We start from the raw sequence: 57,671 nt of genomic DNA on the forward strand, positions 1-57,671 counted from the left end.
CCCGGCCTTAACTGCATAATAGCGGCTGTGCATAGGGTTCAAGTCTACAGTACCATCGTTTCCCTGTTGAGTGGTTTTCCCGGGAAAATAAGCGATAAACGGACTCCCTGCCGTTTTTTCTCCAAACACCTCTTTTCTGGATTCAAAAGCAAGCTGGAATGTCCTTTCGGCAGCACTGTACTGACCAGATACATACAGCTGGTAGGGAATTGCCGATGAAGGGCGAATGCCCGGCTCCTGCTTGGGCAGGATTGATCCGGCAGAAGAATCTGCCTGTACCGCGGCTATATCTTCCTTAGACAAAGCCTTAAATTCTGATGGCAGTGCCTTGAATTTTGCATTGTAGATACCCTGGATAAACTTATCCTTTTCCAGGGGTTCAGGATATTTTTCCTTCACCCCATCGGCCACACGGAACACCGAGGTAAGGTCCCCGCTAATCGTCCGGCGCCAATCACTGATCTGAGGCTCTACTAGCTTCTTACCTAGTTTCGCACTAAAAAAGTATTCCAGAAACTGCAGGTTAGAGGTATGGTCTAGTACTTCTGAATTCACCCAACCGCCTTTCGACCATGGGGAAATCACCAGCATAGGAACGCGGTATCCCAATCCAATGGCACTTTCCCTCTTATCCTCCCTGCCACGGGCGATCTCCTGCGCCATGGAGACATACTCTACCCTGGTATCCATTCCGGCAGAGGCCTTTCCTGTGTCAGGGTTTGCCGTATGCGGAGGTAAAAATGGAGGAACATGGTCGAAATACCCATCATTCTCATCATAGGTAATAATAAATATGGTCTTCTTCCAGACCTCCTGATTTTTGGTCAGGATATCCATGACTTCAGAAATATACCATGCCCCATACCAGGGTGAGCCAGGATGGTCTGAAAAATGACAGGGTGGTACCAGCCAGGAAACGGAGGGCAGTTCACCCGCTTCAACGTCAGCCCTGAACTGATGCAACACATCACCCGCAGGCACTTTCATTGTACGTTCAGTCCCCTGATCATCATAAGTCATATCCACCAGTTTATGGTAATCGGGATCCTTCTCATTGGTGACAAAAGCGCGCTTATGGATACTCTTTTCCCGGTCGGACAGCTGATCGAACTTTTCCCTGTTCCAGATCTTCTGGTCTTCTTTTATTTGATGCAATTGCTGTTGTTTGACCTCCAGGTCTTTTAAAGATTCAGCATCCTTCTTTCCTTGTAAACTTTGTATTCTTTCCTGGAGCGCTGCTGCATACCGCTCCATGAAATCAAGGTGTTTATGGTGCAGGCGCACATTGTACTGCTTGAAAAATTCCAGGTCGTTGTCGGTAAAATTCGCTAACCAATCCTCCTCTTCCCCTTCAAAACCTACAGGAATACTCAGCTCATTCTGGTAGGTTTTCCAGGAAATCCCCATTTCCTCCATCCGTTCGGGAAAGGTAGTCCAGTAAATATCTTCATGGTCAATTTCTCCATTCCAGACATGCGCTTTCGAATTTTCATGCTGTTCTGCACGGATCGTGCCGGAAAAAGAAAAACAGCCTGTTCGGACTCGTGCCTGTCAGCGATGAACAAAAATGCTGGTCGCATACCGTAAAGGCATCTGCCAGTGCATAATAAAAAGGCAGATCTTCCCGGTTATAATAGCCCATGGTGAGGGGCATTTCTTCAAATGCCTTATTTCCCGACTTCTTGCTGTCCAGCCACTTATCATACTGACCATTATTTCTTGCATCCACCTGGTTTTCCCAGGAATGCGGCAGGGAATTCATCCAGGTAGCCTTCGTATCTTTCAGGTTAAGGCGGAAAGGGGCATAAGTTTTACCAGCAGCATTACTTTGGAACCATACCGGATTTTTATCTGCCAGCCGGATAGCCCGGGGATCATTAAATCCGCGGACCCCTTTTAAAGTACCAAAACAATGGTCAAAAGACCTGTTTTCCTGCATCAGGAAAACCACATGTTCCGCATCCATATAGGTACTTCCTGGTGCGGCATCAATGGCCATTGCTTTTTGTATGGAAGCGGGTAGAACGCTGAATATTCCCGCTGCACCTGTAAGTAAAGTTGCTTTCTTTATAAAATCTCTCCTGCTTTCGCTCATGTTAACCGTTTGTATGGATGCAATAGTAAACAATGTGTATTACTAAAACCATTGCTCTACGTTAAATTTACGGAACCTGATCCTGAAAACCCAGACATTAGGGTAAAGCTACGAGCGCATAGATTTTTTTTAACAGCGCAGGAATACAATGGGCTCCCCTGATCAAGTCAGCCGATAAAGAACTATAAATGAGTAAATTTAATTTGGATTTACAGGTATTTATCATTTACTTTATGATATCAAATTAATATCAATATGTATCAGGAAAAAATTATTACGCCACCTTCGGGTTATCTCGCCTTTGTATTGTTTCTGCTCCTCTTGGGCGGAAGTGCTTTTGCTTTTGCCACACATCATCCTGTTATAGGTGCTGTTGTGCTTGTGCTTAATTTAATACTGCTGGCTCCCGGGTTGATTATCAACAATCCCAATGATGCCAAAGTGCTTACCCTCTTTGGTAAATATGTGGGCACAGTGAAAACAGACGGTTTCTTTTGGGTAAACCCACTGACCGTGAAGAAAAAAGTATCACTGAAAGCACGGAATTTAAACGGTCACCAGATTAAAGTGAATGACAAACTGGGAAATCCGATTGAGATTGCTGCCGTGGTGGTATGGCAAATCAGGGAAACCGCAAAGGCCATGTTTGCAGTAGAAGATTACCTGCAATATGTAACCATTCAGAGCGAGGCGGCCGTACGCCACCTGGCCAATATATTTCCATATGATAATTTTGAAGATGAGGAAGCTACCATTACCTTGAAGGATGGTGCCGACAAAGTGAGTTCCCTACTGGAATCTGAGTTGAGTGAAAGGTTATCCAGGGCAGGTATCGAGGTCATTGAAGCGAGAATTTCACACCTGGCCTATGCGCAGGAAATTGCCAGCGCCATGTTGCAGCGTCAGCAGGCCACTGCCGTAATTGCAGCACGAAAACTAATTGTTGAAGGTGCAGTGGGCATGGTAGAGATGGCATTGGATCGCTTATCGGCGAAAAATATCGTAGAACTGGATGAGGAACGTAAGGCAGCTATGGTGAGTAACCTGCTGGTAGTATTGTGCGGAGACCGCAATGTTCAGCCTGTAGTGAATACAGGAACTTTATACAGTTAATCCATAAGTCCGGCAATGTCTGACAAAGAGAAAAAAGCATTTGTACTCAGAATGAATCCTCAGCTGCTCAAAGACCTGGAGCAATGGGCAGCTGATGAATTCCGCAGTACCAACGGACAGATCGAGTATCTGCTGCATACGGCCATTAAGGCCCGTAAAAAATCCTCTTCTTCGAAGTCTGTTAAAAAAGAATCTGACGGGCAAATATAAAATTACTAGATTTGCTATTAACCAAATTTAATAGAAACCTATGAAAGAAGTAGTTATAGTATCTGCTGTACGAACGCCTATCGGTAGCTTTGGAGGCTCCCTTTCCAACCTGACTGCGCCCCAGCTGGGCGGCATTGCCATTAAAGCGGCCGTAGAGCGGGCGGGTATTTATGCAGGTGATATTCAGGAAGTATTTATGGGCAATGTATTGTCGGCCAATCTTGGCCAGGCACCAGCCACACAGGCGGCAAAATTTGCCGGCCTGCCCGACCTGCCTTCCACCACCATCAATAAAGTATGTGCATCCGGTACTAAGGCCATTATGCTGGCCGCACAGAGTATTGCCCTTGGTGAACAGGATATTGTTGTCGCAGGTGGAATGGAAAGCATGAGCAATGTTCCGTTTTACCTGGATAAAGCCAGAACAGGTTACCGCTTAGGCCACGGACAGCTGACGGACGGGCTGGTTAAAGATGGATTATGGGATGTCTATAATGATTACCATATGGGATCGGCCGCAGAACTGTGTGCGTCCACCTGCGAAATCAGTCGTGAAGACCAGGATGCCTACGCCATCAATTCCTATAAAAGGGCACAACAGGCACAGGAAACAGGAAAGTTTGACACAGAGATTGCCCCGGTGGAAATAAAAGACCGCAAGGGTGGTGTAAGTATAGTGACCAAAGATGATGAACCTTTTACGGTCAACTTCGATAAAATTGCAGGACTGAAACCTGTTTTCATGAAAGAGGGCACAGTGACCGCAGCAAATGCTTCTACCTTAAATGATGGAGCCGCAGCACTTGTGTTGATGAGTGCAGAGAAAGCTTCAGCACTCGGCCTGAAACCTTTGGCAAGAATTTTAGGTTATGCTGATGCACAGCAGGCGCCGGAATGGTTTACCACCGCACCTGCCAAAGCGATTCCCCTTGCTTTGAAGCGGGCCGGGAAAACTATCGAAGAGGTAGATTTTTTTGAAATAAATGAAGCTTTTGCCGTAGTTTCGCTGGCCAATAATCAGCAGCTGGGAATTACAGAAGAAAAGGTGAACAGGAATGGCGGGGCGATAGCCCTTGGTCACCCGCTCGGTGCCTCTGGCGCCAGGATTGTAGTGACCCTGCTGAATGTGCTGCAGCAAAATAATGGAAAAATCGGAGTCGCGGGGATATGTAACGGCGGCGGTGGCGCAAGTGCGCTGGTAATAGAAAAATTAAATGAATAAAAGATATTTTTTGATCTGTATCCTCTTCAGCTGTACACTGGCAACAGCGAGCGCACAGCTGAAGACGCCTTCAGGAAGTACAACGATATTAAATAAAGAACAGGACTCCCTGATCGTTTCTGCATCGAGGTTATTTAGTGCAGCCCATAATTTACAGCGTTTCGAGGAGAATGCCCGGTTTATTAAAATGCTGGTTAATGCGCTCAAGACTCCCCGGTCCTATGATTTTGGGTTCGATTCGCTCAGGACGATCTCAGTCATTCGGTCGCCCGACAATACCTTCAGGATTTTCTCCTGGTTTGTACCCACCGATGAAGGCAAGTACCGTTTTTTCGGAACCGTCCAAATGGCGACGACAGATGGAAAGCTGAAACTGTTTCCCCTGATTGACGATACGGAAAATATAACGGACAGCAACGAGATCACAACGAATAAAAGGTGGTATGGTGCCCGTTACTATGAAATTGTACCCATCGTTGCCAGTGGCAGCAGGACAAGTTATGCCCTGCTGGGCTGGAAAGGAAACAACAGCAAGACTTCCAAAAAGGTCATTGAAATCTTATCCTTTGACAAAGAGGTATTAACATTCGGTAAACCGGTGTTTGAGGCTACAGCGGGTACCGCAGCTAAAAACAGGATTGTATTTGAGTACAATAAGCTCAACTCTATGACCTTGCGCATGGATAAAAATGAAGGCATGATCGTATTTGATCACCTGGCACCTTTTGATTCGAATATGGAAGGGAATTTTGAATTCTATGCCTCAGATTCCAGCTTTGATGGTTACCGCCTGGTCGGCAACAAATTAAAGCTCATGGAAAACATTGAATTGAAAAACGAACCTACGGAACTTGATGATTTCTATGTCGATCCCAAAATGAAAAACCCGCCGGTTTCTAAGAAATTCTGATGAAACCTGCATAAGATTACCTCTTACCAACTCATATGCATAGGATGCAAGCTTCATCGGCTACAAACCTTGCTTTAGCGTGCTCAGGAACACAAATAAAATTTAACACTGCTGAGCAAACCGCCGAAGGTAGCCTGAAGGGTAAAAAAGAAGAATAAATACTGAAAAAACAATATTCAATCATTAAAAATAAGGCCGGAAAGCATCCATAATTTGTTAGTATGCGGGTATGTCCCTATATTGCGACCTGCATTATCTTGTGAACACACAATTACACAAATAATATAAAAAATTAATGACGGGAACCAGTACGGTTAAGCATCCTAAGGGATTGACTTTTCTATTTTTATCTGAAATGTGGGAACGTTTTGGATATTATTTAATGATAGGGATCTTCACCCTGTACCTGAAAGATGTAAAAGCTGGGTTTTCTATGACCGAAGCTGAATCGGCCGACCTCTACGGCACTTTTATCGCACTTGTTTTTCTTACTCCATTTCTTGGCGGATTAATTGCCGACCGGTATTTAGGTTATGCCAAATCGATTATCATTGGGGGATTGATGATGGGTGTTGGTTATTGCATGATGGCGATACACAGCCTGCCTATACTTTACCTGTCCATGACCCTTGTCATCTTAGGTAATGGCTTTTTTAAACCAAATATTTCTACACTCCTTGGAAATATATATTCTACCCCAGAATACCTGGACAAAAAGGATGAGGGCTACAATATTTTCTATATGGGCATCAACGTAGGGGCATTCATCTGTAACTTTTTTGGTGCCGTTTTATACATCCTGCTGGGATGGGGTTATGCCTTCATCGCCGCAGGTATAGGCATGTTTATCGGGGTCGCTATTTTTATCAGCGGACTCAAACATTACCGGGCATTTGATATCAAAAAAGGAATAAAGGAAGGCGATATGTCCTTTCTTAAAATTGTGCTGGTCATTTTGGTGCCTGCAGTTATTGCAGGAGTGATTGGCTGGGTCGTTCCTGCAAAATTACTGGGACACTCACTCGTAGGCTCCCCTTCAACCGATGCATTCATCTTCGCCTGTATCCCTGTCATTTACTTTTACGGTTCGCTGCTGGCGAAAGCCGATAAGGAGGAAAAACGCCCCATCGCAGCTTTACTTACTATTTTCGCCGTTGTTATCCTTTTCTGGGCCGTGTTTAAACAGAACGGCTCTGCACTGACCACTTGGGCCGACCGCTATACCGATCGCCATGTAGTGAATCCCATTGCCGAAAAAACATTCTCAGGACTCAGTCTGTCGCAGAATATAACAGTAGAAAAAGACTCCGTTCCTCTGTATGACCATGCCTTCCGCTTGCAGAAGTCGGATGGCGTAGTCCTGAAAGAATATAACTACCCTACTTACTTTAAGAATATACCCCAAGACCAGCTTCCTCCTGAAGGCAGCCGTATCGAGTTATGGGCAACCAACTTAAGTCAGTCCATTAATCCGGGATGGGTCATTTTACTTACCCCTCTGGTGGTGGCATTCTTCACCTGGCTGCGCAAGCGGAATCAGGAGCCTTCCACTGCAACTAAAATAGCTTTCGGATTATTGATATCTGCGCTTTCTGTTCTGGTGATGATCGGGGCAGTGTATTCCGGTAACAATGGAACGGAAAAAGTATCGGTTTTGTGGCTGGTAGCCAGTTATGGCGTAATCACCATAGGTGAACTCTTTTTAAGTCCGATGGGCCTGTCGCTGGTCTCAAAATTAAGTCCCACAAGAATCACTTCCCTGATGATGGGCGGATGGTTTTTAGCCACTTCTATCGGCAATAAGCTCTCAGGTGTACTGGCCACCTTATGGGATACCTATGAGAATAAAGCTAATTTTTTCTGGGTAAACTTCAGCCTTTTGGTATTTTCGGCCATTATCGCATTTTTACTATTGAAATGGCTGAATGGAATTATGCGGGAGAAAGGGATAAAATAGTTCATGGACTGCTATGATATACCCAACAGTAGATATTTATCCTGTGATAGGATGAAAACAAGATTAACATTCATTATAAATTAAACAACAAAACATATAACATTAGCTAACAAATAAAATTATTAAAAACTATGGATCAATCTGAAATCCTGAAGCCTGAGCACCTGGACACTGCTGAGAAAGGCCATCCAAAGGGATTATACGTACTGTTCGCTACCGAAATGTGGGAACGTTTCGCCTATTATGGTATGCGCGCAATTTTGGTGCTTTTCATGACTAAAGCCCTGTTATTTGACAAGGCATTTGCGTCGAATTTGTATGGGAGTTATACCGGACTGGTATATTTAACTCCGCTTATCGGTGGATTTATTGCCGACAGGTACTGGGGTAACCGAAGGGCAATTGTTACCGGGGGTGTCCTTATGGCACTGGGTCAGTTCATCCTCTTTGGCTGTGCATCTCTTTATCAGACCGCTCCTGACATATCCATTTTCCTGTTTTTTACAGGTCTGGGATTTATGATCTCAGGTAATGGTTTCTTCAAACCGAATATCTCTTCCATGGTGGGTCAGCTTTACCGGGCAAACGACCGCAGAAAAGATGCTGCCTATACCATTTTCTACATGGGTATTAACGTTGGTGGCGCACTCGGCCCTATTATTTGTGGTGGTTTCGGAGATACCGGAAGTCCTGCAGATTTCAAATGGGGTTTTATGGCTGCTGGTATTGCCATGGCACTGGGCGTGTTGGTCTTCATTAAATTAAGGGATAAATATGTACGTGATCCTGAAGGACAATTATTGGGACTCACTCCGGAGAGTGTAAAAAAAGAGATTTCTCCGGTATTTGTATACCTGGGCCTGTTTGCTTTTTCAGCATTGTGTGTAGGGCTATTGTATGTAGATGCCACTATGTTCAGTTATTTGAGCTACCTGCTGTTATTTGCTTTTGTAGGTATTCTGGTGATGATCTTCACCGATAAGACCTTATCTACTGTAGAAAAGAAAAAAATCCTGGTCATTTGTATCCTTGCATTTTTCGTATTGTTCTTCTGGAGTGCTTTTGAGCAGGCAGGAGCTTCCCTGACGTTTTTTGCTGAAGAACAGACCCAAAGGAACTTAGGCTTCTGGACTGTTCCGGCAAGTTTCTTCCAGTCGCTGAACTCTATCTTCGTAGTGGTCTTTGCCCCGATTATTGCCTGGTTATGGCTGAAACTGGGTAAGAAAGAACCTTCAGCGCCAACGAAAATGGCCTTAGGTTTATTCTTACTGGCATTGGGATACCTGATTATTGCAACAGGTGTGAAAGATGTAGGTGCAGGTGTCAAGGTCAGTATGATTTTCCTTGTCGGCATGTATGCTTTCCATACCTGGGGTGAGCTTTGTTTATCCCCTATCGGGCTTTCCCTGGTGAATAAACTTTCTCCCTTGAAACTGTCTTCCTTATTAATGGCGGTTTGGTTTTTAGCGAATGCGGGAGCGAACGTACTGGCAGGAAAACTAAGTTCCAAATATCCTGAGGAAGAATCGAAAGTAGCGAATTACAAGCTTACCGGCGTAATGATCAACAATAGCGCAGTGAACTGGGAAGAGATTCATAACGACAAAAAAGACGTTCGTCAATGGACGTTGAATACGGTTAAAACAGCAGCTGGTACAGATTCTTTGGTTTCTATATCAACCCTTGCTGCCCCACAGTCAATCACCATTGACACGAACAAGATCAACAGGGTATCCCCTAAGAAATTAAGTGCGGAACAGGTAGAGAAATTGAGTTTAACCGGAGAAAAAGAAGGTAAATTCCTTTTGGGAACCAATGCAGAGCAATCTGAAATCTACATTCTTTCCGGCGATGACAAAAATGCCGCTGTAGAAGTATATAACCTTAACCCGGAGAAACCTACTTTCCTGGGATATACCATTAAAAATTTATACGACTTCTTTATGCTATTCGTTGTCATGGCAGGTATTGCTTCAGCAATTCTGTTCATGCTCACCAAATGGTTGCAGAAAACAATGAACGCTACGACATAAGTTCAGCGATATAAGTTTCCTAAAAGGGGGTATTTCAAGATAGAGATGCCCCCTTTTATTTTTTTGTCGGCATCCGCGCTTCTCAATTTCTGTGGCACAGGCCTTGAAGAATTGTTACTTCTCCTGTCATATTTCAGTAAATCCCAGATTTGCTTATGGCATTTCATTTTTAATGAATACTTTCGCCAAGTTTTTACTAAATAAGATCAATACGTGTCAGACAGCTTAGTCATTATCCCAACTTACAATGAGAAAGAAAATATCGAGCGGATTATCCGTAAGGTATTCAGCCTGGATTTTTCTTTTGAAGTTTTAATCATCGATGATGGATCTCCTGACGGAACAGCTGATATTGTGAAGTCATTGCAACAGGAATTCAAGGGTCTGCACATGGAACAGCGCGTAGGAAAGCTGGGCCTGGGAACGGCATATATCCATGGATTCAGGTGGGCACTGGAACGTTCATATGAATACATCTTTGAAATGGACGCCGACTTCTCCCACAATCCCAATGATTTGCTGGCGTTGCGTGATGCCTGTATCAAGGGTGCCGATGTCTCCATCGGTTCAAGGTATGTAAAAGGTGTAAATGTGGTGAACTGGCCCATGAGCAGGGTATTGATGTCTTATTTTGCTTCCATGTATGTTCGCCTGATTACAAGGATCAATATTCAGGATGCAACAGCTGGTTTTAAATGTTACCGGAGAGAAGTACTGCAGACCATCCCGCTTGATAAAATCAAATTTGTGGGTTATGCCTTCCAGATTGAGATGAAATTCACGGCGATTAAGTTTGGCTTTAATGTAGTGGAGGTACCTATCATCTTCACTGACCGTACGGAGGGAACTTCGAAGATGAGCACCAGGATTTTCAGGGAAGCTTTTATTGGCGTGATCCAGATGAAGGTGTGGAGCTGGTTCAGAAGTTACAAAAGAACTTCATAATCTTTTATTGGCCTGTTTCACTGCTTATTGGCCCGTATCATTTCCCCGAAGTCCATTTTCTTGTCCATCGCAATAACGATTTGGGTTAAACGTTTCGTCCTTGTTTTCTCGGTTTTTGCCGAATTCAGCCAGTTGAAATAATAGTTTTGGTGTCCTTTCGGCAGGCGAAGAAAGGCTTCCAGCAGGTGTTTCTCTTCCGAAAGGCAGAGTTCCAGATCTTCCGGCATGTCAATCTTAAAGTCTTTGTGCTCTTCCAGCGCAAGCTGCACCATTGCTCCCTCTTCTTTTTTGAGTTCCTTACGCAGACTGCTTTTCAGCGCAATAATGAAATCCCCCTCCCCCATGGGTACCATAGCCATCCCGGAGACCGCTACATTGTCGAGTTTTCCTTTTACCCGGTAACTTTTTTTACAATCTGCCTTGATCAGCTGGGCTGTATCCGCAGGGATCCTGACATAGGTCCAGCCCGTCTTTTCCCCCATTTTTTCAAAACGTTCTATTTCAGCTGTGAAGACTACCATTCCTGTAAAATCAATTCTTTGATAAATCTATGAGAAAGATAAAATATATGACCTAAGATATTAAAATCTGTCAGCATCTCTAGAATTTTTCTTCCACACCCAGACCAAACAGGGCAAAATCATATTTTACGGGATCTGAAGCATCAAATTTGCGCAGCCCTTCCGTGAGCTCTACGGCAGTACGCCAGTCCGTCTGTTTACGTGTAATCAGTCCCAATCTTCGTGACACCCTGTCCACATGGACATCGCAGGGACAAATCAGGTGTGCCGGCAGGATAGATTTCCAGATACCGAAGTCTACCCCATGTTCATCATCACGCACCATCCAGCGCAGGAACATGTTCAGGCGTTTGCAGGTGGACTTCTGAAGTGGGGAGGAGATATGTTTCACTGTGCGTCGTGGCGAATCGGGCAGGCTAAAGAAATAAGAGCGGAAATGGTTCAGTGCATTTTCTGCAGTGAAATTAATCTCGTCCTTAAAATAATCCGGCAGGAAGGCTGTTTCCAGACTGTCGTGCGAAGTATAATGCTGCCTGAAAAAAGACACAAAATACAGCAGGTCCGTATCATTGAAAGTGCGGTGTTTAAAATTCAGTAATCCTTTCAGGTCATCATCACTATGTTGCAGCATAAAATTATAGGGATCATTGTCCATCCTGCTGAACAGGTCTGTACATTTATTGATGATGGTTTTACGCTGTCCCCAAGCTAAAATTGCCGCAAAAAATGCGGCAATTTCGATATCCTGTTTCTTAGAAAAGCGATGTGGAATACATATGGGGTCATTGGTGATAAAGTCGGGCCTGTTATATTGCGCCACTTTAATGTCCAGAAAATCTTTTAATGCTAAAAATTCCAATCTGTTTAGTTTTATTGCCTGTTCTAAAATAAGAGTTGCAGTGAATGATCACTTAACGGAGTGCCTGTTCCAGGTCAGCCAGAAGATCTTCGATATCCTCTACCCCAACACTCAGGCGCAACAGGTTATCTGTTACCCCTACCTTTTCCCGTTCCTCTTTAGGAATAGAGCCATGGGTCATCGTTGTTGGATGGTTAATCAAGGATTCTACGCCTCCCAAAGATTCCGCAAGGGTAAATACCTTAAAAGAAGAAGCAATCCTGAAAGTTTCTGCCAAATCTGCTCCTTTTAAAGTAACAGATACCATACCGCCAAAACCACGCATCTGTTTTTTAGCAATATCATGGTTAGGGTGGTCTTCAAAACCAGGCCAGTAGATCTTATCGATCTTCGGATGGTTCTTCAGGTAATGGGCTACCTTTTCGCCATTTTCACAATGCGCTTTCATCCGCAGGTGCAGGGTTTTGATTCCTCTCAGGACAAGGAAAGCATCCTGAGGTCCCGGTGTAGCACCGCAGGCATTGTAGATAAACCATAGATTTTTGTACAATTCATCATCATTCAACAGCAATGCTCCCATTACCACATCGGAGTGGCCACCAATATATTTGGTGACAGAATGCATGACAATGTCAGCACCTGAATCAAGCGGATTTTGCAGGTAAGGTGAAGCAAAAGTATTGTCGACAGTCAGCAGAAGTCCTTTTTCTTTCGTGATTTTAGCGATCCCTTCAATGTCAACGATCTGCATTGTTGGGTTGGTAGGCGTTTCTATCCAGACCAGCTTCGTTTTCTCATTGAGATAAGGAAGAATATTTTCCGGTTTAGACAAATCCAGGAAATGGAACTTAATCCCATACTTCGCATATACTTTCGTAAAAATACGGTAAGAACCACCATACAGATCATTCCCGGTGATCACTTCATCACCGGGAATCAACAAACGCATCACCGCGTCGGTCGCGCCCATACCAGAAGAAAAGGCAAGGCCATGTTTTGCATTTTCCAGTGCAGCAAGGCATTTCTCGAGAGCCTGACGCGTTGGATTAGTACCTCTTGAATATTCAAACCCCTGATTTTCACCCGGAGATTTTTGTGCATATGTCGACGTTTGATAAATCGGGGTCATGACTGCTCCTGTTGATGGATCAGGCTCCTGTCCCGCATGTATAGCTTTGGTTGCAAATTTCATTTCTCTATTTTTTGAGCTTGGTCATCACCGTTCAGGATTAAAATAAAACCGTCCTGCGGACTGAATACTTATTTTAATCCTGTCGGGCTGGTACCTTCGCTAATTAAATTAATCCGGCTTAGTAAGCACGGGCAAATAAAACACGTTGGATAGATGGTTTACCGGAGTAAATACACACTCCATCTTCGAGTTTATTATCTAACGGAATACATCTGATGGTAGCCTTCGTTTCTTCTTTTATTTTTTGTTCAGTTTCCGGCGTACCATCCCAATGGGCAGAAATAAAGCCAGCTTTCGTATCCAGCAATTCTTTCAGTTCATCGTAGGAATTGGCTTCCGTGATATGTTCAGTGCGGTAATCTGCAGCTTTGGCATAGATGTTACGCTGAATATCTTCCAGCAGGTTAGAAATATAAATCTCCAGTCCTTCCTGCCCTACTGTACTTTTTTCCCTTGTATCCCTGCGTGCAATCTCTACGGTACGGTTTTCCATATCACGTCCGCCAATAGCAATACGCACAGGAACACCTTTCAATTCGTATTCTGCGAATTTGAATCCCGGACGCTGGGTATCACGGTCATCATATTTCACGGAGATGCCAAGGCGTTTTAACTTCAGCACCAGTTCATCGACAAAAGCGGTAATATTTTTCAGGTCTTCCTCTCCTTTATGGATAGGAACAATCACCACCTGTATAGGGGCTATTTTTGGTGGCAGGACTAAACCGGCATCATCACTGTGTGCCATGATCAGTGCACCGATCAGACGTGTGGAAACTCCCCATGAGGTAGCCCATACGTGTTCAATTTTACCTTCCTTATTGGTGAATTTCACATCAAATGCTTTGGCGAAATTCTGTCCGAGGAAATGTGAAGTTCCTGCCTGCAATGCTTTACCATCCTGCATCAAAGCCTCAATACAATAGGTATCCAGTGCCCCGGCAAAACGCTCATTGGCAGTCTTTCTTCCTTTAATTACCGGAAGTGCCATCCAGTCTTCTGCAAAATCTGCATAAACATTGAGCATTCTTTCTGTTTCCTCGATCGCTTCCTGTTGTGTGGCATGGGCAGTATGCCCTTCCTGCCATAAAAATTCTGCAGTACGCAGAAAAAGACGGGTACGCATTTCCCAGCGGACGACGTTTGCCCATTGGTTCACTAAAATAGGCAGGTCCCTGTAGGATTGAACCCATCCTTTATAGGTATTCCATATGATGGTTTCGGATGTTGGCCTTACGATTAATTCCTCTTCCAGTTTGGCTTCCGGATCGACAATGATGTTGCCTTCTCCGTCATTTTTCAGGCGATAATGTGTCACAACAGCACATTCTGTCGCAAATCCCTCTACGTGGGCAGCTTCCTTGGAGAAAAATGACTTTGGAATGAATAACGGAAAATAAGCATTACTGTGTCCTGTATCTTTGAATTTCTGATCTAAAACCGACTGCATTTTTTCCCAAATGGAATAGCCATAGGGCTTTATGACCATGCAACCCCTCACTGCGGAATGCTCAGCAAGATCTGCTTTTATAACAATGTCGTTATACCACTGGGAATAATCCTCGCTTTTACTTGTAATACCTTTGCTCATAACTGATTGGAACGTTTTTTGTGTTAAATAACTTGTATGATAGATCACAAATTTATAAATTTATCGCTACAATATTTGTTAAACACACAAAGAACTCACATATTATGAAACCTAACCATTTATTTACCAGCATGCTGGTAGTTACGGCAATCGCCGTTTCTTCCTGTTCTGTGCCTCAAATGGCCCAGCAATCGCGGAGTGATGATGACGTTTATGGCTCAACAGCGAGAGCCGTTGAATATACACGTCCTGTTCCTGTGGAATCATCGGAATACTATGATGATGCCGAGGACGACGGAGATTACTACGGTAGCAGTGACCTGTACGCAGACATGAGCTATTCCTCAAGAATTAACAGATTTTACTATGGCAGTCCGTTCAGGAACTATTATGATCCTTTTTATGGAGGCTATTCACCTTATTATTCCGGTTTAGGCTTTGGCATGGGCTGGGGCGGTTACGGTGGCTGGGGTTCAGGATTCGGCTGGGGTTCCGGTTGGGGCTTAGGACTTGGCTATGGCTGGGGCGGTTATGGCGGCTGGGGTTCAGGATTCGGCTGGGGCGGCTTTTATGATCCATTCTATTCTCCATGGGGATGGGGTGGTTATTATGGCGGACTCTGGGGCGGTGGCTTCTACGGAGGCGGCTGGGGCTGGGGCGGCGGTTTTTATGGCGGTCGTAGCAGATACAGTACTTACAGTCCAAGAACTGGCAGAGGTTTAGAGAACAATATCTATTCACGTGGTGGGTATAACGGTACAGGATCGAGAAGATACGATGCCAATGGAAACACAATATCCGGCCGCAGATCAGGCGTAAGCTCAAGGTCAGCTTCAGGTAACAGGACTTATGAGTCAACTGGCTCGAGAACAAGATCTGTTGGACAACAATCTTCAAGACCAAGCAGAGAAAGCTATACTCCTTCAAGAAGTGAAGGCAGGTCCTATTCACCTCCGGCAAGTTCTGGCAGATCTGGTGGCGGCTTTAGCGGCGGTGGCAGATCTGGTGGCGGTGGTCGCGGTGGCAGAAATTAATAATGTATCTAAAACACTAAATGAAAAAATTTATACAACTCCTGGTACTCGCTACAGTAGCGAGTACAGGTAATATTTATGCGCAGGCCATTGCTGGGGACGCATTACGCTTTTCCCGTACAGATTATGGTAGTTCCGCGCGTTTTAAAGGTTTAGGAAACGCACAAATCAGTTTAGGTGGAGATATCAGTTCCATTGGCGGTAACCCGGCCGGACTTGGTATGTTTACCCGTTCAGAGTTCAGTATCACTCCTGAATTTAATGGCGTTCAGTCCAATGCTTCTTACCTTGGTCAAAATACAAAAACTACTAAAAACCGCTTAAACCTGAATCAGGCAGCAGCAGTATGGTACAACCCTATTGTTAAAGCCAAAGGATCGGATTTAAATACCGGTTTAATTAGCTTTGTTGGAGGAATAGGATACAATAGAAATAATGATTTCAGTGGAGAGTTTAATTATAATGGTGTGAACCAAAATAACTCTTTCGCCGATGACCTTGCACAACGCGCGAACGGTTATTCTCCGGCGAATCTTCCCGGTGTGCTCAATATGGCGCATAATAGCTTTCTGATTGATCAGCTGACAGGTCAGACACAATACGCACCTGCGACCAGTTTACCAAATACACAGAACAGTAGCGATCTGAGATCAGGATCAACATCCGAATTGAATTTCTCTGGTGCCTTGAATTTCTCTAACAAATTTTATCTGGGAGGTAGCATTGGTTTTGTTAGCGTTCGCTATCAGAATGATCGTCTTTACAGAGAATCAGGTTCTATCATTGATCCGGGTACTGCACAGAATCCGACCGAGGACAACCCGCAATTGGGCAGGGATTATGACCTGGCGTACAGATCCAGTCAGAATACAGATGGTGCCGGTATCAATGCTAAATTGGGTTTAATCTATAAACCTGTCAATGAAGTCAGAATTGGAGCTACTTTCCAATCGCCTACATGGATGCATTTTGAAGAGACTTTCGATGAAGTACTTGATGCTAACTTTTCACAAAACGGAAACCTGATGGAATCTGTTCGTAATGATATAGATTATACCGATTTCAACTATAACCTGCGTACACCTTATAAAGGTTCCGTAGGTGCAAGTGTGATCTTAGGCCAGAATGCATTGATTTCTGCGGACGTGGATTATGTCGATTATGGTTCGACCAGATTATCTGTGAGTGATGGTTTCCGTGATATCATTAATGACAATAACGCTTATATTAAACAAAACTATACCAGTGCCATCAACTACAGAGTCGGTGCGGAATATAAAATAGATAAATTTACCGTTAGAGGTGGTTATGGCGTAAACGGTACTCCTTACAAATTTGATGATGACAACCTTTCTCAGATTAAATATTATTCAGGTGGTATAGGATACAGGGTAAGCCAATATTATGTTGACCTTGCCTACCAGCGTCAGGAAACACACAATACTTTTAGCCCATATGAACTGGATAATGCTGATGAGATTCCACAGGCAGCAGTGAAAGTGGCAAGAAATAATGTATTTTTAACTGTAGGTATAAGATTCTAAATAGAATTCCACACAAAATATTTAAGAGGCTGTATCATAAATCATGATCAGCCTCTTTTTTTATTTATAGCTTCTGTCTCTGCTTATTTTTTATAACATTTTTTCGCAGCACTATTGACACAATTATTTGATTTTCATATATTTAATGTATTAAAACACACTAGATATGGCAATCAGAGAACCCGTATTTAAGCCCTATAACCAACAGCAGATTCTTGCCATTCCGCCCACTCTTGATGAATTAATTCCTGATTCCCATCCTGTTAGAGTTGTAAATGAGGTGATTAATAAGATTAGTATAGAACCTCTTCTAAAAGCCTACCACATTAAAGGCAGTTCCAGCTATCATCCCCAACTTTTGCTTAAAGTTCTGGTTTATGGTTATCTCACCAATATCTATTCGAGCCGTAAGCTGGCTGCCGCTTGCCGTGAAAGCATCTACTTTATGTGGCTGAGCTCCATGAGCTACCCAGATCACAATACCATCAACCGTTTCCGGGGTGTACGCCTGAAACATGCCCTTCGCAGTGTATTTGAGGATGTGGTAAAACTACTTGCCGCTGAAGGCTTATTAAGTATTGAGGAAATCAATACCGACGGGACTAAGATCGAAGCCAGTGCCAACAAGTACACTTTTGTCTGGAAGAAATCCATTCAGACCAATAAGGAAAAAATGAAAAAGCAGCTGACCCACATTTGGGAATATGCGCAACAGGTGGCCAGTGATGAAGACAAGATGCCTGAGCCGCCTGATTTTAAACAGATTGATAGTGAGAAGGTAAAGCAAGCTGTAGAGCAGCTGAATGAAAAGCTTGCCGGGCAGAAAGATATAGACAAGAAAGTGAAGGATAAGCTAAAGTATGTAACTAAAAATTATCCGCAGAATATAGCCAGATATGAAGCTCAGGAGGCTATTTTGGGCGAGAGAAACAGTTATAGTAAGACAGATACAGATGCTACTTTCATGCGGATGAAAGAAGACCACATGAAAAACGGACAGCTGAAGCCCGGCTATAATGTACAGATATCTACCTCTAACCAGTTTATCGTCAATTACACGATACATCCCAACCCAACCGACACGACTACCCTGAAGATCCACCTGGAACAACACGTAAGCAGCTTTGGAAAAGCACCAAAGAAACTTACAGCAGATGCAGGCTATGGTTCTGAGGAAAACTACCAACTGCTGGAAGATCAGAAAGTTGAGGCTTTTGTGAAATATGGCATGTTCGATAAACAGCAGAAGGGTAAGTACAACAGCAAATCTCCTTTTGGGGCAGACAAACTTTTTTATAACCAGCAGCAGGATTGTTATATCTGCCCAATGGGCCAGCAAATGCTCTCAATCGGGTCTTACACAAAAAAGACGACAACAGGCTTTAAGCAAACCCTTAAAAGATACCAGGCAAGGAATTGTGAAAACTGTCCTATGAGAGCAGTTTGCCATAAATCAAAAGAGAACCGCATCATTGAAATCAATGAAAACCTGAACAGGCTTAAGCAAAACGCATTCGAAAAGCTGAACAGCGAAGAAGGAATACAGCGGCGAAAGAAACGATGTTATGATGTAGAACCTGTCTTCGGAAATATCAAACAGAACCACGGGTTCCGCCGCTTTAGGCTCCGTGGAAAGGAAAAAGTGGCCATCGAATGGGGCTTACTCGCAATTGCACAAAATATCAGAAAAAAAGCAGCCTAAAAGAGCTGTTTCATTGACCTTTTTCAAAATCAGATGACTAAAATGCAAATGAACGCGTTGGTGTCCAGAGATGGTACAAAACTTACCCATCATAAAAAAAGGCTGCATCATCTAATTTGATACAGCCTCTTTTTTATGTATTCTCTTTCCTGGATTTGTCAGTAACAAGAATCAGGGTTTCTCTTCAGATTATTGTTCTCACCCGGTTAGTGGTACCTAATTAATCTTCTGGAAAAACACAAGTAAACTCCAGCTGTTGCCATTATAAATTAAACCTTTTCAAATTCTGCTCTACCTGTTTATCCATGATCAGTTCCGGCGCATGGTGTGGTTTTTTCCTGGCATCAATAATTAATGGCCCCCTGCATCCCCAGTGTTTATCTTTTATGAAAGCATCAATCCCACTAATATCCGTTGCGGGATTGCTTCTCGTGAAAGTCACCCATACGAAGTTATTGATGTTTTCAGCTGTAAAAGCTGCATCATCACACCAAACCATCAGGGCAATCCCTTCAAGGGACTGACTTTTCAGGTGCTGGTCAAACAGTTCAATTTCCTGTCCCGCAGCAGCTGCGCTGACATAGGCTGGAGCAGTAATGGCCATTACCCCCGGCATCACCATTGCACAGGCAGTGAAAGGTTCAGGAAGCGTAAAACCGACTGGTATTTCCGCACGAAGTTCTCTCTGTACCTCTCCGGCGGCGGCAAACACCACTTTAGATCCGCTATTCAATCCTTCACCACTATAATCAAGGGTATCTATGGTGGTCTGCGTATGGAAATGCAGGTCTCTCGTTAAATCTATGCGCGACAGGATATGCTGTAAAAATATTCCAATATCATGGGTATCCAGCTGTTCATTGTCTTCACGTGCAGCAATAAACAGGTATTTGGCCAGACTCAACTGGTTTTTGCCCAGGATATGGTTGGCTATGGTTAAGATTTCCTGTGGCCTGCGGCCCTTCAGGTATGGGGTGTATCTTTCACTGCCTATGGCAAAAAGCAAAGGGTGTACACCTGCGGCATCCACAGCATTTACCTCTTTTAAACCATGAATTTCCTTCGGCAAGGCTGATCCGGTAATTTCATGAATCAGTGCCCCAAAACTGGTATCTTCCTGCGGGGGGCGCCCCACTACCGTAAACGACCAGATGGCATCCTCACGATGATAGACATGATGAACTTTCATCAAAGGAAATGGATGTGTCAGGCTGTAATAACCTAAATGATCTCCAAATGGGCCTTCAGGTTTTGTTTCATGTGGATATACCGTTCCCGTAATGATAAAATCTGCATCGGCAGACATGCAAAAACCTTCCTCATCATAAAAATACCTGAACCGGCGATTTCCCAATGCACCTGCAAAAGTCATTTCAGATAGCCCTTCAGGTAAAGGCATCACCGCAGCCAGGGGATGTGATGGAGGCCCACCAACGAAGATGCTCACCTTTAAAGGTAAGCCCTTTGCATTGGCTTTCGACTGATGAATTCCGATGCCGCGGTGAATCTGGTAGTGCAGCCCTATTTCCTTATCTTTAATATAATCGTTACCCGCCAATTGAATCCTGTACATGCCAAGGTTGGCATTCATGATCCCCGGCTTGTCGGCATCTTCAGTATACACCTGTGGCATGGTCACGAAAGGCCCGCCGTCCATAGGCCAGTTGACAATCTGGGGCAACTGGCTGATGGTTGTTTTCCTGAAAACAGATTTGAACAAACTTTGCTTCATGGGCAAAGCAGACAATGCGGTGAGTCCTGCGCCGGCATAACCCAAGGGGTTCTTCATGGCTTTAACAGGATCAGACCTTAAAGAGACCAGTTTCTCTACATTCGGCAGACTGTCACGAAACATGAACTTTGATCTTTCCAATGTTCCGAATAGATTGGATACCGCAGGAAAAGGACTGCCTTTAACATTCTCAAAAAACAATGCAGGTCCCTTTTGTTCATATACCTTTAAATGTATAGCGGCCATCTCCAGGTAAGGATCAACCTCTTCTTTAATGCGCAATAAATGACCGTGTGCCTCTAAATCGGCCACACATTCGGCTAAACTTTTATATCCCATGAGCACCAAAGGTAGTCAGAATTCTGATTTTTACTTTGTCTTTAAACACAAAAAACCGTGTCCAAGGGCACGGTTTTTACATTCCAAAAGGAAATTCCTCTTATTTCTTCCCTGCGAATGAACGTAACATCCAGGTATTTTTTTCTTTGAACTGCATAAATCTGTTCACCATGTCATTCGTACCATCATCACCTGCATCAGCAGATGCTTCCAACAGCTCACGTTCCAACTGGATCAGGTGGGCCATGTCTCCAAGAATAGCATCTACCATCGCCAGATCCTGTAAACCAATGGTATTGATCTCCTTAATTCCAGATTCTGCAATATAATCTTCGAAACGGCTATGCGGTGGTTTACCCAATGTAAGTACACGCTCAGCAATTTCATCAATTTTCAGTTGTGCATTGGTATACAACTCTTCGAATTTAACATGTAAAGTGAAAAAATTCTGCCCTTTGATATTCCAGTGGCATCCCCTTAATTTCTGATAATGAATATGGTAATTTGCGAGATAATCATTCAGCAAATCGACAACAGGTTTCACTTCTTTTTCAACTAAACTAATTTCTTTTGCATCCATTATATTTTCGTATTTTATTTTAAAATTTTAATCTGTACTTACATAACAAATATACTTCATGATTGGTTTTTAAAAAAGATGTACTGACATAATAGAGCCATATAATTGTCGTTTATTATTCAAAATTGAGCCTCTTATTTATTATTCGTATTATTGCGCCATCAAAATCAAAACACAATTAATGCAGAAATATTATATCCTGGTAATATTAGCCATTTCCCTGAATTTATCTACCGCCAAAGCAGATCATTTAAGAGATTCAATTGGCGTTGAAAATTTAAATGGCAAGAAGCTGATCTTACATAAAATTGATGCTAAAGAGACTTATTACTCCCTTGGAAGGCGTTATGGTGTGAGTCCGAAAGACATCATGGCCTTTAATGACAATAAGTATTTGCAGATTGGTGTCTTAATCAAAGTGCCAACACAAATTCCTTTTGCAGGAACGACCAATGTAAAACCGAATGCCGGAACAGTAAATACTCCTCCGGCTGGTACAGTGAATAACACTCCTGCTGTTTCAGCCGATGGAAATGTAACCATCATTGAACACAGTGTACAGCGGAAAGAGAACCTGAATATGCTGGCGGAGAAATACGGAACTACTGTAAACGAGATTAAACAGCTGAATAACCTGAGAACAATTAACCTTCAGATTGGACAGGTATTGAAAATTCCTTCAAAAACCGGGAATGCAGAAGAAGGTACGGCGCCGGATACAACGGTAACGGCCCAGACTCCTCCTCCTTCCAACGGCACCTATTCCCCTGTTCAGATCCCTGAACAATACAGGAAACAAAAAGGGGTTAAAAAACCGGATACGCCACCTGTAAAAGAAGAAAATCAGGAAGAGTTTCTGAGCCATATTGTTGCTTCCAATGAAACGATGTATTCCATCGCTACGAAATACAACCTGACGATGGACCAGCTGAAAGCTAAAAATAACCTTTCCGGCAATTCCTTGTATGTGGGACAAAAGTTATTGATCAGGGGACAATACCCGGAACTGGATTTAAAAGGGGATGATGATGATGACAATGAACCTGATTCCCTGGGATCTGTTAAAAACCCAAAGCTGAGACTGCCTCCAAGCCGCTACGGACTGAGCCAGCTTGATGAAAAAGGTACTGCAACATGGATCACTGATCCTGACCTTGATCCCTCCAAAATGCTTGTACTGCACCGTACAGCTCCTGTAGGCACGATCATGAAGATCACAAACCCGATGACCAACAGGTCGACCTTTGCAAAGGTGATCGGTAAATTCACTGAAAATGCATCGACAAAAGATGTGATCATTGTCATGACGAAAGCCGTGGCAGATGCCTTAGGCGCACTGGATAAAAGATTTTTTTGTAATTTAACGTACAGCGGACAAGCGAATGAAGAACAATAAGCCATATATAATTGGGGTTGCGGGTGGTAGTGGTTCAGGAAAGACTTTTTTCCTCAAATGTTTTCTTCATCATTTTACGGCTAATGAAGTTTGTCTGATCTCTCAGGACGATTATTACCGTCCTAAAGAAACACAAAAAATAGATGAGAACGGCTGGATAAATTTTGATCTGCCTGAAGGTATCAATGATGAGAAGCTGCTGGAAGATTTAAAACTGCTGATTGATGGTGGTTCAATCGAAAAAAAAGAATATACCTTCAATACCGATGAAGAAAATGCACGTTTATTAAACATTTCAACTGCGCCTATTATTATTGTGGAAGGCCTGTTTGTTTTCCACTATCCTGAAATAGCAGCGCTGTTTGACCTGAAGATTTTCATGGATGCGGATGAGGAAATCACGCTCAACCGCAGAATATCCAGGGATGAAATAGAACGTGGTTATACCCGTGATATGGTGATGTATCAATGGGTAAACCACGTAATGCCTGCCTACAAACAATACCTGCTTCCTTATAAAGATTCCTGCCAGAAGGTCATCATGAACAACAGACATGTTGCCGATGATATTATCATGATCTCTAAAGAGATTTCTGACGAATTAAAGGAGACTGCACTGGCCAGATAAGGCTTAATTTAAATCCATTTCTTTAACATCAGCCTCAGCGAATAATTTCCCTGAGGTTGACTGTTTAATAAAATCTACGCTGACCCCGGGAGCACGTTCGATTAACCTGAAACCACCTTCCGGCAATACATCCAGTACGGCGAGTTCAGTCACAATTTTCTTTATACACTTCAGCCCGGTCAGCGGTAAGGTACATTCCGGCAGTAACTTGCTCTCCCCCGCTTTGTTGATGTGCTGCATGGCCACAATGATATTCTTTGCCGAAGCTACCAGGTCCATTGCCCCACCCATTCCTTTAACCATCTTACCGGGAATCTTCCAGTTGGCAATGTCTCCATTTTCGGAAACTTCCATTGCCCCCAGGATAGTCAGGTCAATTTTCTGGCTCCTGATCATGCCGAAACTCATGGCCGAATCAAATATGGAAGATCCGGGTAAAGTCGTGATGGTCTGTTTTCCGGCATTGATCAGGTCGGGATCTTCTTCTCCTTCAAAAGGAAAAGGCCCCATTCCCAGTAGGCCATTTTCCGACTGCAGGACTACGTTAATCCCCTTAGGGATATAATTAGCCACCAATGTGGGTATCCCTATGCCCAGATTGACATAGTAACCATCTTTTATTTCTTTCGCGATACGTTTCGCTATTGCATTTTTATCTAACATGGGGTATTGATTTTTGTAGGGCGCTGACAGTGGTAGAATGATAACATCGACTGTAGCGCATAAATTGCCAAATGATTAATTGCGGGGTCTTACGGTGCGTTGTTCTACCCGCTTTTCGTAGTCCTTCCCCTGGAAAATCCGGTGCACATATACCCCAGGTGTATGGATATGGTCAGGATCCAGTGTTCCGGCCTCTACCAGCTCCTCTACCTCCGCAATAGTGACCTTCCCTGCCATGGCCATCAGCGGATTGAAATTGCGGCTGGTGGAGCGGAAAATAAGGTTTCCTGCAGTATCCCCTTTCCAGGCTTTCACCAGGGCGAAATCTGCATCAAAGGCATATTCCATGAGGTAATCCTTCCCATTAAAATTTCGTACTTCTTTTCCTTCAGCTACTTCGGTACCTACCCCTGCAGGGGTAAAAATTGCTGGCATACCATAACCGGCAGCCATACAGCGCGTGGCCAGTGTGCCCTGTGGAATCAGGTCTACTTCCAGTTCGCCGCTAAGCAACTGCCGCTCAAATTCAGCATTTTCACCTACATAAGAAGAAATCATTTTTTTTACCTGCCTGGTTTTCAGCAGTAATCCGATGCCAAAATCGTCCACCCCGGCATTATTGGAAATGCAGGTCAGCTGCTTTACTCCTTTTTTTACCAATGCGGCAATACAATTTTCGGGTATGCCACAAAGGCCAAACCCACCGAGCATGATTGTGCTGCCATCTTCGATGTCACGGATAGCCGTATAGGCATCCGATACTTGTTTGTTGATCATTATATTTGGTTTGGGGGCTAAATTATAGAATTATTTAGAGATTCAGCTAATTTTATAAATATAGCCCCCGGAGGCCACTACAGGAAGGATATCAATTGAAATAGACATAGGTGATCCCATCACCTCCCCTATCCGCATGTTCATCTTCTACCCTGTTTACTTCGCGGTATTTCCTGAGGTATTCCCGGATGAGTTTCCTCAGGATCCCATCGCCTTTCCCATGGATCAGCTTTACAAATGGAAAACCAAGCATGATCGATTTGTCCATATATTTCTCTACTTCCTGAATCGCATTTTCGCCACGCATTCCACGCAAATCCAGTTCCGCAGTAAAACTTCCTATCGCATCAGATATCCGTCCGGAGAAAGAATTGCTTTGCACTACCTTTTTTGCCTGTTTGTTGCTGATCTTTTGCACCCGGTTTTTCTTGACCACAGACCGCAGGTCGCCCAAAGCCAGGACCAGGTTATCCCTGTTAATTTCGAGCACGACACCTGTGGTTTCACTGTTTAACAGCTGAACCCAGTCGCCCACCTCAATAGCCGTAGTCAGTGGTACAGGTTTCTCCGGTTTCTTTTCCTCTTTGACCTGGTGCTGAACCAATTCCTTCTGCAGATTCTGCCTCAATTCTTTGGTCGCAACCTTATCGGCCTGATTTTCCTTGATCCCTGCAATCGTATTCTCTACCAGCTTGTTTGCATTTTTAATAATGGTCTGCGCTTCCAGCTTTGCCTCTTTGATCAGCGTCTTCCTGTTTTCTTCCAGGAATAACTTCAGCTTCTCATTCTCGGCCACCAGATTTTTCACCTTATTCTGCTGGTTGGACAGGTTGACTTTCGTATCGTAGATCTGCTTTTTTTCCCTTTCCAGGTCGACCAGCAGGCTATCAATCCTGTTTTGGTTGGTACCTGTTTTTTCACGGGCAAGGATCAATACCTCTTTCTGTAAACCAATATTCTGCGCAATCTCAAAAGCATAGGAACTTCCGGGTTTCCCGATTTCCAGTACATAGAGCGGCTTCATCTCATGGTTATCAAATAACATCGAGGCATTTTCCAGTCCCGGTGTATTTCCTGCAAATAATTTAAGATTCGAATAGTGGGTGGTAATCACCCCGCGTACTTTCTTATTATTCAGGACTTCAAGGACTGCTTCTGCCATAGGCCCGCCGAATTGAGGGTCGGTACCTGTACCAAACTCATCAATCATTACCAGGGTTTTTGGTGTGGCATGCGCCACAAAATGCCTCATCTTCTTTAAATGGGCACTGTAGGTACTTAAATCACTTTCGATAGACTGATCATCGCCAATATCCGCAAAGATATTATCGAAGATCCCCACCTCACTGGACTCATGCACAGGAATAAGCAATCCCGTTTGCAGCATCAGCTGCAGCAGTCCGACGGTTTTCATACAAACCGACTTCCCTCCTGCATTGGGACCGGAAACCAGTACCACCCTTAAGTTTTCATTCATATGAATGTTCAGCGGCACCACCGTTTTCCTGTCTTCTTTAAACGACAGGAACAAGAGCGGATGCCTGGCATTCACCAGCTTTATTCTTGGCTCTGCCACAAGGACAGGCATATCAGCTTCAACTTCTATGGCAAACAAGGCTTTGGCCCTCACAAAATCAAGTTTGGTAAGGAAACCATGGTAAGACAACAGCAGCGGACCAAAAGGCCGCAAATCGTCCGTTAAGGCGATTAATATCCTGATGATCTCCCTTCTCTTGTCAAACTCCAGGTCCCGGATCTTATTGTTTAAGGTGAATACCACTTCCGGCTCCATGTACACCGTTTGTCCGCTGGCAGACTCATCATGAATAAACCCTTTTAACTTGCGTTTGTTTTCCGCAAGAATAGGGATACAGATACGGCCATCCCGTATGGTCAGACTTCCATCAGCAACCCAGTTGCTGGCCACAGCCTGTTTGTAGATCACATCCATGCGTTTGCGCACTTCCTGTTCACCTTTGGCAATATCGCCTATAATTTCCTGTAGTTTCAGGGAAGCATTGGGTTTAATTTTCCCCTTTGCATCCAGAACTGTCTCTATTTTTTTAAGGATATTCTTTTCTACGGGAAGGTGCTCAAAAAGTGCTTCCAGGTTGGGATAAATATCTTTCCGCTCATCAAAAAAACGAATCACTGAAAAAACCGTCTGCAGGGAAAGATAGATCTGGAAGACTTCTTCCTCCATCAGGTAGCTGCCCTCCACCCGTATCTTTTCGGCCAGGGTTTTAATATCAAAAAAAGCACTGATCTGCAATGGTTCCTGGTTCTCCAGGATATTTTTGAATTCTTTGGTTTGTCTTAAAAACTTATTGATCTGGTCATACTTATTCATGACCTGCATTTTGCCTACCATATATTGTCCCATGGGACTCAGGCAATGCTTATAGATCAGTTGCCTGACTTCATTGAAGCCAAGTCTATCTAAACAATTATCGGGATATATCATTCTTATTTAATCTCTACAGCGGTTTTCTCGCTTTTAAACTTCCGGGCATCAATTGCTTTTTTCGGATTCATTACCTTCTTGCGGTTGATTGCCTTTTTGAGGCTGTCTCTTTTATTCTTTATGGTATTAATTTTTTTCAGGCTGTCTGTTTTCCGCTTCTTCAGGCTATCCGCTTTGGCTTTTTTCAGCTCAGCAGGCCGTTGAAGCAAAGCATTCACTTTGGCCAGGCTATCTTTCGTTTTCTTGGCAGCGCGATCCCTCTTACCTGTTTCAAGCTTCGCTTTCTTCTCCGCTATTTTATCCAGGCTATCCTTTGATTTCTTCAGGCTTACCGTTACCTTATTGTAAATGCTCCCCAATACATCGGGATGTGCATAGTAGTAGTCCATACTGCTATTGTACTTAGCCGAATCTATGCCAAACTTCCTGTACACCCCTTTATAATAAGAAGCGGCTACGATTTTAGCCGAATCTTGTCGCGGTATAGTCCCAATATATCCATCTGTGACATGGATATCATATAATACTGCTGCCATTTTATCCGGCTGAATGATATCTCCCGGTATTTTAGATTTGCATCCGGCGAGAACTATACACAGCAATCCTATGCAACATAATTTTTTCATTGTGCGTAAAACATTATTTTTTCTTAGCAAATTGAGCTAAGGTTGTTAATTTTACCAAAAATACTGATAAATGAGCATAGCGGACAACTTATTGAAATATAAAAAGGAATTAGAGGGTGAAAATGTAGAACTGATTGCGGTATCAAAATACAATGATGCAGCTGCAATTCTGGAAGCTTATGCTGCCGGACAACGCATTTTCGGGGAAAATATAGTTCAGGAATTGGTCGAAAAACAAGCTGCACTGCCACAGGACATTCAATGGCACCTGATTGGCCACCTGCAAACGAATAAGGTGAAATACATCGCCCCATTTATCTCCCTCGTACAATCTGTTGACAGCCTGAAATTGCTGGCAGAGATCGATAAACATGCAGCAAAAAATAAAAGGGTGATTGACTGCCTTCTTCAGATTTATATTGCTGATGAAGAAACAAAATTCGGACTCGATCATGCGGAAGCTATTGAACTGCTGAGGTCTGAAGAATACCTGGCCATGAAAAATATCCGCATCACTGGTCTGATGGGAATAGCCAGTAACCATGCAGAAGAAAAGCAAACCAAAGATGAATTTCAGGAGCTGAAGTCTCTTTTTGATGGAATTAAAGTGAGTTTCTTCAGAAAGGAAGACTCTTTTAAAGAATTATCGATGGGGATGTCTGGCGACTATAAACTGGCTATTGAAGAAGGAAGCACCATGATCAGGGTTGGCAGCAACATCTTTGGCGCCAGAAAAATTAAACACTACAAGGCCTGATAAGGGAATTGGCCTGAAATAAAATTGATCAGATGGATATTGAATTGAGATTTGCCGTAAAGGAAGATTGCCCCCGCCTATTAGAGCTCATACATGAACTTGCTGTTTATGAAAAGCTGCCCGATGAAGTTACGGTCACACTTGAAGAGTTCAGCGATGCAGGATTCGGGGAAACACCCGTATGGAAAGCTTTTGTTGCGGAAAATGGAACAGAGATTGTAGGTTTTGCACTTTATTACACCAGATACTCTACCTGGAAAGGTTGCCGGTTGTATCTGGAGGACTTCCTGGTCACCGAAAGCGAAAGAGGAAAAGGAATTGGAAAGCTCCTTTTTGAGCGGGTGATGAAAGAAGCAAAGGATAAAAATTATAATGGGATGAACTGGCAGGTATTAGACTGGAACAGTCCTGCAATTGATTTTTACCATAAATATGCAGCAGAAATTGAGTCAGGCTGGCTAAATGCCTCCTTTAGTAAAGAACAAATTCAGCAATCATGAAAAAAATAGCCGCATTGATACTTGTTACCGGACTATATGCTTGTAACAGTGAGAAAAAAACGGACAAAGTGGTCGATTCTGCTCAGTCTGCAGTCACACAAATCCCGGACTCCTTAACGTACAGCTATGATTCTGTGAAAGTATATGGCAATCCGAAAGTCTCTAAAAATGAACTGGTCACGGATACTGCCAAGGCAGTTATTGTGTATCCTGTATTTTCAGATGCGGCAGTGAATAAATTTATAGAAGACCGGGTAACCGGCATGTCTGGTCAACAGGGCCTGTATAAAACTTATAAGGATGTTGCAACCGGATTTATCAAGGAATTTAATGCCTACCAGGCGAAGAATGCCGATGCCGGACAATCCTGGTTTGAGGATATAGACCTGAAGGTTACAGCAAATCATCCCAGCTACCTCTCTATCCTCTTTACCTATGTTGATTATAAAGGTGGTGCACATCCGAATACCCTGTTCACCTATCTCAACTACAATCCAAAGACCTATCAGACCATAACCCTTGATTCCCTGATTACCAGTGATGGAATGCCTAAACTGAGGGCTGTTGCAGAGCAGATCTTTAGAAAAAATGAAAAACTCGCACCTAAAGCCAGCCTATCTGAAGGTTATTTCTTCGCTGAAGGTGTTTTTTCACTGGCAGAGACCTTCACTGTCACTAAAGAAGGCTTAAAGTTTCTTTATAACCCCTATGAGATCAAACCTTATGCATCGGGTACAACCGAACTGATTGTTCCATTTGCAGATCTCAAAGACATTCTAAAACCCAGTTCTATCTTAGTCAACTTTAAATAAATTATGGAAGTATATAAATTTGGAGGTGCTTCTGTGAGCAATGCCAATGCAGTAAAAAATTTGGTAAGCATCATCCAAAACACACACAAAAACAACCTGCTTATTGTGATTTCAGCAATGGGCAAAATGACCAATAAACTCGAAGAGCTGACCAATGCCTATATTTTCGGACAGGATAATACCTACGATTTACTGGAAGAAATTAAAGCCTACCATTTTATCATCCTAAATGAGTTATTTGACGACCATAGTCACCCGGTATTTAATGATATTGCCAATACCTTTGTGGAGATTGAATGGTTACTGGATGAAGAGCCAAATGATGCCCCTGATTACATTTATGACCAGATAGTTTCCATTGGGGAGATCCTCTCTACCAAAATCGTTGCAGCGTACCTGAATAAGGAGGGAATTTCATCCACCTGGGTAGATGCGAGAAATTTCATCAAAACAGACAATTCGTATAAAGAAGGAAAAGTAGACTGGAAAAAAACAGCGGTGGAAATAGAGAAACACCTTGTGCCCCTGCTGGAGAAATCTATTGCCATCACCCAGGGCTTTATTGGCAGTACGAGTGAGAATTTCACCACGACCCTTGGGAGGGAAGGATCAGATTATTCAGCAGCCATTTTCTCTTCCTGCCTGGATGCCGCTGCACTGACCATATGGAAAGATGTGCCCGGAGTGTTAAACGCAGACCCAAAATGGTTTGCCAAAACGGAACGTATTCCGCAGCTTTCCTACCATGATGCAATTGAACTGACCTATTATGGTGCGACAGTCATACATCCTAAAACCATAAAACCACTGCAAAACAAGAATATCCCTTTGTATGTCCGCTCTTTCCTAGATCCTGCAGGTGAAGGTACCGTGATCAACAATGGCAACAATCCCCTTCCTGTAGCCTCCTTCATTTTTAAAGTGAACCAGGTATTGATTTCCATTTTCCCGAAGGACTTTTCTTTTATCATTGAAGAGAATTTAAGCGATATCTTCAGCTTGTTCCATAAACACAAGGTAAAAGTAAACACGATGCTGAATTCTGCGATCAGCTTTTCTGTGAGCGTGGATAACGATACAGAAAAGATCAAAAACCTGATTGAAGATTTATCCATTCTGTACAAGGTAAAATATAACAATGGCCTGGAATTGGTAACGATACGGTATTATAACCAGGAAACAATTGAAAGGGTTACGGTGGACAAAGATATCCTGCTGGAAGTAAAGAGCCGCCATACCTGCCAGATCGTCATGAAAGATAAAGGAAACATTGAATAAAGAAATTTTAGATAAAACCGTTCAGGAATATATCTGTGCACACTTAAATGCCGATGTACATCAGGTTGCTATGGCTAAAAGTCCATTTGCAGGTATAACCGGCCCGGAACTGTCCAACCAGATCGCAGCGAAAAAAAAATGCATTAAAAAGCTACCGGTCTGGTTTAATACCGCAAATATCTATTATCCACCATTGCTCTCTGTAGAACAATGTTCTTCAGAAGTTACGGCTGCCTATAAAGCGGGACTGGCAACCGGAGATTCATTGATTGATCTTACCGGGGGATACGGGGTGGACAGCTATTATTTCTCCAAGACCAATACGGCAGTCACCCATTGTGAAATCAATGCAGAATTATCTGGCATAGCCCGTTATAATTCCACATTGCTGGACCAGGACAATACCAGGTTTTTAGCCGTTGATGGGATCAGGTTCCTGAAGGACTCCGCAGCGACTTACCAAACCATCTATATCGATCCTGCCCGCAGAAGCAGTGCTGGTAAAGTTTTTATGTTGAAGGACTGTACGCCGGACGTAATAGAGAATTTAGATTTGCTGCTCTCCAAATCGGCACGTGTAATGATTAAAACAGCCCCATTACTAGACCTGAGTGCAGGTTTAAGAGAGTTGAGGTGTGTAGAAGAAATCCATATCGTCAGTGTAAAAAACGAATGCAAAGAATTGATCTGGATTTTAAAAGAAGGATACGATGGAAAAGTCAGGATTACCAGTACAACACTGAATACTGAAGAAAAACACTTCTCTTTTTTAAGAGGCGAAGAAGTCTCCGCTATTCCCTATGGATCACCTGTACTTGGCCATTTTCTATACGAACCTGATGTAGCCTTATTAAAAAGCGGTGCTTTTGAACTGATAGCCGAAACTTATGGACTGCATAAACTGGACCATCAAACCCAGCTTTATGTCTCCAGTGAAATCAATACGGCCTTTCCAGGCAGGATATTCCGAATTGAGCAGCTTTTATCCTCAGCAGATCTAAAGAAAGACAGGACCCTTGTTGGGAATGTGATTGTGCGAAATTATCCGGCAGAAGCTGCTGGGCTCGTGAAAAAGTTTAAGATAAAACCAGATGATAAACTCTTTATGGTGTTTACCCAGACTAAGGGAATGGGAAAAATGGTGATAAAAGGCACGATTATCCAGCACTACTAAGCAGCCTTTCAACCGATATTCTCCTGCGGCATAGTATGATGATCTAGCAGGAACACTTTCAATCTATCAAGAATACCCTCTGTTGCCCGTTCTGATTCTTAATTTTTTAAGCAAAACAGTAGAAGAATTGAAGCCCTCCAGAATCAGGAAGGCTTCAATAGTTGTTGCGTAAAGAGCTAGACTTTCCTTACTTTAACAGCTTGCAGGCCTTTTTTACCTTCAGCTATTTCAAATTCGACGTTATCATTTTCCTGAATGCTGTCTATACCCCCTAAAACATCCTTGAAGTGGACAAAAATATCTTTGTTTCCTTCATAAATAATAAAACCATACCCTTTTTGTGTATTAAACCATTTTACTTTCCCGGTATTCATAAAATTTCAATGTATAAATTAATATTTCCTCTAAGTTTTCAACTATATCAAACTTAAATAAAAACAATAAGTTTTTAAAATTATTTATTAGGTTGGGGAGTGGTTCTTAAGTAAGGTTTAATAATTTTATGGCCTTTGGGAAATTTGTCCGCTATATCTTCAGTCTTAATGCTGTTCATCACCACAACATCCTCCCCGTCATTCCAGTCTGCCGGTGTAGCTACGCTATATTTAGCCGTCAGCTGCAGGGAATCAATCACCCTTAGCACCTCATTGAAATTCCTTCCGGTTGAGGCAGGATAAGTAAGCATTAATTTTACTTTCTTATCGGGCGAAATGATAAACAATGAACGTACGGTAAGCGTTTCTGAAGCATTTGGATGTATCATATCATACAAATCAGCAACCTTCTTATCCTCATCTGCAATGATAGGGAACTCTACAGTCGTCTGTTGAGTTTCATTGATATCATTGATCCATCCGTGGTGTGACTCCACTGAATCTACGCTTAAAGCAATGACTTTAACATCTCTTTTCTCGAATTCAGCCTTTAGTGAAGCAGTCCGTCCCAACTCAGTAGTACAAACTGGTGTATAATCTGCCGGATGAGAAAAAATAACACCCCAGCTATCCCCAAGAAATTCATAGAAATCAATGTCTCCGATGGATGTTTTGGCTTTAAAATTTGGAGCGATATCTCCTATTCTAATACTCATAGTTATATTTTTTAGGTTAAAAATTTAAAATTCTAAATTACGACTAATATAGTAGATAATTATTCAGCTTCAAAATAAAGAAGGCTGATATGACATTTCAGCAAGGTTACTTCCCAATTCACGGTTAAATACTTTTGCCGTATAATCTGCCAGCGGAGGAGTATCGGCTTCATCATGCTGGTGAAGGAAGAAATACACCTTCTCTAATCCATTATCCAGCCAGGTTTTGATTCGTTTGGCCCATTCATCAATCCTGGCGAAATCAGATGCCTGATGCTGGCTTCCATTGCCTACAAACCTGACGAAAAGCTCAGGAATGGTTAACTCCATATGGGCGACATCCCTCCTGCCGGAAACATCTGTAATCACTGCTCCTTTCCGGAGCCGGGTAAATACCTCAAAAATAGCATCACGAACCTCCGGAGTGGAAAACCATTTTTCATGGCGCAGTTCCACAAACACATCCAGGTCTACCGGAAGCGACTTAAGATAGTCTTCCAGCACCCTGACTTGCTGGGGACCAAAATTATCGCTCAGCTGGAGGAAACAGGGGCCCAGTGTCTCTTCAAACTCAGCGATATGACTGATAAACTCATCCGTTGGCCCCTCTGCATTCACAAGCCTCCTGTCATGGGAAATCACCTTCGGGAACTTCGGACAGAACAGGAATTGGCGGGAAGTATTTTTCAGGGCTTTCAACCGCCACTTCCTTACCTCCTCTATGGCAGGAATTTTATAATACACGGCATTCAATTCAATGGCATTGAAATGCTTCACGTATTCATCCAGAAAGTCTGCAGGTTTTGTCTTAGGAGGATAAATTAAATTGACCCATTCTTTCCTTCCCCATTTTGCGCAGCCGATAAAAAACAGGGGATTATCGGCGGGTTCACCTTTTAATACTTTAACATTGCGCTTACCCTCTTCCGGTAAACTAAAACCCACAGCATTGACTTGCTCTGGCAATACTTTTCCAAACTCCATATTCAGCTGCTAAATTGATCTGTAAATATCATTAAAAATTGACCAGTACAATCCTTTATTTGATACCACGGTATCAAACTAAAAACCCCGAAACCAATTTATTGTTTTCGGGGTTTTCAAGAAAATTAGCAATCTTAGTTGTACATAGAAATCCTAATTATATACTTTGATCATGTACACATAATCCTGTATTTTATCTATCTGGCGGGTTCTTTTCAGTCCCTGAAGCGGGTTCTTTTTAACAGGTGCTGTTTTTTTACCCAAGGAATCCTGGGGAATGGAATTCAGTGCTTCCAGGACATATTTAGATTTTACGGCAAAGGTAGCTCCATCCACCTGATTCTCTTTAGCAGTGATCACTCCAATGATGTTTCCATAATTGTCGAGCAAAGGTCCACCACTATTGCCCGGATTGATAGGAATAGATACCTGGTACTGGGTAGTATCACCTCCATGTCCGCTTTTCGAACTGACATAACCTTCACCGAAAACGGCATCATCCTTAGGGAAACCCAGTGTATATACATTTTCTCCCATACCACTATTGTACTTTTTCAGTTTATAAGGGATATTTGATAAATGGATAAAGCTGTTGTCAATAATCTTCAGGATAGCAATATCGTATTGTGGATCACTAAAGGCCACTTTAGCCTTAAATGATTCTCCTTTATTGTTTTGTACATATACAGAATCCGCATCTTTAACCACATGGTAACTGGTACACAAATAACCATTCGAAGTTAAGGCGAAACCGGTTCCGCCAAACTTGGCAGCGATCACCGGGCCACGCGGAGGGATAGTAGCGGAGTTAAACTTCCTGACCAGTTTATTCTGGCTATTTTTAATAATGGCCACTTCCCTTCTCATCAGGTCATAGGTACCATCCTGGCTCTTTCCGTTAAAATGGGAATACAACGTGAATACGGTCAACAGCAGGAACGAGGCCGCTACTGCTACTGCCGACTTATTGTTGCGCCAGAAATTTATAATAAATGAAGGGTGTGGTTTCAGTTCTTCCGTCAGTGTGTCTACATCGATCTGGGTATGTACCTGATCAAGCTTCTGTTTCAAAGAAAGCACCTGTCCATATTGCTGCAGGGAATCCAGGAAAACCTTATGTGCAACAACTTTATGGTCAATTATGGGATCTTTAGCGCGTAACTGCTCGAAAGCCTCTGCTTCACCGGCACTAAGCCTGCCCTGCAGATAATCTTCAATAATACCTTCTAATTCTATTTCGTTCCTCATCACCTCTTACAATTGAAAAAATAATTTCTTTAATCTCTGCAGACACTTGTACTTCTGGGTTTTGGCATTATCCGTATTGGTATACCCAAACTTCTCACAAATATCCTGCATGGAGAGATTATTAATATAAAAATCCTGAATAATAGTCTTACAGGGTTCCCCCAGGTTTAACAATGCCGACCCCATCTTCTCAAACTGGAGATCCTTTTCTTCATGGTGTTCTACGTCAACTTCAATAGCAATGATATCTTCAAAATCGGCAATGTTATTGGTCTTCTTACTCTGCTGTGAAAGCTTCTTCAACCAAATACGCCTGCAAACTGAATATATATACGTCTTAAGTTTACTGCTTAACTCAAAATCTCCCCCTTTAATTTTATTGTAAAGGATAATAATCGCTTCCTGATAAACGTCTTTTGCATCGTCTTCATCACCATTATTATTCAAAATAAACTGCAAAACCATCGGAAAATGACCAATGTACAGTCTATTTAAGGCATCTTCAGAGTCATTTAGTATCCCTAAAACGATCTCTCTATCTGTTGGAACTGAACTGCTTAACTTCTTACTCAATATTAATACATTTATGCGTGAATGGTAACCCAATATTAGGCAAAAAAATAATATTCATTTTTTTTTTAAATAGCTGGGTTACCTTTTATTATTTGTGGTATTAATCTGTAAAATTAATTAATTATTTTAAACAGAATTCAAATGAAAAACTTATTCAAATTTGGCTTTTTAGCTTTAGCAATCTCTTTATCAGTAGCAGCTTGTAACTCAGAAAAAACAGGTGAAGCTACAGATACAACTGTAACTGATTCTTCAACTATCGTTACTGATGTTGATACTACTGTTAAAGATTCAACTGTTAAAGATACTACTGTAACTGCAACTACTACTACTGTTGATTCAGTAAAAAAATAAGCTAAATAAGCTTTAATAAAAAGGCTTTGGTTTACTCCAAGGCCTTTTTTTATGCCTGAAATTTAGGTGTTATGCTATTATATATAGCTACCTGGCAGCCAAAAACTACTATTTTCTTCTGAATTTGTTACCTTTGCAGCTGTAAAAATTTCACATACATGAATTTATCATCACTACAAGCGATATCACCTGTTGACGGCCGTTACAGGAACACGACTAAAGAACTTTCCAACTATTTCTCGGAATCGGCACTCATCAAATACAGGGTATACGTTGAAATCGAATATTTCATCGCTTTATGTGAAACTGGTGTGACAGGGCTAGGCCAGTTCGACAAAGCAAATTATGCCAGACTTCGTGAAATATTCGATTTGTTTACTGATGAGGATGCACAGGAAATTAAAGAAACAGAGAAAATAACCAACCACGATGTTAAGGCGGTTGAATACTTCATCAAGAAAAGATTTGATCACTTAGGTCTGCAGGAATTTAAAGAATTCATCCATTTCGGACTGACTTCCCAGGATATCAACAATACGGCAATCCCTTATACTTTTAAACTGGCCTTAAATGAAGTCTATTATCCCCAGATTACTTTACTGGTGGATAAACTCAAAGCGCTTGCGACCGAATGGAAAGACATTCCCCTCTTGGCACATACCCATGGGCAACCTGCTTCTCCAACCAAACTGGGCAAAGAGTTTCTGGTATTTGCAGAGCGTCTGGAAATCCAGTTGAATACCCTTAAAAATATTCCGCACAGTGCAAAATTTGGCGGTGCAACAGGGAATTTCAATGCACACCATATTGCTTACCCAACGGTGAACTGGATCGATTTCTCTAATCATTTTGTGAATGAGACACTGGAATTAAACCGTGCACAACATACGACACAAATAGAGCATTATGACCAGTTTGCCGCACAATGTGATGCCCTGAAAAGGATTAACAATATCATTATAGATTTAGACCGTGACATCTGGGCCTATATTGCCAAAAATTATTTCAAGCAGAAAATTAAAGAGGGCGAAGTAGGATCTTCTGCCATGCCCCATAAGGTAAACCCAATTGATTTTGAAAATGCGGAAGGAAATGCTGGCCTTGCCAATGCACTTTTTGAATTTTTCGCGGCTAAACTTCCTATTTCACGCCTGCAGAGGGACCTTACAGATTCAACGGTATTAAGGAATGTTGGCGTTCCAATGGCCCACACCGTGATTGCCATTACTTCTACATTGAAAGGCCTGAATAAATTACTGCTGAATAATGAAGTCATTGCGGCCGACCTTGAAAATAACTGGGCCGTAGTTGCTGAAGCTATCCAAACTGTATTGCGCAGGGAAGCCTATCCAAATCCGTATGAAGCCTTAAAAGATCTTACACGTACAAATGCAAAAATTACAGCAGAGACCATGGCTGAATTTATCGACGGATTGAAAATAGATGAAGCAGTTAAACAGGAATTGAAACAGATTACTCCTTTTACTTATACAGGTGTGTTTTAATATTTAATGACCTAAAACAGACACCGATATCTGAATTTCAGTATTGAATTATTTATTTTTGTAAGAAAAAAGAGCACATGACGATCAATGTATATACAGAACAAACGCCTAATCCTGCTACCATGAAGTTTATGGTCAACAAGTTGTTGATCAATGGCAGTGAAGATTTCGCAACAAAAGAAAGTGCTGAGCACTCTCCTTTTGCCAAAGAATTATTCAAGTTTAATTTTGTTAGCGGTGTATTCTTCGCGAGTAATTTTGTGACCATTACTAAAACTGAAGATGCAGAATGGGCAGATATTGAGCCTTTGCTAAAAGAATTTGTGAAAGGTGCTGTGGAGTCAGAATATAAGATCAAGGAAATCACTGCAGAAGAAGCGCCGGCGTTTGAAGGTTCTGACCTGGAAGTGAAGATCCAGCAAATATTACACGATTACGTACGCCCTGCCGTGGAACAGGATGGTGGTGCAATCAGCTATAAATCTTTTGAGGAAGGAGTAGTTACCGTAGAACTTCGTGGTTCATGCAGTGGATGTCCTTCTTCAACGATAACATTAAAATCAGGCATACAAAACCTGTTACAACGTATGGTTCCTGAGGTGAAGGAAGTGGTTTCCAATGCCCTGTAATTACAGCTTAAGGTATTAGGATAACCAACTCAGCAGCATAAAATAGATTGCCCCCAAGATTTTCTTTGGGGGCTTTTTTATGAGAAATTTTAAGCTACGTTGATGCGTATTCAAAATGGGTGAAGGATCCATGAAAAAGCATGCTTACAGGAAATGGCATATTAACTATTAGCTGATCAGGAAAAATGAGCAGTTTTGTTCCTTACAGACTAACTTTCCATCACAGGCACCGAAAACAGGGCATGAATAAAACCTATCGTATCATTTAAGCACGAAAATGTCTTTGGATTGCTTCCAGCAGTTCTTCATCCACACAACCATTAGTAGCCAGTATTTCACGTTGTTCAATGAATTCCTCTCCTCCGCTAAAGTTCATGATATTTCCTCCTGCCTGCTGTACCAGATAAGCTCCCCCTGCAACATCATAGGAGTTCAGGTTATATTCAAAAAAGCCATCAAAACGGCCACAGGCCACATAAGCCAAATCAACGGCTGCCGATCCGATTCTTCTTAAGCCATGTGTTTTTTGCATCAACTCAGACAAAAGCTGCATGTATTGGAACTGCTTATCAAACTGGTAATAAGGAAATCCTGTGGCAAGCAGGGAATCTGCCAGCCTATTCCTCTTAGATACCCGAATTTCTACATTATTAAGGAATGCAGGCGCATCTTTATAGGTATAGAACATCTCTCCCCGGTTGATTTCATAAACGATGCCCAACACCGGCTTGTCTTCTTCATAGAGGGCTATACTAATAGAATAAGTAGGCACGCCATGTATAAAATTCGTGGTTCCGTCTAAAGGATCTATGATCCAGTTGTATGTTTTTCCGACACTATTTGGGGTATCCTCTTCTGTGGTGAAACCAGCACCGGGAATTAATTTGGATAAATTATCCACCAACTGCAGTTCTGCTGTCTTGTCGACGTAAGAAACCAGGTCATTTAAACCTTTGAATTCAATAGCATTGGCATTGAAATTCATTGATTCTTTTCTAATAAAATTACCGGTCATCCGGGAAATGGCAATGACCTGCGTACACAGTAGTTCGTAATTCAAATCTTAAAGTTTAGTAATTTGCGTGTTTATCTTTTTTTCTAACCGAAAATACCACAACTAGCAGGCCACAAATGAACAGCAGGGAAGAGATCAGTTCTGCCTGTGTAAATGAAATGCCGGCTACATGGTATTTGGAATTCACCCGGATAAGCTCGATAAAGAAGCGTTCAAGGCCATTCATCATCAGATAAATACCAAACATCATACCTGGCAATTTAATCTGATGGCGAATTTTCCAAAGGATAAGAAATAAGATGAAACAAATAATTACTTCATATATTGGGGTCGGATATACGGGCTGTGGCAATTCAAAACAGAATCGGCCACTGCATCCCGGTATCGGAACACCTTCCATAGCTACGTTATTGGGATAAGTATAGGCCCATAACCAATCAGGCAACCAGCCGAAAGGCTTAGGGTTCAGGTTGACAATTCCCCAGTCGCCATCACCCGACAGGTGACATCCGATCCGTCCGACACTGTAGGCCAGCATCATTCCTGGTCCCCCGACATCAAGCATATGCAAGAGTTTGATCCCATTTTTCCGAGCGATATATAAAACTGCAGCACCACCACAGATCAATCCGCCATAAAAAGTTAATCCACTGAAGGACAATAAACCACCAATAGGATCTTTCACAAAAGTATCCCAATGTTCCAGGTTATCGAATATTTTAGCCCCTAAAAATCCCCATACAGCCGCCCAGACAATCATATTGCCCATCAATTCATATGGATGTTCAATGATGTCGACCTTCTTAGGCTGGGGAAGCTTTGCTTTATTTTTCTCTGAATAATCCCAATAGGCGAAAAGTGCCGCAAAAAATAATCCGCCCAATAAATTACCCTTGAGGGATAACAATACGGTTTGTGCATCGCTGACAAACAACTTATAATTTAACAGGGCATAAACGAGTTTATAGCCTATTAAAAAACCGAAAATACCATTATAAAATAATTCAGCAGGTTGAGGAGCCAGTCCCGTCAGTATCGTTTTCTTTACCGGATGAAGAATTCCCAATGCCTCTTTACGCTGTAATTCTTTGGTAAAAGCCCAATACCCGGCAACAAAGGCACAGGCCACGAGCAAACCAAATGTATTAAAGGGCATTGGCACCTGGATGCCAAAAAGATACTCTATAAAATGGGAAACGGTAGGAAACATACGCTGATTTTTGCGGCTAAGATAGGATTAATGTACCAATACTTCCTCTGATTCGATGACTTCTACTTCACCATCTGCATCAAGATGAACCAGCTTCACCATTTTCACTTCATTCACCATCACAGGATCATATTTAGCTTTCACTTTCACATAGTTTTTAGTAAAACCATGCATAAAACCATTCTTCTGATCGTCTTCAAATAAAACCTCCCCGACTGAACCGATCTGTGACTGGTAAAATGCCCTCCGTTTTTTATCGGAAAGGATGTGCAGCATTTTACTGCGGTCTGCCCTTTCACTTCCGGCAACAACGCCTTTCATTTCCGCAGCTGCAGTCTGCTCACGTTCAGAGTAGGTAAATACATGCAGGTATGAAATATCCAGTTCATTTAAGAACTGGTAAGTATCTAAGAAATCCTCACGGGTCTCCCCGGGGAAACCTACAATCACATCCACACCGATACAGCAGTTTGGAATCAATGCCTTTATCGTGGCCACACGTTCCGTATACAATTCACGCTGATAACGTCTCTTCATTAAACCAAGCACTTTATTTGAGCCCGATTGGAGGGGAATATGGAAATGGGGTACAAACCTTTTGGAGGCGGCTACAAAAGCAATAATATCATTGCTCAGCAAATTGGGTTCAATAGAGGAAATCCGGAACCTTTCAATTCCTTCCACTTCATCAAGCGCTTTTACCAGGTCAAAAAACCGGTCTTCCCGCTCTCCGTTACGGATACCGAAATCACCAAGGTTTACGCCGGTCAGGACAATCTCTTTTACGCCGCTGGCCGCAATCTGTGTAGCCCGGTTCACCACATTCTCAATGGTATCGCTTCTACTACCTCCCCTGGCCAGAGGAATTGTACAGTAAGTACATGGATAATCGCATCCATCCTGAACTTTCAGAAAAGTACGGGTACGGTCACCTATAGAATAGGCTGCTATAAAATTATGATTGACTTTTTCTATATTCTGCTGATGAATTACAGTCTTGGGTTCTTTGGTCAGTCCGGAAATATATTCTACGATACGAAACTTTTCTGCAGCTCCCAAAACCATATCCACGCCCTCAATCTCCGCAATTTCCACAGGTTTCAACTGCGCATAGCAGCCGACAATAGTAATATAGGCATTGGGGGAATATTTTAGGGCTTCCTTCACTACTTTGCGGCATTTTTTATCCGCATGTTCTGTCACAGAACAGGTATTAATCACATATACATCTGCAGCGGCTGTAAAATCTACTACTGCATAACCGGCATCGGTGAAAAGACGACCGATGGTTGAACTCTCCGAGAAATTCAACTTACAACCCAATGTATAAAATGCTACTTTCTTCATCAGTACATATTGTTTTAAAGATCTATGAAGCTGACAATTGATTTAACCTGAGTTAAGCGAGAAATCACCAGTTTTCATCTAAGCCGCAAAGATACCCTTTTAGATTAAGTTTACAGAGCGCAAACATTTGCACATTGTAAAATTCTATAAATTATTATCATTCCATCGATAGCTATCCTGTTCCAGTCCCGCCAGGTCAATCACACGGCTCACCACTGTCTGCGCCACTTCTTCAATGCTTTTTGGAAGACTATAAAAAGACGGGCTTGCCGGACAGATAATTCCGCCCGCTTCTGTGACTGTCTTCATATTATTGATATGGATCAGGCTAAAAGGTGTATCTCTGGCCACGGCGATCAACTTCCTCCGTTCTTTCAGAATTACATCTGCAGCCCTTGAAATCAGGTCGTTCGATATCCCGTGTGCAATCCTCCCAAGCGTTCCCATAGAACAGGGAACAATAATCATGGTATTAAATTTTGCCGAACCGGATGCGAAAGGAGCATTAAAGTCCATTTTATGATAAAAATCAAACGGATAGAGATCATACTCACTGTTCCCCAATTCAAATCGCCATACTTCCTTTGCGTTATCTGACATGACCACGCCAACCTTTTCAATTTGTGCCGATAATTTCAGCAGGTTATCCAATAAGAGTTTGGCATAAATGGAACCGCTCGCTCCTGTAATTGCAACAATAATCTTCATTAGTAAATATTTGTATAAGGGGTACTGCAACTTATTGGGCTTTATATATGGTATCACCTATTACCAGTAAGCCACATTTGTAGGTACAAAGATACGGAACTATCCGGGATCAGGGCCAAATCGCATGGGGCTAAAGCAAAAACAGGAAAAAGCATCCCGAGCTATACCGATTTTGGCATTCCATAAAAAAGGGCCGAAAATAAATTTTCGGCCCTACATCTACCTATGAAAAACATACCCCCGAAAGGGTAAGCCCAAATGTAATTATCTTTTTGAATATAAAAAACGTTTGAACTCCTTTTTTATGTTAAAAATCAACAAGTTTTGAACAATCTGCCAAAATGTTCATTTTTTGTTCAACTTTCGTCCCTCCTTCTATCCTGGACTTGAGCCTGAATAAATTAGAAAATTGAACAGGAAACCTGTTTCAAGCTATTTTAATCCCCTTTTCAAACCTGCGGAATGCCCTACAGCTGAGGTGGCCTAGCTAAAACATCAAATTTCTGCTCCGGATAAAAAAAAAACAAAAATACAATCCACTGTTTATGAATAATTTAATATTATATTTCAAATTCTTTGTTAAAAATATTTTGATTACATATTAAAAAGTGTACTTTTGTCAAACTGAAAAACATGGTGGTTTTAGCTCAGTTGGTTAGAGCATCGGTTTGTGGTACCGAGGGTCGTGGGTTCGAGCCCCATATTCCACCCCATTTAAAATCAGTAAAGATTGAAAATTAAAAGCATCCTTAATGGATGCTTTTTTTGTTTACAGGCAAAAAATTGATTTATGATTGAGATTTACACTGATGGTGCAGCAAGTGGTAATCCGGGTCCTGGAGGATACGGAGTAATTTTACGTTCAGGGACTCATTATAAAGAGTTAAGCGGAGGTTTTCGCATGACGACGAACAACAGAATGGAACTGCTTGCAGTGATTGTGGGGCTTCATGCTATCAAAAAACCCGGTGCACAGGTAACCATTTACTCAGATTCAAAGTATGTAGTGGACTCTGTAGAAAAAAAATGGGTATTCGGATGGGTAAAGAAGGGATTTAAAGACAAGAAGAACAAAGACCTCTGGATACGTTTCCTTGCTGCCTACAAACTGCATGAAGTAAAATTCATCTGGATAAAGGGCCATAATGCACATCCTGAAAACGAACGCTGTGATGTCCTTGCTGTGGCCGCTTCAAAACAAAAAGGGGCGCTCGAGATTGATGCCGAATTTGAGGCAGAAAGAAACCGCAGTACTTTATTGTAAAAACATAAAAAACCCTGCTATACAGCAGGGTCCAATTCAGTTCCATTGATATTGGTTAATTTATCACTTTCCTTTAAAGTATACTTCCTCATCATTTCCTCTGCCATCCTGACCATCTTTTCTGACCCGATAAATATAGAAGACCTTTGATGGAGTTCTATAGGCTGGATATCCAGGATCCTGTTAAACCCATCAGATGCAACCCCTCCGGCCTGTTCCAGAATGAATGCCATTGGATTACACTCATACAGTAAGCGCAGCTTCCCGTTTGGAGAACTTGCCGTTGTCGGATAGATATATATTCCACCTTTAATCAGGTTCCGGTGAATATCCCCCACCATGGATCCGATATATCTTGAGGTATAAGGCCTGTTTGTGGTGGCATCATGAACCTGTACATACTTTATGTATTTTTTCACCCCTTCCGGGAAATGCACATAGTTACCTTCGTTGATAGAATAGATACATCCGTCAGCAGGTACCTTCATATCCGGATGTGAAAGGCAAAACTCCCCGATAGAGGGATCTAAGGTAAATCCATTGACCCCCTTTCCGGTGGTATACACCAGCATGGTTGATGAACCATAAATGATGTATCCTGCAGCTACCTGCTCTGTACCTTTTTGCAAAACATCCTCAATAGTCGCAATCCCTTCAGTCGATTTCCTTCTGAGTATGGAAAATATCGTACCTACGCCAACATTTACATCAATATTAGAAGAACCATCCAGGGGATCGATACAGACGATATATTTGGCATTTTTAGAAACCGGGGAATCTATAGGAACAAAGTCATCTTCTTCCTCAGTAGCGACAATACAACACTCTCCTCCACTGGTCAATGCTGAAATAAATTGGGTATTGGCAAAAATATCCAGCTTTTTCTGCCCTTCTCCCTGAATATTGACAGTCCCGGCATCTCCGAGGATATCAACCAGACCAGCTTTGTTCACCTCCCGGTTGACAATTTTGGCGGCGATACCAATATCCCTTAATAATCTGGAGAGTTCTCCCTTGGCATACGAAAAGTCTGCCTGTTTTTCAATGATGAATTGTCCTAATGTTTTTATTCCCGACATATTTACCTTAGTGTATTAATTACGTTATCTACTACCTAACTCTATTACCTCTAAGGTATGTATTTTTTCTTCTGAAATACAAAAACGGATTAAAGTTTTTACTTTATGCCAGCCCGACTTCCCTGCTGCTCCGGGATTTATATGCATGCATTGTATTTTCGGGTCGAACATCACCTTCAGGATATGGGAATGTCCGGTTATGAAAAGTTTCGGGGGCTTAGTGTATATTTCACTTTTAATATTTGGCGCATATCTACCGGGATAACCACCAATATGGGTCATCCAGACATCCACATTTTCGCAGTTAAACCGTAAATGTTCCGGGTACTGCGCCCTGATAGCCGTCCCATCAATATTTCCATATACCCCTTTCAGGGGTTTAAATGCGGCTAAGCGTTCCGCAACATCATCACCAAAATCGCCCGCATGCCAAATTTCATCACAGGCATCAAAATGTTTAAACACTCCCTCATCCAAATAACCATGGGTATCAGAAATCAGACCTATACGTTTCATATGCTTATTTCATTAACTAAATTCAAAATGTTTTATTAACTAAGTTAAAATGTTTCATTAGCTAAATTAAAATGCCAGGAAAAAATCTTTTAACAATGATTTGTAAGATAAAGTATATACCCCTTGCGACTCATAAATATAGATATGTTCATGACGCGCGGGTTCATTCCTAAAACTTAAGCAAACTATTTGCCGGAACTCCGGTTTCCCCGCATCTGAATAAATATGAATCACCTTACTGGGATAAAGGCGGCTCAATACGGCATTGACGATCACTTTTTCTGCCTGTTTTACGGGAAGGATAAGCCAGATGGAACCATTTTCAGTTAGCATTGCCGAGGCTTTCCTTAAAAACACATCGAAAAAATCTTCGTCTGCATGCCGCGCAATTTCTTTCCTCTTCTCCTTACTCTTTAAATCGTTCACAAAATAAGGTGGGTTGGAGACGATCAGGTCATAAGCCACTGGTGCCTCATATTTTTCAAAGGAAGAATGGTATACAGAAATGCGGTTAGAAAAAGGAGAAGAAATCCCGTTCTTATGGGCTGCCACTGCCGCAGAGGAATCAATTTCCACCGCATCAATACGGGCTTCGGGAAAACGTTGTGCCAGCATCAGGGCGATCACACCCGTACCTGTCCCTACGTCTAAAATGTATAAAGGCTGATCCTGTGCGGCAATGCCCCCCAGAAGTACCCCATCGGTATTGATCTTCATGGCACAACCGGCCTGATCTATTTCAAATTCTTTAAACCTGAATACGCTTCCCATCATCAATTAGCTTTGGTAAAGCTCCAAAGGCAGTCCGTCGGGATCGGTAAAGAAAGTAAACTTTTTACCTGTATATTCATCAATCCTGATCTCTTCAGTCACAATACCTTTTGCATTCAGTATGGCTGCAACTTCAGCGACATCACCGACTTCAAAAGCCAGGTGGCGCAAGCCCATTGCTTCAGGTCTGGACGGTCTGGGTACCGGGTTTTCAAACGAGAAAAGCTCAATCTGGTAAAGGCCATTCACTGACAAATCCAGTTTGTATGAATTGCGCTCTGCCCGGTATACTTCCTGAACGACTTCCAAACCCAATAGGTGAACATAAAAGTTTTTGCTGACTTCGTAGTCGGAACAAATGATAGCCACATGATGAATCCTCTTAAACATGTATATTTTATAAATTTCGGTGAGCCACAAAGGTAAAAAATAACCTGAGCGGACGTGCAGGGCTCCTATAAAAAGAGCCGGCACATCAAATGCCGGCTCTAAAACAAATCAACACCAATCATCACCTCATTTTAATCATACTATTGGCTGGAAACCATTAAAGGCCAAGCTGAAACGACAATGGCATGGTATAACGTACCCTTACATTTTGTTTATTTTGTAATCCGGGTATCCAGCGGGGCGATTTACTGATCACGCGTACCGCTTCTTCATCACAACCATCCCCTATTCCTTTAAGCACGGAGACATTAGAGATAGAACCATCTTTTTCCACAATAAAACTTACGATCACCTTCCCTTGAGTTTCTCTCTCCTGGGCCATATAAGGGTACCTCAAATTTCGCTGTATAAATTTTGCCCAGGCAGCCATTCCGCCTGCAAACTCAGGATATCTTTCAATAGATTTACCCTCATACACATGATCATCTACCGTTACTGTTCCGGTACCATTTTCGGTTCCAGCACTCACTACGGGTGTAACCGTTGAAGAAGTAGCCAGTCCATCCTGTGTATGCTGGCCTACCAGTGCATCTTTCAGTTCCTCCAATGTCGGCATCGCTTCTTCTACCTTAGGCCGTTCCACCACACTAACCTGGGAAACCAGTTTCACCATTTTCAGCTTTTCCTTTTCCGGTTCGGCTTTGGGAAACTCTTTCCTGTTTTCCTCTATTTTAACCTCAATTGGAGGCGGGGCAATAATTACCGGTCCTGTTTCCCTCACCGTCTGGAATTCATCAGGATAAATGCGTTTATAAATCATGGGCCCGGCAAACAACAGGACGAAGACCGGAACCACCATAAATAGGGCCTTCAGTGTAATAGAAGAAGATTCGGTGCGCAGCAAATAAGCACCATAAGTTTTGTTTCTGTTTTGGAATACAAGCTCAATCCATTCAGCTTTGTAGAGGTTTGACGAAGAATTTAACATAATCACAGAGTTTTATAGGTTCAAAGCAATGATGATTTAATCCCTGCAATTCCATAACCTGCTTCCCCCGAAAATCTACCTTCCGTCAAAAATCACCGCTCCAAAAGCATTTAAAACGCTATTTTTCAAAGAATAAAAAAAAACATGGGCACACTAAAACGGCAGTAAAAACAAAAAATGATATAAATCATAATATAAAGTTTACATCAGGTGATTTTTTTTCCGAACATTATTCATTACTTATTGATAAATATTCTATTTTTGATAAAATTTAAAGAAACGAATGAAAAGCTTAAGAACAATCGCATTAAAAGAAGCACAAACCAGAGTTTCACCAGAAGTTAAGGCACCATCTGCTAAAATTTCTGATTTTTTTGGTTCGAACGTATTTGATAAGAAGAAAATGAAAGATTTCTTATCAAAAGAAGTCTATGAAAAATTAATCTCTGCTATCGAACAGGGTGAATTAATCAATCAGGATGATGCAAATCAAATCGCAACAGCCATGAAACACTGGGCTATGTCGAAAGGTGCAACGCATTATACGCATTGGTTTCAGCCTTTAACCGGTTCTACAGCAGAAAAGCACGATTCTTTTTTTGAGCCGAGCAGTGATGGTCCGATAGAGAAATTTGCTGGTAGTGCATTGGTTCAGCAAGAACCAGACGCTTCAAGTTTCCCTAATGGTGGGATCAGAAATACTTTTGAAGCTCGTGGATATACTGCATGGGATCCTTCATCTCCTGCATTCATCATGGAAAGCAAAGCTGGAAAAACACTTTGTATCCCTACCGTATTTGTTGCCTACACTGGAGAAGCATTAGATTACAAAGCGCCATTATTGAAAGCATTAAATGCTTTGGATAAAGCTGCTGTTGATGTTTGTCAGTATTTTGATAAAGGAATTAATAAAGTAACCGCCTCATTGGGTATTGAGCAGGAATATTTCCTTGTTGACCTTGCCTTATACAATGCACGTCCGGATTTAGCTTTGACAGGCCGTACTTTATTTGGCCATATGGCTGCTAAAGGACAGCAATTAGAAGATCATTACTTCGGATCTATTCCTGAAAGAGTATTTACTTTCATGGTAGATTTCGAAAATGAAGCTTTAAAATTAGGTATTCCATTAAAAACACGTCACAATGAGGTTGCACCTTTACAATTTGAATGTGCGCCTATATATGAAGAAATCAACCTGGCAATTGACCACAATCAGTTGTTAATGGATGTGATGGAAAAAGTTGCCCGCAGACATAACTTCAAGGTATTATTACATGAGAAACCTTATGCAGGCATCAACGGATCAGGTAAACACAACAACTGGTCGATCATCACTGACACAGGTAAAAACTTACTTGCTCCTGGAAAAACTCCAAAAAATAACTTAATGTTCCTTGCTTTCTTTGTCAACACCATTAAAGCAGTACATGAACATGCAGATTTATTAAGGGCGAGTATTGCTTCAGTAAGCAACGATCACCGTTTAGGAGCTAACGAAGCGCCACCTGCAATCATCTCTATTTTCTTAGGTCAGCAGTTAAACGAAGTGTTGGATGAAATCGAGCACTCACGCATCAGCAAAAAAATCAAAGAAGACAATGCATTGTGGTTGGGTATCCCTAAAATCCCACAAATCCTGTTGGATAATACAGACCGTAACCGTACTTCACCATTTGCCTTCACCGGTAATAAATTTGAATTGCGTGCAGTAGGTTCTTCTGCAAACTCCTCTGCTCCAATGACTGTACTAAATGCAATCATGGCAGACCAGTTGGTTAAATTCAAGGTAGAAGTTGATAAATTGATTAAAAAAGGTGAGAAAAAAGACATCGCTCTTTTAACCATCATCAAAAAATACATTAAAGAATCTAAAGATATCCGTTTCGAAGGAAATGGTTACAGTCAGGAATGGGAAGATGAGGCAGCTAAACGTGGCTTGTCGAACATCAAAACTACTCCGGTAGCCTTAGATGCTTATATTTCTGCAAAATCTATCGATTTATTTGAAAAAAACAATATCTTCTCTAAACGTGAAATCCATGCCCGTCATGAAATTCTGTTAGAAAACTATTTCAAAAATATCCAGATCGAAGCGAGAGTAATGGGTGAAGTGGCGAATACAATGATTATCCCTGCTTCTATTACTTACCAGAACACTTTATTGGAAAATGTAAAAGGCCTTAAAGAAGTTGGTTTGCCAAAAGAAACATTAGAGACTCCGTTAGCCGTAATTAACACCGTATCTAAACACCTTGCGATTGTAAAAACTACTATTGATGCCATGCTGGAGGAACGTAAAACGACCAACGGTATTGAAGATTCAAGAGAAAAAGCAATTGCTTATGATGAAAACGTAAGATCACACTTTGATACGATCCGTTACCATGTTGATAAACTGGAGCAGGTAGTTGACGACAGTGTTTGGCCTTTACCAAAATTCAGAGAATTATTGTTTTTAAAATAATATTCCATCATTTCAATGAAATAACCTCTGCCCTTAAAAGCAGAGGTTATTTTTTTTTATAGCTAATCGTCTACATCAGGGCGTTTCCCTATCTTTGCAGCAATATGAGTGATAACAGGTACAACCAGCGTGGCGTTTCTGCCTCGAAAGAAGATGTGCACCAGGCCATCAAGAATATAGATAAAGGCATTTTCCCACAGGCATTTTGCAAGATCATCCCCGATATCCTCGGCAATGATGATTCCTTCTGTAATATTATGCACGCAGATGGTGCAGGAACAAAATCATCACTGGCCTATGTTTACTGGAAAGAGACAGGTGACCTATCCGTATGGAAAGGGATTGCCCAGGATGCCATCATTATGAATCTTGACGATTTAATTTGTGTGGGTGCAACCGACCATATCCTATTGTCTTCAACTATCGGAAGGAATAAAAATCTGATTACAGGAGAAGTGCTGGCGGCTATTATCAATGGTACAGAAGAAATCCTTGCAGAACTTCGTGAAATGGGGATATCAATCTATTCTACCGGTGGTGAAACTGCTGATGTCGGTGACCTCGTTCGTACCATTATTGTGGATTCCACGGTTACCTGCCGTATGAAAAGGGAGGATATCATCAGTAACCATAACATTCAACCGGGCGATGTAATTGTTGGTTTATCCTCTTCAGGAAAAGCCAGCTATGAACAGGAATACAACGGCGGTATGGGTTCCAACGGATTGACTTCCGCACGTCATGATGTGTTCGACAAATCTGTAGCCAACAGTTATCCTGAAAGCTTTGATCCGGCAGTTCCTTTTGATCTTGTTTTTTCCGGAGGAAAGAAGCTAACCGATACCATAAAAATTGATGAGGAGACCGAAGTTACAATCGGAAAGCTCGTATTGTCCCCTACCCGTACCTATGCCCCTGTCCTTAAAAAGGTATTGGAAAAACACAGAAGCCAGATCCACGGACTGGTCCATTGCAGTGGTGGTGCACAAACTAAAGTGCTTCATTTCATCAATGATAAGATACACGTGATAAAAGACAACTTATTCCCTGTTCCACCATTATTTGAGCTCATACAGGAACAATCTGGAACGGACTGGAAGGAGATGTACAAAGTATTTAATATGGGCCACAGAATGGAGATTTACGTGCCGCAGGAAATTGCTGCCGATATTATGGCCATTTCTGAAAGCTTTCATATTGAAGCCCGCATCATAGGAAGGGTAGAAACTTCAGAGAAGAAAGAGGTGACCATTATCAGTGAAAAAGGATCATTCAATTACGAATAACCATTTACAGGATAAATAAAAGAATGATCTCCTCTAAAGAGGTCATTCAAATCGGGGAACAAGTCAGTTCAACAGAAAATTCATAGAAACAAAAACATAAAAAAACAGCATGCTTTTTATAACATGCTGTTTTTTTTATGTCTTATAAATCTGCAAATCAGAAATTATGATTTCAACAGGCCGATCAGTTTATCAATGATCGGCCTGTCTCTATATTAATCTGCGTGCAAAGTATCTGCGTGCTCTTCCGGTTTGTAATTCGCTTCCAGTTCAGCAAGCTTCTTACTACCATAAGCCATTTTGGTAATCAATACAAACAGTACCGGAACAATAAAGATCGCGAGAATCGTCGCTGAAAGCATCCCTGCAGCAACAGTCCATCCAATCGTCATCCTTGAAACCGCACCGGCACCATGGGAAATAATCAAAGGAATAACCCCAAGAATAAAGGCCAGGGAAGTCATGACAATTGGGCGTAACCTCAATTTCACAGCCTCAATAGTTGAAGCAATCAATCCCATACCCCAATCCACACGTTCTTTCGCAAACTCCACAATAAGGATCGCATTTTTTGCAGAGAGACCGATCAGTGTAATCAGACCTACCTGTGCATAAATATTATTGTCCAGTTTAGGCAGGAAAGTAAGGGCTAAAATCGCACCAAACAATCCGAGTGGTACAGACAATAGAATGGAGAAAGGTACCGACCAGCTTTCATATAAAGCTGCAAGCAGCAGGAATACAAAAACAATAATCAGTGCGAAAATCAAGGTAGTACTGCTACCTGCTTCTCTTTCCTCCAAACTCAAACCAGAGAAATTATACGCATAATTCGCAGGTAAGGTTTGTGCCGCAACTTCATCCAATGCATTCAGTGCATCACCAGAACTGAATCCTGGTTTTGCAGATCCGCTGACCTCAATAGACCTGAAAAGGTTAAAGTGATTGATAATTGACGCATTTTCTATGGTTTTATAAGTTGCCAAAGAACTCAGGGGAACAGAAACTCCTGCAGAGTTCTTCACATACAATTGTGTCAGATTTTCTATTTTACCACGGTAAGCCGTATCAGCCTGTGTTACCACCCTGAAGTTACGTCCGTACTTTGTAAAATCATTCACATAACTACTTCCCAGATAAGAAGATATCGTGCTGTAAACGGATCCTATGGAAACACCCATCTTTTTCGCCTGCTCACGGTTGATATTCACCTTATAATTTGGTGTTCTCGCATTAAACAAAGTATAAGCCATCGCGATCTCAGGACGTTGGTTTGCTGCTGCAAGGAATTTACCTACGTTAGCTTCAAACTTCTTGATATCACCGGTTTGTTTCTCCTGGATCTGCAGGGTAAAACCACCACTGATACCCAATCCTGGAATTGGAGGCGGAGCTACAGCCAGCACACTACCATCTTTATCGCCAGCAAACTCCTGGGATACTGCAGCAATTGTACTGGTCACATCTCCTTCACGCTCATCCCAGCCTTTCAACTGCACAAAGAACGTAGCCGCATTAGATTTAAATGATCTGTTCAGGATATTGATACCCCCGATAGAAGTAATATTCAATACCTCAGGATGTTTTTTCTGAATAGTCTCAGTGATTCTTTTGATAAATGCATCCGTACGTGCGGCAGAAGCCCCCTCTGGTAAGGTAACCCCCATAAGGAAAATACCTGCATCCTCATTGGGAATAAATCCTCCTGGTTTTTTCATGAATAAACCAACCGTACCTACATACAGACAGGCTAAAATCACCATCACTAATGGCGCTTTTTTCAACGCCCATTTCACACCATTGGAGTACCTGTTTGTCACTTTACCAAACCAGGTATTGAATTTATAGAAGAATTTATTTAAACCTTTTGAATCCTTGTTCAGGTTCATTGGGGTAAGCAGCAATGAACACAATGCAGGCGTAAGAGACAATGCAATAAATGCAGAGATCAATACAGAAACGGCAATCGTAATCGCGAACTGCTGGTAAAGCTGACCAACCATACCCGGAATAAATCCAACCGGAATAAATACAGCAGCAAGAATCAAGGCAATGGCAATAACCGGAGCCGTGATATCTTTCATCGCTTTACGTGTAGCATCCGGAGCAGAAAGTCCTTCATGGTCCATATAATGCTGGACCGCTTCCACCACCACAATCGCATCATCCACCACAATACCGATGGCCAGTACGAAACCAAACATGGTCAGTACGTTAATAGAGAAACCTAAAAGTGTGAAGAAGATAAACGTACCAATAATCGATACCGGAATAGCCAATACCGGAATTAATGTAGCCCTCCAGCTTTGAAGGAAGAAGAATACCACAATAGTTACCAGAATCAATGCTTCAATAAGCGTATGGATTACCTCATTGATAGACACTTTTACGATTGAAACCGTTTCATAACCCACTTTATAATCAAGATCGGCCGGGAAGGACTTTTTCAACTCAGCCATTGCCTTGTCAATACCTTCAGCAGTTTGCACCGCATTACCACCCGGGGTCTGGTTAATCGCCATCATGGAGGCTACTTTTCCATTGATTTTAGATCTAGTCGCATAAGAGAATTCACCCAGTTCAACCCTGGCCACATCCCTCAGGTATACTGAAGAACCATCCTGACCACTTTTGATCACGATATTTTTAAACTGTTCTTCTGTATTCAGGTCACCATCAAGAATTACGGAGAATTCAAAAGTCTGACCACTGCTTTGCGGAGGTCCGCCTACGCTACCACCCGGTATACGTGAATTTTGTTCTGTAATTGCAGTAGAAACGTCTGCTGGCGTAAGTCCTAAACGCGCCAGTTTATTGGCATCAAGCCAAACACGCATACTGAAAGGCTGACCAAATGCCTGCACGTCACCCACACCCGGAATACGTAACAATGCATCCTTTACATATAGGTTGACATAATTGGAAATAAACTTCTGGTCGTACGTACCATTTGGAGAATACAGACCTAAAACCATCAAAATATCATTGTTGGCTTTTTTCGTGGTCACCCCTAAACGTCGCACAGCTTCAGGCAGTGCCGGTTCAGCGATACCTACCCTGTTTTGAACATCCAGGGCCGCAATATCGATATTGGTCCCTACATCAAAAGTAACAGTAATGGCAGAACGTCCGTCTGAAGTACTATTGGATTGCAGGTACTTCATTCCCGGACTACCATTGATCTGGCTCTCTATGGGTGTAGTTACTGTTTGTTCTACGGTTTCAGCATCTGCACCGGTATACGTTCCTGTAACAGTAACTGTAGGTGGTGCAATGTTCGGATATTGACTGATCGGAAGGGTCGTAATTACAATACTACCGATCAGAACAATTAATATGGAAATAACGATCGCGGTAACGGGTCGCTTTATAAATACTTCTGAGATCATATGTCCTAAATTCTTTTAAAAAACTATTTTTTAGCTGGTGCTGCTGCTGCAGGTTGTTGTCCGTTTGCCTCCTCAGCAGAAGCAGCTTTCACTACAGCGCCCGGGCGAACATTCTGAACTCCTTCAACAACAATTACATCACCCTGTTTCAAGCCATCGCTGATCACAACATTCTGATCAAACTGTTTACCAAGCTTCACAATACGTGGTGTTGCTTTAGCACTATCTCCTACTACATATACATTAAATTCACCCAATTGCTCAGCAACAGCTTTGTAAGGAATAACCAGCTGATCATTTGCTGCTTTATTTAATGCTTTCAGGTTAACCGTCATACCAGCGAACAACACTCCTTTAGGGTTAGGATAACTGATTCTCACTTTAATCGTGCCTGTAGCCGGATCAACAGCACGGTCAATCGCTATGATTTTTCCCTGACCATTATAGATGCTGCCATCCTGTAACTGAACGGTAAAAACCGAATCTTTTGCAGAAGAAGCATCTTTTTGCAAGGCAATAAAACGTGAAATCTCTGCCTGATTGATGGCAATATCAACAGCCATCGGATCATTGGTAGAAACCGTATTTAAAATTGTTGTACCAGGTGAAGCAAAAGCACCTAATCTGATCTGAGAAATACCGATTGTTCCATTTAAAGGAGACACAATAACTGAACGCTGCAAATCAGACGCTGCAGAAGACAAAGAAGCCTGTGCAGCTGCAACCTGAGATTCTGCATTCGCTAAATCAGTCAATGCATAATCCACACGTTGTTTAGCTACCGCATCCTGCTCAGCAAGTTTGGTATAACGGTCGGCATCCTTCTTAGTTTTATCACGGTTAGCTTTAGCTACAGCAACATCCGCTTTCGCAGCATTGTAAGCAGCCTGGTATTTGGTACGGTCAATTTCATATAACTTCTGACCTTTGGTAACTTTCTGCCCATCTTTAACGAAAATTGCAGTAACGTAACCACCTACCTGAGCACGAAGTTCTACTTCATTTAATGCCACAACCACACCAGGATAAGTATCTACCGTAGTCACGGGCTGGGCTGCAACCGTATAAGTAGTTACCGGAGTTGCAGGTGGAGGTCCCTGCTGTTGTGCTTTCTGATCTCCGCCGCCGCAAGAGGCTAATGTTAAAGTGCTGATAATAGCGACGCCAAATTTTATGTAATTAGTGTTCATGTCTGTTATTGGTTTACGTTAATAGTTCCTAGTGCTTGTTTTACGTCTAATTTTGCTGACAATAAACTATATAAAGAATTCAGATAGTTCAATTGTGCCGTGCGGAGATCTGTATCAGATGTCATCAAATCAAGATAAGTTTTGATCCCTTCATCATATTGAAGTTTAATGGTATTGTATACCTGTTTTGAAATCTCCACATTTGCCTTCGCGGTGTTCAGGTCGTTCAGGTTGGCTTTATAGGTTGCCATGGCCGACTCATACTGGGTATTGATCTGATTTTTGCTATTGAAGAGATCAAGATCTATTCTTTTCTCCTGTAATTGGGATTTCCTGATTTCCTGCGTACGTTTACCGCCCTGGAAAATCGGGATACTCAATTTAAGACCGATCACAGAACTTGGATAATTGGTGTTGTACAAATCACTGATTTCCTGATTCTGGTAATTGAACCCATAATTATAGAAACCAGATAAGGTAGGAACGTAACTCCATTTATTGTAACTGGTATTGATCCGTTGCAGTTGTCTTTGCGTTTCCAGCAAACGGTATTCTACCCTGTTTTGATAATCAACCACCTGGTTGGTATCAATCTGGATATCTTTCTCCATATCTCCTGCTGCATAAGAAAGACCAAATTCTTTATCAGCGGTGTATCCGATCAGCTCCCTTAAATAAGCATATTTAGATTTCAACAATTCTGTTGTTCTTTTCTTGTCTGCTTTTGAATTGCTGAGGCTGATTTGTGCACGTTGAAAGTCAGTTTTGTCGACCAGACCTGCTTCGTACTGAGAATTGGCATCTTTATATTGTTTCTCCAGACGGGCAATCGTTTCGTTAATAATATTTAACTGTTCGTTGCTGGTCAGAATATCATAAAAAGCTTTACTGACATCAACCACGGTACTGATTTTAGCATTCTCTGTATTTTGCTTGTACTGCTGTCTGAAATACTTAGCGGTTTTTGATGCCTGAATTAATCCGGCATTTAAAAACTGCTGATCTGCCTGTAAA

Annotated in this window: 52 protein-coding genes and 1 tRNA gene (2 of these 53 cut by a window edge); 24 read left to right on the top strand and 29 right to left on the bottom strand. The window is 42.1% G+C overall.

All coding sequences use genetic code 11. The features are described 5' to 3' along the window. Both ACSBL2_RS19165 and ACSBL2_RS19170 read right to left on the bottom strand, forming a co-directional pair. Positions 1-1,416, bottom strand: partial view of an alkaline phosphatase family protein gene (locus tag ACSBL2_RS19165; protein ID WP_442588168.1) — the 5' portion only. It extends 438 nt beyond the left edge of the window; only the first 1,416 of its 1,854 coding nucleotides appear in the window; the start codon lies at positions 1,414-1,416; its stop codon lies beyond the left edge, outside the window. 73 nt (positions 1,417-1,489) lie between these two features. Next, positions 1,490-2,095 (bottom strand): alkaline phosphatase family protein, encoded by a 606-nt coding sequence (locus ACSBL2_RS19170; protein ID WP_442588169.1) that lies wholly within the window; start codon positions 2,093-2,095, stop codon positions 1,490-1,492. A 255-nt stretch (positions 2,096-2,350) separates the two neighbouring features. Here ACSBL2_RS19170 and ACSBL2_RS19175 point away from each other — a divergent pair, with 255 nt between their 5' ends. The 7 genes from ACSBL2_RS19175 (at position 2,351) to ACSBL2_RS19205 (ending at position 10,485) form a co-directional block, all read left to right on the top strand. Further along, on the top strand, positions 2,351-3,208 hold the full coding sequence (locus ACSBL2_RS19175) for an SPFH domain-containing protein (protein ID WP_442588170.1): 858 nt from the start codon (positions 2,351-2,353) through the stop codon (positions 3,206-3,208). Positions 3,209-3,223: 15 nt separating this feature from the next. Beyond that, a complete protein-coding gene (locus ACSBL2_RS19180) occupies positions 3,224-3,418 on the top strand; it encodes an Arc family DNA binding domain-containing protein (protein WP_442588171.1) in 195 nt (64 codons plus the stop codon). 40 nt (positions 3,419-3,458) lie between these two features. Continuing rightward, positions 3,459-4,640, top strand: coding sequence for an acetyl-CoA C-acyltransferase (locus ACSBL2_RS19185; RefSeq protein ID WP_442588172.1), 1,182 nt, complete (start codon positions 3,459-3,461; stop codon positions 4,638-4,640). Beyond that, on the top strand, positions 4,633-5,550 hold the full coding sequence (locus ACSBL2_RS19190; protein WP_442588173.1) for a hypothetical protein: 918 nt from the start codon (positions 4,633-4,635) through the stop codon (positions 5,548-5,550). The genes ACSBL2_RS19185 and ACSBL2_RS19190 overlap by 8 nt, the downstream gene beginning before the upstream one ends. Before the next feature lie 295 nt (positions 5,551-5,845). After that, positions 5,846-7,507 carry a peptide MFS transporter gene (locus ACSBL2_RS19195; RefSeq protein ID WP_442588174.1) on the top strand — a complete coding sequence of 554 codons (1,662 nt, stop codon included), beginning with the start codon at positions 5,846-5,848 and terminating at the stop codon, positions 7,505-7,507. A gap of 131 nt (positions 7,508-7,638) precedes the next feature. Next, positions 7,639-9,540, top strand: a complete 1,902-nt coding sequence (locus ACSBL2_RS19200) for a peptide MFS transporter (RefSeq protein WP_442588175.1) — start codon at positions 7,639-7,641, stop codon at positions 9,538-9,540. Positions 9,541-9,753: 213 nt separating this feature from the next. Beyond that, positions 9,754-10,485, top strand: coding sequence for a polyprenol monophosphomannose synthase (locus ACSBL2_RS19205; RefSeq protein WP_442588176.1), 732 nt, complete (start codon positions 9,754-9,756; stop codon positions 10,483-10,485). Positions 10,486-10,502: 17 nt separating this feature from the next. Here ACSBL2_RS19205 and ACSBL2_RS19210 read toward each other — a convergent pair whose 3' ends face one another. The 4 genes from ACSBL2_RS19210 to proS all read right to left on the bottom strand — a co-directional run bounded on the left by ACSBL2_RS19210 (position 10,503) and on the right by proS (position 14,648). Beyond that, entirely contained in the window at positions 10,503-11,006 is a 504-nt protein-coding gene (locus ACSBL2_RS19210) for a YdeI/OmpD-associated family protein (RefSeq protein WP_442588177.1), read from the bottom strand. Between the two features lie 79 nt (positions 11,007-11,085). Then, complete coding sequence (locus ACSBL2_RS19215; RefSeq protein ID WP_442588178.1) at positions 11,086-11,865, bottom strand: TIGR02757 family protein; 780 nt, start codon at positions 11,863-11,865, stop codon at positions 11,086-11,088. A 52-nt stretch (positions 11,866-11,917) separates the two neighbouring features. Beyond that, entirely contained in the window at positions 11,918-13,057 is a 1,140-nt protein-coding gene (locus tag ACSBL2_RS19220) for a cystathionine gamma-synthase (protein ID WP_442588179.1), read from the bottom strand. Positions 13,058-13,175: 118 nt separating this feature from the next. Further along, complete coding sequence (gene proS, locus ACSBL2_RS19225) at positions 13,176-14,648, bottom strand: proline--tRNA ligase (protein ID WP_442588180.1); 1,473 nt, start codon at positions 14,646-14,648, stop codon at positions 13,176-13,178. Between the two features lie 104 nt (positions 14,649-14,752). Between proS and ACSBL2_RS19230 the strand changes: the two genes are divergently transcribed. The 3 genes from ACSBL2_RS19230 to ACSBL2_RS19240 all read left to right on the top strand — a co-directional run bounded on the left by ACSBL2_RS19230 (position 14,753) and on the right by ACSBL2_RS19240 (position 18,928). Continuing rightward, positions 14,753-15,682 (top strand): hypothetical protein, encoded by a 930-nt coding sequence (locus tag ACSBL2_RS19230; RefSeq protein ID WP_442588181.1) that lies wholly within the window; start codon positions 14,753-14,755, stop codon positions 15,680-15,682. Between the two features lie 20 nt (positions 15,683-15,702). Continuing rightward, on the top strand, positions 15,703-17,226 hold the full coding sequence (locus ACSBL2_RS19235) for an OmpP1/FadL family transporter (RefSeq protein ID WP_442588182.1): 1,524 nt from the start codon (positions 15,703-15,705) through the stop codon (positions 17,224-17,226). 166 nt (positions 17,227-17,392) lie between these two features. Then, on the top strand, positions 17,393-18,928 hold the full coding sequence (locus ACSBL2_RS19240; protein ID WP_442587651.1) for an IS1182 family transposase: 1,536 nt from the start codon (positions 17,393-17,395) through the stop codon (positions 18,926-18,928). Between the two features lie 262 nt (positions 18,929-19,190). Here the strand turns inward: ACSBL2_RS19240 and ACSBL2_RS19245 are convergent, their stop codons facing one another. Both ACSBL2_RS19245 and ACSBL2_RS19250 read right to left on the bottom strand, forming a co-directional pair. After that, positions 19,191-20,999, bottom strand: a complete 1,809-nt coding sequence (locus ACSBL2_RS19245) for a UbiD family decarboxylase (protein WP_442588183.1) — start codon at positions 20,997-20,999, stop codon at positions 19,191-19,193. Between the two features lie 100 nt (positions 21,000-21,099). After that, positions 21,100-21,579: a Dps family protein gene (locus ACSBL2_RS19250; protein ID WP_442588184.1), complete on the bottom strand. Its 480-nt coding sequence runs from the start codon at positions 21,577-21,579 to the stop codon at positions 21,100-21,102. Positions 21,580-21,760: 181 nt separating this feature from the next. Here ACSBL2_RS19250 and ACSBL2_RS19255 point away from each other — a divergent pair, with 181 nt between their 5' ends. Further along, positions 21,761-22,975, top strand: a complete 1,215-nt coding sequence (locus ACSBL2_RS19255) for a LysM peptidoglycan-binding domain-containing protein (RefSeq protein ID WP_442588185.1) — start codon at positions 21,761-21,763, stop codon at positions 22,973-22,975. Continuing rightward, positions 22,962-23,603 carry a uridine kinase family protein gene (locus tag ACSBL2_RS19260; RefSeq protein ID WP_442588186.1) on the top strand — a complete coding sequence of 214 codons (642 nt, stop codon included), beginning with the start codon at positions 22,962-22,964 and terminating at the stop codon, positions 23,601-23,603. The genes ACSBL2_RS19255 and ACSBL2_RS19260 overlap by 14 nt, the downstream gene beginning before the upstream one ends. Before the next feature lie 3 nt (positions 23,604-23,606). On the opposite strand, the gene ACSBL2_RS19265 is transcribed toward ACSBL2_RS19260, so the two are convergent. The 4 genes from ACSBL2_RS19265 to ACSBL2_RS19280 all read right to left on the bottom strand — a co-directional run bounded on the left by ACSBL2_RS19265 (position 23,607) and on the right by ACSBL2_RS19280 (position 28,133). Next, positions 23,607-24,266 (bottom strand): CoA transferase subunit B, encoded by a 660-nt coding sequence (locus ACSBL2_RS19265; protein ID WP_442588187.1) that lies wholly within the window; start codon positions 24,264-24,266, stop codon positions 23,607-23,609. 75 nt (positions 24,267-24,341) lie between these two features. Further along, the gene (locus ACSBL2_RS19270) at positions 24,342-25,043 is read right to left on the bottom strand and encodes a CoA transferase subunit A (protein WP_442588188.1); all 702 of its coding nucleotides are present in this window, start codon (positions 25,041-25,043) and stop codon (positions 24,342-24,344) included. Positions 25,044-25,134: 91 nt separating this feature from the next. After that, the gene (locus tag ACSBL2_RS19275; RefSeq protein WP_442588189.1) at positions 25,135-27,507 is read right to left on the bottom strand and encodes an endonuclease MutS2; all 2,373 of its coding nucleotides are present in this window, start codon (positions 27,505-27,507) and stop codon (positions 25,135-25,137) included. 2 nt (positions 27,508-27,509) lie between these two features. Beyond that, the gene (locus ACSBL2_RS19280) at positions 27,510-28,133 is read right to left on the bottom strand and encodes a DUF4296 domain-containing protein (RefSeq protein ID WP_442588190.1); all 624 of its coding nucleotides are present in this window, start codon (positions 28,131-28,133) and stop codon (positions 27,510-27,512) included. A gap of 70 nt (positions 28,134-28,203) precedes the next feature. On the opposite strand from ACSBL2_RS19280, the gene ACSBL2_RS19285 reads away from it, so the two are divergent. From ACSBL2_RS19285 to ACSBL2_RS19305, 5 genes are read left to right on the top strand one after another with little or no spacing between them, the layout of a single operon-like run. Continuing rightward, the gene (locus ACSBL2_RS19285; RefSeq protein ID WP_442588191.1) at positions 28,204-28,890 is read left to right on the top strand and encodes a YggS family pyridoxal phosphate-dependent enzyme; all 687 of its coding nucleotides are present in this window, start codon (positions 28,204-28,206) and stop codon (positions 28,888-28,890) included. 32 nt (positions 28,891-28,922) lie between these two features. Then, entirely contained in the window at positions 28,923-29,390 is a 468-nt protein-coding gene (locus ACSBL2_RS19290; protein ID WP_442588192.1) for a GNAT family N-acetyltransferase, read from the top strand. Then, entirely contained in the window at positions 29,387-30,202 is an 816-nt protein-coding gene (locus ACSBL2_RS19295) for a DUF3298 domain-containing protein (RefSeq protein ID WP_442588193.1), read from the top strand. Before ACSBL2_RS19290 ends, ACSBL2_RS19295 begins: the two co-directional genes overlap by 4 nt. A gap of 3 nt (positions 30,203-30,205) precedes the next feature. Further along, complete coding sequence (locus ACSBL2_RS19300) at positions 30,206-31,480, top strand: aspartate kinase (protein WP_442588194.1); 1,275 nt, start codon at positions 30,206-30,208, stop codon at positions 31,478-31,480. Continuing rightward, on the top strand, positions 31,473-32,654 hold the full coding sequence (locus ACSBL2_RS19305; protein ID WP_442588195.1) for a hypothetical protein: 1,182 nt from the start codon (positions 31,473-31,475) through the stop codon (positions 32,652-32,654). Before ACSBL2_RS19300 ends, ACSBL2_RS19305 begins: the two co-directional genes overlap by 8 nt. Positions 32,655-32,830: 176 nt before the next feature. On the opposite strand, the gene ACSBL2_RS19310 is transcribed toward ACSBL2_RS19305, so the two are convergent. The 5 genes from ACSBL2_RS19310 to ACSBL2_RS19330 form a co-directional block, all read right to left on the bottom strand. Continuing rightward, a complete protein-coding gene (locus ACSBL2_RS19310) occupies positions 32,831-33,028 on the bottom strand; it encodes a cold-shock protein (protein WP_442588196.1) in 198 nt (65 codons plus the stop codon). A gap of 80 nt (positions 33,029-33,108) precedes the next feature. Continuing rightward, positions 33,109-33,744 carry a peroxiredoxin gene (locus tag ACSBL2_RS19315; protein ID WP_442588197.1) on the bottom strand — a complete coding sequence of 212 codons (636 nt, stop codon included), beginning with the start codon at positions 33,742-33,744 and terminating at the stop codon, positions 33,109-33,111. A 69-nt stretch (positions 33,745-33,813) separates the two neighbouring features. After that, positions 33,814-34,728, bottom strand: a complete 915-nt coding sequence (locus ACSBL2_RS19320) for a DUF72 domain-containing protein (RefSeq protein WP_442588198.1) — start codon at positions 34,726-34,728, stop codon at positions 33,814-33,816. Between the two features lie 153 nt (positions 34,729-34,881). Next, positions 34,882-35,976 carry a S1C family serine protease gene (locus ACSBL2_RS19325; RefSeq protein WP_442588199.1) on the bottom strand — a complete coding sequence of 365 codons (1,095 nt, stop codon included), beginning with the start codon at positions 35,974-35,976 and terminating at the stop codon, positions 34,882-34,884. Positions 35,977-35,982: 6 nt separating this feature from the next. Then, positions 35,983-36,549: an RNA polymerase sigma factor gene (locus tag ACSBL2_RS19330; protein ID WP_442588200.1), complete on the bottom strand. Its 567-nt coding sequence runs from the start codon at positions 36,547-36,549 to the stop codon at positions 35,983-35,985. 141 nt (positions 36,550-36,690) lie between these two features. On the opposite strand from ACSBL2_RS19330, the gene ACSBL2_RS19335 reads away from it, so the two are divergent. The 3 genes from ACSBL2_RS19335 to ACSBL2_RS19345 all read left to right on the top strand — a co-directional run bounded on the left by ACSBL2_RS19335 (position 36,691) and on the right by ACSBL2_RS19345 (position 39,037). Continuing rightward, positions 36,691-36,903, top strand: coding sequence for a hypothetical protein (locus tag ACSBL2_RS19335; RefSeq protein WP_442588201.1), 213 nt, complete (start codon positions 36,691-36,693; stop codon positions 36,901-36,903). 158 nt (positions 36,904-37,061) lie between these two features. Beyond that, entirely contained in the window at positions 37,062-38,408 is a 1,347-nt protein-coding gene (purB, locus tag ACSBL2_RS19340; protein WP_442588202.1) for an adenylosuccinate lyase, read from the top strand. A gap of 77 nt (positions 38,409-38,485) precedes the next feature. Beyond that, the gene (locus ACSBL2_RS19345) at positions 38,486-39,037 is read left to right on the top strand and encodes a NifU family protein (RefSeq protein WP_442588203.1); all 552 of its coding nucleotides are present in this window, start codon (positions 38,486-38,488) and stop codon (positions 39,035-39,037) included. Positions 39,038-39,302: 265 nt separating this feature from the next. Here ACSBL2_RS19345 and ACSBL2_RS19350 read toward each other — a convergent pair whose 3' ends face one another. The 4 genes from ACSBL2_RS19350 to ACSBL2_RS19365 all read right to left on the bottom strand — a co-directional run bounded on the left by ACSBL2_RS19350 (position 39,303) and on the right by ACSBL2_RS19365 (position 43,317). Further along, complete coding sequence (locus ACSBL2_RS19350; protein ID WP_442588204.1) at positions 39,303-40,097, bottom strand: inositol monophosphatase family protein; 795 nt, start codon at positions 40,095-40,097, stop codon at positions 39,303-39,305. A gap of 10 nt (positions 40,098-40,107) precedes the next feature. Next, entirely contained in the window at positions 40,108-41,262 is a 1,155-nt protein-coding gene (locus tag ACSBL2_RS19355; RefSeq protein WP_442588205.1) for a prolipoprotein diacylglyceryl transferase, read from the bottom strand. Between the two features lie 27 nt (positions 41,263-41,289). Then, entirely contained in the window at positions 41,290-42,609 is a 1,320-nt protein-coding gene (mtaB, locus tag ACSBL2_RS19360; RefSeq protein WP_442588206.1) for a tRNA (N(6)-L-threonylcarbamoyladenosine(37)-C(2))-methylthiotransferase MtaB, read from the bottom strand. A 144-nt stretch (positions 42,610-42,753) separates the two neighbouring features. After that, positions 42,754-43,317: a UbiX family flavin prenyltransferase gene (locus ACSBL2_RS19365; protein ID WP_442588207.1), complete on the bottom strand. Its 564-nt coding sequence runs from the start codon at positions 43,315-43,317 to the stop codon at positions 42,754-42,756. A gap of 636 nt (positions 43,318-43,953) precedes the next feature. On the opposite strand from ACSBL2_RS19365, the gene ACSBL2_RS19370 reads away from it, so the two are divergent. Continuing rightward, positions 43,954-44,030, top strand: a tRNA-His gene (locus ACSBL2_RS19370). Between the two features lie 77 nt (positions 44,031-44,107). Next, on the top strand, positions 44,108-44,581 hold the full coding sequence (gene rnhA, locus ACSBL2_RS19375) for a ribonuclease HI (protein WP_442588208.1): 474 nt from the start codon (positions 44,108-44,110) through the stop codon (positions 44,579-44,581). A gap of 17 nt (positions 44,582-44,598) precedes the next feature. On the opposite strand, the gene fbp is transcribed toward rnhA, so the two are convergent. The 5 genes from fbp to ACSBL2_RS19400 form a co-directional block, all read right to left on the bottom strand. After that, positions 44,599-45,660: a class 1 fructose-bisphosphatase gene (gene fbp / locus ACSBL2_RS19380; protein ID WP_442588209.1), complete on the bottom strand. Its 1,062-nt coding sequence runs from the start codon at positions 45,658-45,660 to the stop codon at positions 44,599-44,601. Positions 45,661-45,684: 24 nt separating this feature from the next. Further along, positions 45,685-46,176, bottom strand: coding sequence for a metallophosphoesterase family protein (locus ACSBL2_RS19385; RefSeq protein WP_442588210.1), 492 nt, complete (start codon positions 46,174-46,176; stop codon positions 45,685-45,687). A gap of 66 nt (positions 46,177-46,242) precedes the next feature. After that, positions 46,243-46,950 (bottom strand): tRNA1(Val) (adenine(37)-N6)-methyltransferase, encoded by a 708-nt coding sequence (locus ACSBL2_RS19390; RefSeq protein WP_442588211.1) that lies wholly within the window; start codon positions 46,948-46,950, stop codon positions 46,243-46,245. Between the two features lie 3 nt (positions 46,951-46,953). Further along, positions 46,954-47,337, bottom strand: a complete 384-nt coding sequence (gene gloA2 / locus ACSBL2_RS19395) for an SMU1112c/YaeR family gloxylase I-like metalloprotein (protein WP_442588212.1) — start codon at positions 47,335-47,337, stop codon at positions 46,954-46,956. 157 nt (positions 47,338-47,494) lie between these two features. Further along, complete coding sequence (locus ACSBL2_RS19400; protein ID WP_442588213.1) at positions 47,495-48,325, bottom strand: energy transducer TonB; 831 nt, start codon at positions 48,323-48,325, stop codon at positions 47,495-47,497. A 283-nt stretch (positions 48,326-48,608) separates the two neighbouring features. Between ACSBL2_RS19400 and ACSBL2_RS19405 the strand changes: the two genes are divergently transcribed. After that, entirely contained in the window at positions 48,609-50,792 is a 2,184-nt protein-coding gene (locus ACSBL2_RS19405; RefSeq protein ID WP_442588214.1) for a glutamine synthetase III family protein, read from the top strand. A 104-nt stretch (positions 50,793-50,896) separates the two neighbouring features. Then, positions 50,897-52,078, top strand: coding sequence for an AIR synthase related protein (locus ACSBL2_RS19410; RefSeq protein ID WP_442588215.1), 1,182 nt, complete (start codon positions 50,897-50,899; stop codon positions 52,076-52,078). Positions 52,079-52,293: 215 nt separating this feature from the next. On the opposite strand, the gene ACSBL2_RS19415 is transcribed toward ACSBL2_RS19410, so the two are convergent. The 3 genes in view from ACSBL2_RS19415 to ACSBL2_RS19425 are tightly spaced (at most 23 nt apart) and all read right to left on the bottom strand, a layout consistent with a single transcriptional unit that may run on beyond the window. Then, positions 52,294-55,467 carry an efflux RND transporter permease subunit gene (locus ACSBL2_RS19415; protein WP_442588216.1) on the bottom strand — a complete coding sequence of 1,058 codons (3,174 nt, stop codon included), beginning with the start codon at positions 55,465-55,467 and terminating at the stop codon, positions 52,294-52,296. A gap of 23 nt (positions 55,468-55,490) precedes the next feature. Continuing rightward, the gene (locus ACSBL2_RS19420) at positions 55,491-56,657 is read right to left on the bottom strand and encodes an efflux RND transporter periplasmic adaptor subunit (protein ID WP_442588217.1); all 1,167 of its coding nucleotides are present in this window, start codon (positions 56,655-56,657) and stop codon (positions 55,491-55,493) included. Positions 56,658-56,662: 5 nt separating this feature from the next. Beyond that, positions 56,663-57,671, bottom strand: the 3' portion of a protein-coding gene (locus ACSBL2_RS19425; RefSeq protein ID WP_442588218.1) for a TolC family protein. Its footprint extends 374 nt past the window's final position; 1,009 of the gene's 1,383 nt are visible here — the last part of the coding sequence; its start codon lies beyond the right edge, outside the window; its stop codon occupies positions 56,663-56,665.

The sequence above is a fragment of the Pedobacter sp. AW31-3R genome, assembly GCF_052180285.1.
In the GTDB taxonomy this organism is placed as follows: Bacteria; Bacteroidota; Bacteroidia; order Sphingobacteriales; family Sphingobacteriaceae; genus Pedobacter.

Bases quoted from the DNA above. Each gene is read 5' to 3' on its own strand.
- ACSBL2_RS19170 (WP_442588169.1), bottom strand. From the start codon at position 2,095: ATGAGCGAAAGCAGGAGAGATTTTATAAAGAAAGCAACTTTACTTACA.
- ACSBL2_RS19175 (WP_442588170.1), top strand. From the start codon at position 2,351: ATGTATCAGGAAAAAATTATTACGCCACCTTCGGGTTATCTCGCCTTT.
- ACSBL2_RS19180 (WP_442588171.1), top strand. From the start codon at position 3,224: ATGTCTGACAAAGAGAAAAAAGCATTTGTACTCAGAATGAATCCTCAG.
- ACSBL2_RS19185 (WP_442588172.1), top strand. From the start codon at position 3,459: ATGAAAGAAGTAGTTATAGTATCTGCTGTACGAACGCCTATCGGTAGC.
- ACSBL2_RS19190 (WP_442588173.1), top strand. From the start codon at position 4,633: ATGAATAAAAGATATTTTTTGATCTGTATCCTCTTCAGCTGTACACTG.
- ACSBL2_RS19195 (WP_442588174.1), top strand. From the start codon at position 5,846: ATGACGGGAACCAGTACGGTTAAGCATCCTAAGGGATTGACTTTTCTA.
- ACSBL2_RS19200 (WP_442588175.1), top strand. From the start codon at position 7,639: ATGGATCAATCTGAAATCCTGAAGCCTGAGCACCTGGACACTGCTGAG.
- ACSBL2_RS19210 (WP_442588177.1), bottom strand. From the start codon at position 11,006: ATGGTAGTCTTCACAGCTGAAATAGAACGTTTTGAAAAAATGGGGGAA.
- ACSBL2_RS19220 (WP_442588179.1), bottom strand. From the start codon at position 13,057: ATGAAATTTGCAACCAAAGCTATACATGCGGGACAGGAGCCTGATCCA.
- proS (WP_442588180.1), bottom strand. From the start codon at position 14,648: ATGAGCAAAGGTATTACAAGTAAAAGCGAGGATTATTCCCAGTGGTAT.
- ACSBL2_RS19230 (WP_442588181.1), top strand. From the start codon at position 14,753: ATGAAACCTAACCATTTATTTACCAGCATGCTGGTAGTTACGGCAATC.
- ACSBL2_RS19235 (WP_442588182.1), top strand. From the start codon at position 15,703: ATGAAAAAATTTATACAACTCCTGGTACTCGCTACAGTAGCGAGTACA.
- ACSBL2_RS19240 (WP_442587651.1), top strand. From the start codon at position 17,393: ATGGCAATCAGAGAACCCGTATTTAAGCCCTATAACCAACAGCAGATT.
- ACSBL2_RS19245 (WP_442588183.1), bottom strand. From the start codon at position 20,999: ATGGGATATAAAAGTTTAGCCGAATGTGTGGCCGATTTAGAGGCACAC.
- ACSBL2_RS19250 (WP_442588184.1), bottom strand. From the start codon at position 21,579: ATGGATGCAAAAGAAATTAGTTTAGTTGAAAAAGAAGTGAAACCTGTT.
- ACSBL2_RS19255 (WP_442588185.1), top strand. From the start codon at position 21,761: ATGCAGAAATATTATATCCTGGTAATATTAGCCATTTCCCTGAATTTA.
- ACSBL2_RS19260 (WP_442588186.1), top strand. From the start codon at position 22,962: ATGAAGAACAATAAGCCATATATAATTGGGGTTGCGGGTGGTAGTGGT.
- ACSBL2_RS19265 (WP_442588187.1), bottom strand. From the start codon at position 24,266: ATGTTAGATAAAAATGCAATAGCGAAACGTATCGCGAAAGAAATAAAA.
- ACSBL2_RS19270 (WP_442588188.1), bottom strand. From the start codon at position 25,043: ATGATCAACAAACAAGTATCGGATGCCTATACGGCTATCCGTGACATC.
- ACSBL2_RS19275 (WP_442588189.1), bottom strand. From the start codon at position 27,507: ATGATATATCCCGATAATTGTTTAGATAGACTTGGCTTCAATGAAGTC.
- ACSBL2_RS19280 (WP_442588190.1), bottom strand. From the start codon at position 28,133: ATGAAAAAATTATGTTGCATAGGATTGCTGTGTATAGTTCTCGCCGGA.
- ACSBL2_RS19285 (WP_442588191.1), top strand. From the start codon at position 28,204: ATGAGCATAGCGGACAACTTATTGAAATATAAAAAGGAATTAGAGGGT.
- ACSBL2_RS19290 (WP_442588192.1), top strand. From the start codon at position 28,923: ATGGATATTGAATTGAGATTTGCCGTAAAGGAAGATTGCCCCCGCCTA.
- ACSBL2_RS19295 (WP_442588193.1), top strand. From the start codon at position 29,387: ATGAAAAAAATAGCCGCATTGATACTTGTTACCGGACTATATGCTTGT.
- ACSBL2_RS19300 (WP_442588194.1), top strand. From the start codon at position 30,206: ATGGAAGTATATAAATTTGGAGGTGCTTCTGTGAGCAATGCCAATGCA.
- ACSBL2_RS19310 (WP_442588196.1), bottom strand. From the start codon at position 33,028: ATGAATACCGGGAAAGTAAAATGGTTTAATACACAAAAAGGGTATGGT.
- ACSBL2_RS19315 (WP_442588197.1), bottom strand. From the start codon at position 33,744: ATGAGTATTAGAATAGGAGATATCGCTCCAAATTTTAAAGCCAAAACA.
- ACSBL2_RS19320 (WP_442588198.1), bottom strand. From the start codon at position 34,728: ATGGAGTTTGGAAAAGTATTGCCAGAGCAAGTCAATGCTGTGGGTTTT.
- ACSBL2_RS19325 (WP_442588199.1), bottom strand. From the start codon at position 35,976: ATGAGGAACGAAATAGAATTAGAAGGTATTATTGAAGATTATCTGCAG.
- ACSBL2_RS19335 (WP_442588201.1), top strand. From the start codon at position 36,691: ATGAAAAACTTATTCAAATTTGGCTTTTTAGCTTTAGCAATCTCTTTA.
- purB (WP_442588202.1), top strand. From the start codon at position 37,062: ATGAATTTATCATCACTACAAGCGATATCACCTGTTGACGGCCGTTAC.
- ACSBL2_RS19345 (WP_442588203.1), top strand. From the start codon at position 38,486: ATGACGATCAATGTATATACAGAACAAACGCCTAATCCTGCTACCATG.
- ACSBL2_RS19355 (WP_442588205.1), bottom strand. From the start codon at position 41,262: ATGTTTCCTACCGTTTCCCATTTTATAGAGTATCTTTTTGGCATCCAG.
- mtaB (WP_442588206.1), bottom strand. From the start codon at position 42,609: ATGAAGAAAGTAGCATTTTATACATTGGGTTGTAAGTTGAATTTCTCG.
- ACSBL2_RS19365 (WP_442588207.1), bottom strand. From the start codon at position 43,317: ATGAAGATTATTGTTGCAATTACAGGAGCGAGCGGTTCCATTTATGCC.
- rnhA (WP_442588208.1), top strand. From the start codon at position 44,108: ATGATTGAGATTTACACTGATGGTGCAGCAAGTGGTAATCCGGGTCCT.
- fbp (WP_442588209.1), bottom strand. From the start codon at position 45,660: ATGTCGGGAATAAAAACATTAGGACAATTCATCATTGAAAAACAGGCA.
- ACSBL2_RS19385 (WP_442588210.1), bottom strand. From the start codon at position 46,176: ATGAAACGTATAGGTCTGATTTCTGATACCCATGGTTATTTGGATGAG.
- ACSBL2_RS19390 (WP_442588211.1), bottom strand. From the start codon at position 46,950: ATGATGGGAAGCGTATTCAGGTTTAAAGAATTTGAAATAGATCAGGCC.
- gloA2 (WP_442588212.1), bottom strand. From the start codon at position 47,337: ATGTTTAAGAGGATTCATCATGTGGCTATCATTTGTTCCGACTACGAA.
- ACSBL2_RS19400 (WP_442588213.1), bottom strand. From the start codon at position 48,325: ATGTTAAATTCTTCGTCAAACCTCTACAAAGCTGAATGGATTGAGCTT.
- ACSBL2_RS19405 (WP_442588214.1), top strand. From the start codon at position 48,609: ATGAAAAGCTTAAGAACAATCGCATTAAAAGAAGCACAAACCAGAGTT.
- ACSBL2_RS19410 (WP_442588215.1), top strand. From the start codon at position 50,897: ATGAGTGATAACAGGTACAACCAGCGTGGCGTTTCTGCCTCGAAAGAA.
- ACSBL2_RS19415 (WP_442588216.1), bottom strand. From the start codon at position 55,467: ATGATCTCAGAAGTATTTATAAAGCGACCCGTTACCGCGATCGTTATT.
- ACSBL2_RS19420 (WP_442588217.1), bottom strand. From the start codon at position 56,657: ATGAACACTAATTACATAAAATTTGGCGTCGCTATTATCAGCACTTTA.